The following is a 57,671-nucleotide window of genomic DNA, read 5'->3' as shown; positions in this document are numbered from 1 at the left end:
ACATACATTTTTAAATTTTTTATAAATTTACCCCTTCATAATTTGCAATTTATTGTTTTTGTGAAAAAAAATAGACTTTCATAAGTCTATTTTTTAAAAAATTCGAGTTTGATTTTTTTTTCAAAATGTTATAAAGTTGTTTCCGAATTAATTTTTTCCAAAAATATCATTTCAAGGAGGATTATTCCATGCAAGAATCACACAAAAAAAATACTAAAAGAAAGGTAGTCGCATCACTATTATGTTTATCTGTATTAGCAGCCCCGGTTGTATCCGAAGCCTCTGCAGCACAAAACACAGTTTCTAAGATTAGTAGTGAGGAACAAGTTGGTCATATGATTTTACAGGTCACTCCAAGTAACCCGACTCCTATGCCAGGCGAAACAATAACATATCAATACAAACTTACAAATGCAACGAATAAAGTAATTAAAGATGTGTGGGTTGTAGACTGGCATGTTAACATGCTGCAAGAATATTTTGACTTAGGTAATGATAACGCTTTCGGACCTGGAGAAACAATTACACTCTCCAAAAAATATACTGTTCCAAAGGATGTAGAAGAGGGGAAAACTTTTCGAAGCCTAGCTACTGTATACGGTACTGCTGATGGAAAACAAATAAAAATAGCGGGGAAATCATCTATTACCGTAGATGTAGTGAAGCCAGAGATTTCATTAAGAATTTCAACGAATAAAGAAGTTGTAACACCTGGGGAAAAAATAACTTATACTTATAAAATTAAAAATACGGGTAATAGAAACTTAACGAATGTTTGGGGCGCGGATTGGCATCTTGGTATGCATCAGGAATATGCCGACATTGGTGCTGACAATATTTTATCACCTGGAGAAGAAGCAACTGTTCAGAAGGAATTCATTGTCCCAGAAGATGCTGAAGATGAGAAGCTTATTTACAGTGTAGCATCTTACTACGGTTATTATGGCGATACAAAAGTCCAACAAGATTCGCGAGTTGGTATTACAGTAAGTCACAATCTTATTACAAAAGCTCAAAAAGCAGTGAATAGCCTATTTGCTGATGAAAGTTATTCCACATTACATGCTCATATTTCTCAAAATGAAATTGATGCAGCTCAAAAAGCAGTAATGCTACTTCCTGATGCAAAACATAAACATCAATTAGATAAAGAAATGGAACAAGCTCAAAATTTATTTAACTTACTTAATGATGCACGTAGCACTGTGCATGGACTCTTTGCAGATGATGCTCACTCCAAACTAGGTGCAGAAACAACTCAACAAGATATTAATGCTGCAAAAGAAAATGTTAGCAAACTTCCTAACAACCAAAATAAAACAGATTTATTAAATGAAATTCAAAATGCTCAGCGCCTTCTCAAAGAACAAGAAGTAACAAAATTAAACAATGCTCAAAAGACTGTGAATGATCTTTTCTTAGACGAAAATCACATCGCATTAAATAATGGACTTAGCGAAAAGGACATCGAGAAAGCACTAGAGAAAGTACAACTTATATCAAATCAAAAAGACAAAAATAATCTAATGAAAGAAATTGAAAAAGCTCAAAACCTATTAAATTCACTAAATGAAACTCGGGAAATTTTGAATAATCTATTTACGGATGATTATCATACAGCACTAAAAGAAACTACTACACAAGCAAGTATTGATACTGCAAAAGAAAATGTTGACCAACTTCCTAGCAACAATGACAAAAAATCTTTACTAAAAGAGATTGAAAAAGCTCAAAATCTACTAAATTCTGCTCAGGCTTTCAAATTGCAAGATGCTCAAAAAGCGATTAACGATTTATTCACGGCCAATGATCATAAAACGTTAAAAGCTGCTATTAAACAGGATGACATTGATGCTGCCAAAGCGAAAGTTGATCAACTAAATAATACTGAAAACAAAACAAATCTATTAAAAGAAATTGAAAAAGCTCAAAACCTTTTCTTTGAACTACAAACTGGTCAAAAGCTCTTAGAATCATTATTTACAGACGGAATTGGATCTCCTGTTAAGGTTGGTATCACGCAATCTGATATTAAAAAAGTACAAGAAGAACTCAAAAAATTACCTGATAGCCCTGGTCGCACAAAATTATTAAGTAGGGTTCCAGTTAACTTCTCTAATATTAGTTGGTATACAAAACAATTCGGAAATAAAAATGTAACTGATACAGCAGAAATCAAAGTTTCAAAACTTTATAAAAATACAAACCGTGAGCCATTTATTGATTTTAACTTTGCTTATACGTTAAAAGGTGCCCAAATTACAGTTTCAAATCGTGATGTTCTTGAGGCATCTATCGCCCCAGAACATGCAGAAGCAGGTAATTTAAACATGAAAATTCTAAATAGAGGTACTACAAAAGTAACAATTAGTTCTGCTGATGGTTTATACTTTAAAGAGATTACAATAAAAGTTTTATAAAATTAAAGGGATAGTTAGTAAATCTGACTATCCTTTTCTTTTTTTATTCTATATCTACCATTAGGTTAATCATAACTTATAGCTTTAAACTATACAGTTAGATTAATCGAAAGTGATGATGAAAAGCAATACATATTTTTAAAAAATAATACAAATTTAGTCGCTTATACAAATAACCTCTAAAATTAGAAAATACAACACTATCAGTACCCTTTTTGTTCCAAATTATAAATGTATATCTAACAAAAATAAACCAGTTACTTTTCAGCAACTGGTTTATTTCTGCTAACTTAATAGTCATGTTCTTCTATAAGAGACTTTTTCTTACTACCCATATTAATCCTAATAAAACGCATAAAAATTTCCAGATACAGGTCCTTGAGAAAGATTTGTAACTTTCATTACATAGATACCACGTTGAATATTATTAAAATACAACTTTCCTTGCTCTTTTGTATACATGCCTGTTAGTGTTCTTGCAGAAGATTTTCCTAATGGACTAAGTGGAATTAATTCATACATAACTTTTACTTCACTTCCATCTCTTGTGTACTGCATTGCTCCAATTGTCACATCATTTACTGGATGATCAAATAAATATAAATCATTCATTCCAGGCATCCATTTAAATGATCCTCCCTGCTCAAGAGAAAAACTAAAGTTCTCTGATGTTTCTTTAGCAAACACATCATTTGCCCCTATAAGCATAAAAGCAAATATAAAACTCATTGCAGCCCCTAAAATCTTTTTCATAGTTACTAATTTCCCCCTTTTAATATTTTGATTCACATAATGGATTCCCTTTCCCAATACGAAACGCCTGTATTCTTTTGGAATGTTAACATTTTATACAAATAATAACTTTTTCTATAACATAGTGAAAATTCTAACATTAACTCTTTCAACACATCTTTTTTCTATTCAAAAATTAGGCAGTGTTCATGATATATCAGAAGAAATTGTTAACAAATTAATTAGAACCTATTCTCCTATTACATCCATAGTTGAAAAAGAAGTGCTTCTTTTATAAGAAATTTTTTTCTAAACATACAATATTCTTTTGATATAGAATTCTCCACTATACTTTTTGAGCGTTGTTCAAAAAAAAAAGACATCCTTCCGGATGCCTTTCCAAAGTTTCTCAGTATACACATTTTACGAATTTGATAGGACGTTAGGTTCGAATCTAACGATTAAAGAAAAATCCAATCTGTTCTATTACATTATATACTAATCTGGACTAGCAACCTTATGTAATTTTACATATTGAACACAACCCATGCCTAAAGGCGATGGGCTTTCTCGTTCGGAAATGGCTGCAATAATGAATTCAAATATGAAATTTTGCATATATTAAAAAAACAATCTACTTCCTTACTAGTCAATGCTAAGATTATACATGAGGGTGATGTTAGATTATATATCAAATGGAGGAATATTTATGAAAAGAAAAATTTTTGCTTTAGCTTCAGTAATTGCTTTATCAGCCCCTATTCAAAGTGTGGCGTTTGCACATGAAAATAACCATCAATATGGGACATCTTTTGGTCATAAGTGGTCCGCAGAAGCCATCCATGATGAAGGAGTAAGTACTCATTTATGGATTGTTAACCGAGGCATTGAAGTTATGGCCCAAAATAAGACCGTTGTGAAGCCAAATGAGATATCTCTATTAAATGAATGGCGTAATGAGTTAGAGAAGGGTGTCTACTCTGCCGATTATGAAAATCCGTACTTTGATAATGGTACATTCGCTTCACACTTCTATGATCCTGATACAGGAAGTACGTATCTTCCACTTGCCAAACACGCAAAAGAAACAGGAGCAAAATATTTCAAATTAGCTGGTGAATCCTATCAAAATAAAGATTTTGAAAATGCATTTTTCTATTTAGGATTATCACTTCATTATTTAGGGGATGTTAATCAGCCTATGCATGCAGCGAACTTTACCAACGTTTCGCTTCCTATGGCCTTACACTCAAAATATGAAAACTTCGTCGATACTGTGAAAGACAATTATAAAGTAAAAGATGGAAATGGCTATTGGAATTGGAAAAGTGTAAATCCAGAAGATTGGGTTCATGCTTCTGCAGTTGGTGCAAAAGCAGATTTCCCACTAATTGTTAATGATAAGACAAAAAAGTTGTTTATAGATGCTGCTATATCACAAGAAGCTGCTGATAAATGGCGCGCTGAAGTAACACCGGTGACTGGAAAGCGTTTAATGGAAGCACAACGTATTACAGCTGGATATATCCACTTATGGTTTGATACATATGTGAATAATAAATAACAAAATACGAAAAGAGAGTCCTTTTTCTAAGAAGGCACTCTCTTTTTTCAATTAGATAGTTTTTCCATGATCTAAACAAAGTAGATTAACTTTAACTGATTACTTTTCCATAGATTGTTTAGCAATACCAAAAGATAAAATCCCTGTAAAAATCATTACAGTTAAAAGTACTTTTTTCATTATTTTCAGGCTCCCTTCTCTAAATCCTTTTTGTCAGCATCTAGAGCAATGTGAAGGTATCTACTGGCTTGCTCATAATTGTTAAGGTCATAGAACTTATTTCCGAGAATTGAAGCATATTCTTTTACATGACCCCATAAATTTTCTTTCTTGAAGTAATGGATTCCTATCATAATAACTTTCTCTAGCTCCTCAACCTTAGCTTTCTTATTCAGTTCTCTTAAGATAGCAAAGTGGCACTTATATTCTTTAAGTGTTGTAAGGTTATATCCTTGATCAATTAGATTTGCAGCAAGAAAATTACCTCCTAACTTATAGTATTCCCTCGCTAATAAAAACATAGTTTTAGGGTTATTCTTTAAAGAATCCTTTAAATATTTAATCGCTAACTCTGGAAGGTTTTGATCTGTATATAATAATCCTAAATTATGTTTTACTTTACCTATTAGTTTTTCTTCACTATATTTTTCAAATATTCTAAGAGCCGAAATGAAATTATCCTCCGCAATTTCATACATTCTAAGTTTAGTACAAGAAAGTCCTATGGTATTTTGACAGGAAGCAACTTTTATCATTTTAACCAAGAAGACTCCTTCCTCAAGGAACGCGAAGTGAGTATGTGGGAGATGAATTGGCTTCGAACAAGGAATGGCAGGAAGCCATCTTAATTGTTCGACATACATAAACTGTTACTTCACTACCAATCGAATGTATGTTTGTTGTATAATAGAAACATATCGAAATGGGGGTGAAACGAATGATGATCAATAAAGCATATAAATTTCGTATCTATCCAAATAAAGCACAAGCGACTCTAATCAATAAAACAATTGGCTGTTCTCGTTTTGTATTCAATCATTTCCTATCTCTATGGGATAATGCATACAAAGAAACAGGAAAAGGTTTGACATATGGTACATGCTCTGCCAAACTTCCTGCCATGAAGAAAGAGTTTGTTTGGCTAAAAGAAGTGGATAGTATTGCGATTCAGTCGTCTGTTCGCAACCTTACGGATGCTTATACACGCCTTTTCAAAAAACAAAACAATGCCCCGCGTTTCAAATCTAAGAAGAACAACGTACAATCTTATACCACAAAACAAACAAATGAAAACATTGCCGTTGTAGGAAACAAAATAAAATTGCCAAAACTAGGTCTTGTTCGATTTGCCAAAAGTCGTGAAGTAAAAGGACGTATTTTAAATGCTACAGTTAGACGGAACCCTTCTGGCAGATACTTTGTGTCATTGTTAGTTGAAACAGAAGTGCAAGAACTTCCGAAAACAAATTCTTACATTGGAATGGATGTGGGACTAAAAGATTTCGCCATTTTGTCAGATGGAACAACCTATAAAAATCCGAAGTTTTTTCGATCATTAGAAGAGAAGTTGGCAAAAGCACAGCGTGTTCTTTCTAGAAGAATGAAAGGATCTTCTCGCTGGAATAAACAACGAGTAAAAGTAGCTAGAATTCATGAATACATGACGAATGCTAGAAAAGATTACTTGGACAAAATCTCGACTGAAATCATCAAAAACCACGATGTTATCGGTATAGAGGATTTGCAAGTATCGAATATGTTAAAGAATCATAAGTTAGCAAAAGCAATTAGTGAGGTATCATGGTCTCAGTTTCGAACTATGTTGGAATATAAGGCAAAATGGTACAGCAAACAAATCATTGTCGTATCGAAAACATTTGCTTCAAGCCAATTATGTTCTTGTTGTGGATATCAAAACAAAGACGTTAAAAATCTAAACCTACGTAAATGGGACTGTCCTTCTTGTTGTACACACCATGATAGGGATATTAACGCAAGTATCAATCTAAAGAATGAAGCGATAAGGCTTCTAACCGCAAGGACTGTGGAGATAGCCTAATAAATTAGAGCTCGATAGAACTCTTTACTTAGGAATCCCCCTCTTCTAAATGAAGTGAAAGTGGGGGTAGTTCAATTCATACCCTGTATGTTTAGAAAATATCTCTTTTGCCTTATTTGCATATTTAGCAGCCAACAATGGGTTTAAGAATTGATAATGGAATACTGCAAACATGTAATCAAATTCAGCCTTTTCTAATTCATCTGGAATAGTTGCTAAAAGTTTTTCAGCCTTCTCATATTGTCCCTTAGCTTCATTATGATTTCCAATTGAAATTGCATAAATAGCTTTGAAGAAATGATAATAATATTTCAAATATGTTTCAGATTGCTCTGGAAATGGAGCAATCTTTTCTAGACAATCTTTAGAACCATCTATATCACAAATCAATAAATTATATCTAAAGTTAAGTAGTGAATAATAGATAGAGTTATTACTATCTCCTTCAATACTATGAATATTTCTATCTATTTCTTCCTTTAAGTGTTTAGCTTTTATTATATGTTGAGAAATAATTGAATTATACCAACTGCTTAATAATGTTATCATTTCTTCCTTTTCAATTATAAGTGCATCCATAATACCCCTCACCCTAATATATTAATTATTATCATAAAAAAAACAAATTTTCTGGTAATTTTTTATAAAAAGTTAGATAATACTTAATGTACTATCTAACTTTCCATAATGTAGTCGAAACACTGTCAGAACACGGCCTATCTCTTGCTTATACAATAATAATGCGATGAGTTCTTCAATGTCGCTAAGAACTATATTTCTCGTTTACTTAATTTTTGCTGCATCAAAGGCCTTTTGAACCGCTTGAACTTCAGTTGAGTTAGCTCCATATTTATTCGTCGCAACTCGAATACATGCTAGTCTCAATTCAGAGAAATCAGAAGTCATGTTTAATTCATCAGTATTTGCATAATGGAAAATATCAAACATTTTATCCTCGCCAATTCCTTTTACAGTTACACCGTTATGAGTTCCACCTGTTGCAATTAGATAAGCAACTTTATTAATGATACTTGAGTTAAAATGAACGCCTCCTTGATCCCATCCATTAAAATCGTTAAATTCACTATAATCATCTGGATAAGGTACCCCAGCTGAAGACGGAACTGAAGACGGATTGGCCATATCCCGGAAAACTGATCCGGTTTGTTCTCCCATTGTCCAGTTAAAAGTCCCATTATTTATGTATTTTTCAATAGATGTTCCCATAATATCAGACAATGCCTCGTTAATCGCACCAGATTCTCCATAGTATTCAAGATTAGATTCACTAGATGTAACCGCATGTGTAAATTCATGTCCTGCTACGTCATATGCCTTTACAATAGGGTCTCCATATACAAGCATACTACCATTATTAGCACTTAATGCATTCTGCCAATTTTTCGGATCATTTGTATCCTCAGAGTCCCATGCGTGTACAACTGATACTACTTTTTGCCCTTTATTATCAAAACTATTACGCTTGTATTTATCTTTATAAAAATCATATACTTTTGTTGCTAAGTAATGAGCGCTTACCGCCTTTGGATCATTAAACGTTGTTGAAGTGCTAGTTGCTAATGTTCCAGGATAATATCTTTCTTCTTTAGCAATATCCCTGTAATTCACATCATATGTTTCAATTCCCTGCCCTCGTGTATAATCAGCAAGCGCATATTTTCCGTTACTTTGTTTAGAAATGCCGAATGTACGAGATACACCTAAATCATCTTTTCCTGTCCCAGTTAATGGTGCAAGATTATTTTTTCTACTTTCTTTTAAGGCTCCAACAAGCTTTTCACTTGCTTTTAAGTCCGATTCTTTCAACATATTTTTCAACATTTCTCCATTATGTGCATTCACTAAATAAGTACCAGATACATAGTTTGGTGTTGCTGCTTCAAATGTAACTTGGTATGCATTGCTAGCTTGTCCATTATTTTCATCAACAAAAATAACTTCCTTTACTTCTGGCTCAGAAATAAACTTGATATCGTTCCCGTACTTTGTATAAATATATTGTTTCGCTTCTTCTTTTGATAGATTAATAGCCTTTTTCAAATCTTCTTGTTTTAAATTTTGCGCGCTATCTCCTGAAACACTTTTAATTACACCCTTATTATCTACATGCGCAGTTAATTGATGGCCATATACTTCTTTTCCTTCATATGTTTGTTGCAAACGTACAAGTGTAGTTCCATCATAAGAACCACGTTTTTGAAGGACTTTATAATCTACTCCTGTTTCTCCATTCACTTGTTTTTGAGACAAAGCTTGCTCTGTTTTCTCCTTAAGAGCATCTTTTACTACATTCTCTGGTGCCTTTTGTGATGGTTGCGTAAGTTCACCTGTACGGAATGAATCCTCCTGAATTTGAACTTGTAGTTGATCTGTTTCCTCTGCATGACCTACTCCATATGGTGTTACAGTTGTTAAAGCTAATCCTGTTGTTAATGCAACTGTAGCTAAAGTTTTTTTATTACTCATGTTTTTCACCTCATATAATTTACTGAAATATTAATCTCACGAAAATTATACTGTCTATCCATGTCGAAAAAAAGCAAAATACTGAATTTATGTAATATTATGCAAAATTACATAATTTAAGATTAATGATTTATTTCTGACCCCACCCTATTACCATCTATTTAAGAATTCAAAATTAGCCCAAAACAAAAAAATGAGCGCAATCCTTATGGAAACCTATGAAAAGATGAGACTTTCGTTTTTGGGGCACTTCAAAATCTTAGCTTGATAGGCATGTGGCGGTAACCCAGTGCCATCAAGTTAAGATAAATCTGTATTCCTATAACGAAAAAAACGTTATTCTTTTTGTAGAAATACATAGAAAGAATAACGTTTTTTTTACACTTGGGGGTGGTGAAAATTTTTAAGTTGATGGGCATGGCCTTAGCATATCAAAAATAGAAAATTGTACGTTTAGACACAATTTGGATACATTGAAATGTTTTCCTTTAAAATATCTCATTTATGATTCCCCTCATCCTGTTTTGCAAAAGTTTAGCTTAGTTTTAAACACTTTGCAACAGAACCATGATAGGTTTAATGAAAAGAGCCCTAAGGAGATAGGGGCTCTTTAGGGCTCACCTAATCGGATAAACTGATTAGGAGGAATATAAATATTTTAACATATAGATGACTCATCTGAAGGTAACAAAAAGATAACAAATGCCTAAAACTGAATCCACTTGTGGAATTGATGTTGGATTAAAAGATTTTACCATTTTTTCTGATGGCACAACATACAAGAACCCTAAATTTTTCCGTACATTAAAAAAAAGTTAGCGAAAGCAAAGCGTATCCTTTCTAGAAGAACAAAAGGTTCTTCGAACTGGAATAAACAACGCCATCCTTTCCTATGATTTTACAGAAAGAATAACGTATTTTATTCATTTTGAGGGCCACTTGATGAGCATAGGGTATCAGAAAAAACACGTTAAGATTAGTAATTACATACTATTTCATTTCATACAAAAGGAATTTTTTCATTATTAACGAAAGTGTATGTTAACTAGATGAATTCATTCATACACAGTACTACAAAAAGACATAGGAACAATCTTATATCATGCTATCTAATTATAACCTGTTTAAGAAGCTAATAAAATTAAGGAGAAACATTACATGGGTAAAAAAGTATTGTTTTTTGGAGATTTTGGAATTGACGATACAATAGCTATTACATATGCACATTTAACAGATAAAATTGATGTCATAGGGATTGTTGCAGACTATGGGAACGTACCTAAAGCCGAAGTTGTTAGAAATGTTCGCTTTTTACTTAAAAGTGTAGGAAAAGAATATATAAAAGTTTTTGGTGGGGCAGAGCATTCCATGTCTTCAGAAGCTGAAACTTTTTATCCAGAAGTTCACGGTAAATTTGGGATAGGGCCCATTTACCCAGGACTAGAGCTTCAAACATTTGAGAATTTTTTTGAGGTTCTTACACTTATTAAGCAGTATAAAAATGAACTTATTATCGTGAATACCGGAAGGCTAACTTCACTTGCAACTTTATTTCTCCTTTATGGAGATTTGATGGAATATGTACATTCTTATTATATTATGGGAGGAGCTTTTCTATATCCAGGAAATGTTACTCCCATTGCCGAAGCTAACTTTTATGGCGATCCTGTAGCGGCCAATATTATAATGGGATACGCAAAGAATCTATCAATTTATCCCTTGAATGTTACACAATCGGCTATCGTGACACCAGAAATGGTCAATTATATTCACTCTAAAGGAAAAACTAAGTTTTTAAAGCCTCTTTTAGACTATTACTATTATCAATTTTATCAAAAAAAAGTTCCTGGAATACAAGGTAGCCCGGTTCATGATGCGCTCACTTTGATTGCGATTAATCGTGATGATATTTTTACGTACCATCAATCAGCAGTGACGGTTAATGCACTTGATACTGTACGAGGACAAAGTATAGGAGATTTTAGATCTACTTTTGAACCAGAAACATTCGGTAATCGTCCAAAACATAGGATTGCAATACAAATGAATTATGAACAGTTTTTTAAGGAGTTTATGACTGTAATGACTGGCGACCTATTTTAGTGAAAAACCTTATATAAGAGGATGTTTTGCTAGCTTAATAGCAATACATCCCCACGTCCATCAAGTTAAGATTTTAAAGTACCCTCTAAATGGAAATTTTGTGTTTTTATAGACCTGAAATTTATTTTTATCGTTTTTGGGCATGTGGTTCTACCCCACATCCATCAACTTAAGGAATATTTTGAAGTATCCCTAAAACAAAAATTTTATATCACTACAACAGTCATTTATGAGAATTTAGGTCATTTTATTTATTGCTATGCTGTTTTCTTGTGACACACAGTACAATTATAGACAACACCTAAAATATTAAAGACTGTCTTTTTCTTATAACAGTGGAACTTTCGCCGTTTTTCTGTAGGAGGATAAACAGGCGAAGCAGGATTACTTGAGTTGGAAGCTCTTGATACAATACGATATAGGCTTCGTGAATTTCGTGGATTTGTCCTGGTTGTAGCTGAAATGGATTTGGCGATTGTTACAGGAAAAAAGAACCGACATTTTTACAAATCTGAAAAATCGAAAATGACTGTTTATGAAACAATCTATATTTATACTTAAAGTTGGTGCTACTTCTTTATTGCATTAAATAGTAATGTAATTTACAATACGTTTAAATGATTAAATTCTTAAACGGAAGGTAATGTTAGTAAAATGAACTGTAATGATAAAGTAATGCATATTTTAGAAAATTTAAGACCATGTTTTCAAGGGTTGGGAGATCCAACTCGTCAGCAAATTGTATCGCTTTTAATTGATAAAGATAGCTTGAATGTGACGCAAATTGCGGAGCATATTCCCATGTCAAGACCTACTGTATCTCATCATTTGAAAATATTGAAACAATCAGGGTTACTTCAAGTTCAGAAAAAAGGCACTGAAATGTATTATTGTCTTGAATTTAATGAAACAATAAATCTTTTAAAAGAACTTGTTTCTTTAGTTGAAGATGAATGTAAGAATTAGGTACTCATTTATAGTTTAGGGACACCTTTGTCCCTTTTTTTAGCGACATTACGTTAATTAGTTTAAGTTTTTAATCATTTAAACTTATGATCTCATACTAATTAAAATGGAGGTTTCAGATGAATAAGAAAACAGTATTAATTGTTGGTGGGTATGGAGTTGTTGGTAGTCAAATTGCTCAAATTTTACATAATCGACATCCTGATTTGGAAATTAGATTAGGAGGAAGAACCTTAGGGAAAGCGTTACCTTTTGAATCAGAGAGAGTAAAAATAGTCAAGATAGACAACACAACAGATGATCCTCTAAGAAATTTGGATGATAATTTCACATTAATTGTTAATGCGGTTAATGACCCGCAAGATAGACTACTTCTATCTGCAGTTCGAAAAAAAATTCCATTGGTTGACATTACTCGTTGGACTGAACGCTTTAAGAGTTCTATTGATCGATTAAAAAATGTTGAGGTCCAATCCCCTGTTGTATTAGCTTCAGGGTGGATGGGGGGGACAGCAGCCCTTTTTGCTAAAATTTATTCAAAAGATCTTCAAGAGGTTACGGTTGATATCAACGCACTATATTCTCTTCAAGACAAAGCAGGACCAAATTCAACAGCATATATGGATCGGTTAACTATTCCGTTTGAAGTCAAAGCTCGAGAGGGAATGCGACAGGCTTATCCAATGACTAATCCAATCAAAGTCCGCTTTCCTAACGGTTATATAACCAAATGTTATCGTTTGGATACTCCTGATCACGTAACACTGCCAGAATCAATTCATGCTGTTTCGGCTAACTTTCGTATTGCTTTTGATAGTAAAATATCTACATATGGACTGGTTTCTCTGGTGAATACAGGAATTTGGAAAATGATTAGTGGAGAAAAATTTAACGATTTACGGAAAAATATTCTCTATAAACCTGGAAGGGGAAGTGCACATAACATAGTTATTCACCTTAAAGGTTATGATGCTAATGGTGTATTGCATAGACGATGTGTGAACATATCCGATCCGTTAGGACAGACACATCTTACGGCTTTAGGAGCAGCTGTCCAAGCAGAGAAAATTTTACAAACATCTGATATTGTGGTTCCGGATTCTGAAATTTACTTTCCGGAAAATCTATTAGATTTGGGTGTGAATGCATCTGCAATTATAGATTTTTATAGAGAATATGGGGTTAATATTACGAAAGAAAATATATAAAAGGTACCGTTCTATACTTGGTAGTACACATATGGCTATCAAGATAAGAAATACAAATATCTCCAAAATGAGAGAATGTACATCTTCATGTGAAAATGTACATTTTTTTGTTTTGCGGTGTTATAAAATTCTTAAGTTGATGGATGTGGGGTATCGCCACATGCCCATCAACTTAAGGATACATGCAAAATGAACTTCGGTTCATATGAACGGAAAAACTCTTAAAATATTTTGTACCATGAGTTATCCAGTAGCATTATTAGCAACAGGTGTAACAATTGTGGTCGATGCTGGGATATATGTTGGTAAGAAAATTAATACAAGTAAAGCTAAAAAAGTTGCAGTAAAATTCACTCCTTAAAAAATGCACGATGAAGCTGCAGTAAAAAATTAAAACCTCTTCATAAATACAAGAGTTAGTTTTATTGTTGGTTAGTTACTCAACAGGCTATAAGAAATAATAGATTTTTTTGTAACGTTTTTGTGTTCGGGGAGTCTTACATATGAAAGCGTGGTGATAATGTGACAGAATTTAATGAGATTTATCAACAATACTTTGGTAAGGTTTACAAATATGTTTTTTCTTTGTGTAGAGATGCTGAGTAGAAGCACACTAACAGGTTATTAAGCGCTAAAGCGTAAGGTTGTTGTTTGCCATTTAATAAGCTTTAGCGTTTTAGAGTGGACGCGGTCCCACTACCCGCTGGCTATTTAAACAGTACATATTCCAACTACCTTCATACGTGTATGCGTTTCATCAATCATCCCCTTGACTCTCTACTTTTAGTACTGTATAGTACTAATATGAAGAAAAATACACTTAGCAATAAAGATATTGCTCTACAATCCGCTTTTACACTGTTTCTTACTAAAGGTTTTCTGGCAACAAGCATGGACGACATAGTCGCACATAGCAAAGTTTCAAAAACGAACATTTATTATTATTTTAAGAGCAAGGAGGAGCTGCTGCTCGCTATTGTTAATCAGTTGATAGCACATTACGAGCAGCGAATTAATTATATTGTGTCTCAAACTGAGCTCACCGTTCAAGATAAATTAGAAGCGGTACTCCACATTTTAAGCGATACTATTGAACAAAATAACTACCTTGGCGGTTGCCCTTTCCTGACTCTGTACACACAGACGCCTATTGACGCCATTGAAATTAGAGATAGAATCAAGGTTTTTTTTGAAAAACAGCTGAATGGTGTTGAATTGATTTTAGCCCAAGGGATTGCACGGCAAGAACTAAGGGCCGAGCTGCCCGTTAAACAAACAGCTACGTTGATTGTCTCCTCTATTGAGGGTGCTCTCTTCTTGGCTCAAGCTTCTAACAACCAAGATATGATCAAAAATTTATTTCCTACTTTAGCTTCCATGCTAAAGTAATATTTTTAGCAATATTAGTACTAATTAGTACTATAAAATAATGAAGGAGTGTTTTTATTATGAATATCTTCATGACCGGTGGAACTGGTTATATTGGACGTCATCTAATCGCTGAGTTAGCTTCTCAGCATCAGATTTATGCACTTGTACGTCAAAAAAATCGTCTTCTTACCATCATCAATCAACTGGCGCCCGATCAACAGAACAACATTGTTCCCGTTATCGGTGATCTAGCACAGCCGCGATTAGGTTTAAGTGATGCCAGCTACAAGCAATTACTTGCGACTGATTTGATTATTCATGCAGGAGGTCCAATGAATATTGAGCTGAACCTCAGTGAAGCTGAGCAGTCTTTCCTCTACCCTGCAAAGTCCCTTGCTCGGCTAGCACAGGATATCCACGCTGCAAAAGAATTAAAGCATTTTATCCATGTCGTAGGCTTTATGAGTCCCTATCATGAACAAAATGCATTGTTGGATCTAGATCATTTGCTGGACAATCAACCGCCTTATGAAAAAATGAAGTTTTTAGCCGACTCTTATATACGAAAATCTCTTCATAACATGGGCATTCCCTTATCTACTGTTAATCCAAGTGTAATCGTCGGAGACTCCTTCTCAGGGAAAACGGAACAGATTGGAGGCCTTAGTATCTTAGTCGATGCCGTAAGGCGAAATCTTATGCCGCTTGTGCCCGGCGGCGACGATTATTGGTTGCCAATGGTTCATATTGATCATGTGGCTTCGTTTATTTCAAAACTTGCTAATACAGAGGGGTTATCAAGCAATACCTACTATCTTTTAAATTCTAAGCAAGAGAGTCCATCGATCCGAACTTTCATCAAACTCATGGCACACGAATTGCAGACAACACAGCCGTTAGGAACTATACCACTTCCGTTATTGAAAACTGTGCTTAGAATGGGTGCCGGTAAAATACTTGGTATTCCTAAAGAATCCATGAGTTTTCTTGTTAAGTCGGAATTCCCTGTTTACAGTAAATTAGAAATAGAACAAAGGAACGGCAGAAATTCATTCGTAGTTCCATCCACGCTCCCCTTTATCATTAGCGATTTGGATTATCGGTTAAATCATTTAGGCCTGAATCAAAATGAGCAGAAAGATTTTAGTCAACGAAGAAGGGCTAACTTAGTTTCGCTAGAGAAAGATAGGAATGAAACACCTATTATTTTTCTTCATGGGACGTTCAGCAATGCGGATGCCCTTTTGCCCCTCTCACAATTTTTAAGCAGTTTAAATACCTGGTTCGTAGATTTACCTGGATTTGGGCGTACCCCTTATCACCATAATCCTTCTGTGCTAGAAGGCTATGTAGAGAGCGTTTCTACTTTGATCGCTGAGTTGAACAGACCCGTTATATTAGTGGGGCATTCATTTGGCGGATTGATTGCGGCTCAAGTGATGGAACGGCTGCCCTCACTGATCAAACAACTCATTTTATTGCAGCCAGTACTTCATCCTATCCAACCTAAATATAGATTTCGACGTATTACAAGTTTCGTTCTAAAATATATGAAGCCCGTCCATTTGGAAAAAGAGCTACTTCAAGCCAATAGCTTCAGAGCATCCAGTCAGTTATTGAGTAATTACGCTCATTCTGTGGCTCGTGATTTAAAATCCCCCCGCATACGCAAAACTAACGCTACGGTCATGTCTTGCTTAACTATATCAAAATCCATTCAATTAAATCCCGAGACATGGGATAAGAGGAAAATTAAGATACTATGGGGAGCTTTGGACAAAGATCATCATGTCCCAAAGCAGTTTGAACACTTGGACATTACACATATTCAGTACGGTCATCAGTTTCCTGTTGAATCCCCTGAACTAACTGCTCAATGGATTTCTCAAGCTGTAACAATATAAAGGTTCTTTTGATAGTATTGATGAAGGTGTGAATTGTCAACACAAATTCAGACTGCTTTTTTAAGAGCTCGTTTTCTGAACTCAACTGGACTTAAATAACCTAAAGTTCCATGAACACGATGATGGTTAAACCAATTGATATAATCATCAAGTTCAAGCTTTAGATGCTCTAGGCTTTGAAAAGTCTTCTGTCTAATAAGCTCTATTTTTAATACTTTGAATGTCGCTTTGGCAACTGCATTATCTTAGGAACAGCCTTTCATACTCAAAGAACGGCTAATGTTAAAGGTAGTTAATGTCTCGTCAATCAATTTATTTTTAAACTCACTGCCTCGATTCGTGTGAAACAGTATATAGATAATTCACTATTAAAATTCTTTTTTCATCAATCTTTATTCTAAATCAACACAAAAAACGGTTATTCTTTCTGATTATGCTCGTTTAGTTTAGAAAGAATAACCATTTTGTGTACTTTGGGTATTAAAATCTCTTAACTTGATGGGCATGGGGTAGCACCAACATTTCGCGAATTTCGTACGCTAAGCAAAACCCGACATGAAAAAACGTTGATTTTACTACTCTAAGCAATTTATCCAGTCTCAAAAATGACCTTTTTTCGGCATGGCTTCATAAACAAAAAGACCAAGTCCTCCCCAAAAGCGCTCTAGGAAAAGCCATCACTTATTGTTTGAATCAATGGAATCACCTTGAAGCTTTTTTATTGGATGGCCATTTAGAAATCGATAATAATAGAAGTGAACGTTCCATTAAACCGTTTGTGATTGGGAGAAAAAATTGGATGTTCTCGAATACACCGCGAGGTGCTAGAGAGAGCGCCATCATGTATAGTGTCGTTGAAACGGCAAAAGAGAACGGTTTAAGTCCTTATCATTATCTTCGCTATTTATTTGAAACACTACCAAATATGGATGTAACGAATAAAGAAGAAATAGATCAAGTCTTACCTTGGTCAAAGGATTTACTTTCCATATGCAAAGTGCCGATAAAAAGGGAAGTAAACAAAAAGTAGTCCCGAAAACACAATTTTCATCGTGTATTTGGGGCTACTTGACGTTTACGTTGAAAAAGACATAGACGACTTCACAACTTACGGTTAAGAGTGCGCAGTGGTTTGATCATTTTTAATGTTTCTTACACAACTAGGTCAATAAGAAACTACTTTTGTCTTTTCAAATTTACCTGTTGTTCTTTGATGTATGTACGAAAAAGGTTGGAATCCCTGATAAATCAAGGTCTTAATCAGGCTACAGGGGCGGGTTCGAGCCCACCCCTGTAGGCTTTATCTTGTTCAAAAGACCTACATTTTGGATGGTTTAAAAAAGTTTGATCATTTTCTACCTGTGTCGCTCTACAATCGCACCTTTGCGATGACCCTTTGACCATACTATTTTTTTTGCTCTATATAAATTAATCGCTCCTAAAGCTACAGCGATTCCAACAATCTGTAATGCTAGCTGATAACTATCCAATATATTTACTAATAAACCGAATAAAGTAGGTGCGATGACAATAAATAGTTGATTTAATGTCAAGGCTGAACTCACTGTTAAGCCTATATAACCGGGATCAGATTGCTCTGTGACACAAGCAATAAAAATAGAATACCAACCAATAGCTACAACCCCTAATAAAAAACTGAATAGTAGCATAAATATTTTGTTTTCTATATGAATGATTAGTGGCAAAATTACTGTAAATATTACTGTAACAACCATCACAATAAGCAATAATCTTTCTCTATAATTCTCGAAGAATTGATCACTCATCCATGCAATGACTACCCGTCCAACCATCCCACCTATTAATACGAGGCTTAAATATTTCCCTGCCTCTGTTAGCGAATAGCTACCTTCTTGATGCAAATAACTCATAAAATGTGCAATGATAATCATCTGTAATGACATCATCACAACACCTACAATGTACATCGGATACAATTCTTTATTATTTTTAATAGTATTCATTTTCTGCTTAAACGATACCGTTGTCGATTCTGTAGCACAGGTTCTTTCTGGCTCACTATAAAATAATAAAAAAAGTAGACCTCCTATAATTGCTACTCCCCCTTGTACAACATGCGTGACCGACAAATTGAAATGATAATATGTAAAGGATAAAATAACAGACGCTAAAGCCCCCCCTAGCGGTATACCTGTCTGTCTTATTCCAAGAGCTAGACCTCTATGTTTGTTGGGGAACCATTTTACGATAGCAGTACTACCACCAGTTTGAGCACTGCCATACCATATCCCAACCCATAATAGTAAAAGAAGCAATACCATATAATTGTTAACAAAAACCAGCGTTAATGCTGAGACCCCTAATAAAATTGTACCCCATCCAATAATTTGTTTTTCCCCTTTTTTATCCATTAAGTAACCAAACACTAGCATTGAACACATCGGACCAATATTTACAGCTGAAACAATAAAGCCTGTTTGCAGTGGTGTTAAGTTCCATTCAATTTGATAGAATGTAGCGATAGGTCCCATGCCATATGTCACAAAGGTTGCTGCAGTTTGTGATAGCGTAGCCACCAATACGATTAACCATTTATAATATGTGTTCATTTATGTCCCTCCATTAGCTTGCTATTACACATACGTATTCCTTCCAGTTTATTTCGGCTAGGGATCTTTTTTATAGAGAGAGTAGTCACATAATCTATTATAAGGTTGTAGCATCATCTCGACTCCTTACTTATTAAGCTAACTAGAGTTTACTCTGCCTACTGAGAAGCGTAAAATGAAGGAAAATGATAGGAAACATAAATTTTTTTTATAGGGTGTGTAACAAACAAAATGAATATCGAAGAAATTGCAATAAAAATTGAAATATTAAATCGACAAAATTTAAGTAAGTCCGCAGAAATTACAAGCTATACTCAATCCGCCCTTACTGCTAAAGTAAAAAAAATGGAGTCTGAAATTGGCAAACCCGTTTTTAAACGTACACCCCAAGGATTGAAAATTACTAGCGTAGGTACCCAGTATCTAAAGTACCTTCAACTTATTACTCAAGAGTACCTAGAATTTTTGCAATCCATCGATGCTTATCAGATTAACTCTATAGTGAATTTTGGCACATCACATACAACCTTAAAAATCTACGGTGCCCCCATCGCCAACTCGTTGAACGCGAGAGACACTCAATTGGATGTAGACTTCGCAGTAGATTCTAGTAATGCTATAAATCAAAAAGTACACAATTCCGAATTGGATTGTGCACTCATTAGTGAACCTACTAAAAAATATCCCGATTTAGTATACGATATTGTTGCGACTGAAACATTTGAGATTATTTCAAGTAATGACCATATAATCAATTTCGATCAGAAAACACCTATAACATTGCTTGTATTGAGTAAAGGTTGTATGTATACAAGAGCTGTAGTTGATTGGCTTATGAATAATCAAATACAATATAAATTAAAGGAAATAAAATCAATTAGTAGTATTCATGATTTTCTACAAATCAGTAATACTATTGCTGTTTTGAATACTAAACTTATTGACTTATATAACTATACAAACATTCACTATTACAATTTAACCTTTAATAATGTCATTAATACCGTTTTCATATATAAGAAGAACGAAAGTAAGCAGAACAATATTTTACAATTAAAAAATGTACTCGAGACGATTTGTTAATCTTACTATAAATAATAGCATTTTTATTGTTGTGAAAAGTTTAATGATAATATCGCAAAAAAATCCAGTTTGAACAAAGAGTGTTCAAACTGGATAGGATGCAATTGGAAGTCATCGCTTAGTTATCCTTGCTGATTTCCATTGATCATATATTTGATTAAATTCTTCCATAATATTGGTTAATCAATCTGTTAAAACATACCAGATAGTTGTGTATAGGATAGGTAAACAAATAACATTGTACATAAAGGGGTACCGCCACATCACCATCAAGCTAAGAAAATACAACTACCCCCAGAACGAAAAATTGTGCTTACTTGTAATAAAAATCTCATTTTTTCGTTTTGGGGTGTTATAAAATCTTTAAGTTGATGGGCATATGGTACTACCCCATAATAAGTGTAATACTATTATATTTAAATTGAAATGCGGATGTATCAATACAATAAATAATATATAAAAAATAAGCCCTTACACATATGACGAATTCTTGAATATTTCTAAACAAACACATAGTAATCGTGATAACAGAGCATAGAATCCCTGTCACTTTACCTATAAGTTGGCCGTAAGTTAATTATTAAACCATAAGCTGGCCGTTAGTTTATGCAAATGGAGTAAAGGAAATAAAGACAATGATTGCTTTTAACCACTAATATAATGAGATGAATAAGAAACTGCATACGTATGTGAAGAGGATGTTTCACAGAATGTTGATAAGTCGGGAATTATTGATGAGGAGAACTTCTGATAATAATGTGTTATGTAAATTAGCGATGAATAGAATATACAATTTCATCGTGGTATTTTAATTATATAATAATATTAGAAAGTAGGTACGGAGTTTGAAAGAATGGATTTTGTTAAATGAACAAGAATATGAGAATGTTTGGGATAGATTTTATGATGAATTTGCTTTTAATCCTAATATAGATGGCGAACAATCATTTAAATTTTCTTGTCCATATATTACTTATGATTTACCTAATTATTTTGAAGGAAAATGGACTGATGACGATGATTATATTTTTGATCATATATTATTGGAGGCTCTTATTTTATGTACCGAGAAACATGAATATATATATGCATTAGATTGGCATCATGATAGCTATTGGATGAATCCTAGTTTAAATTTAAATCTAAACGAAAAGGATCATCAATGGAAAATCCCATTTTTTCCGGATGGAGATTATTATTTCTTTTTGCAAAAAGACTTTAAGTGGGGTTATTTAGGGCATCCATGGGAAAAAGTTATTTATATTTTCGGAGAAGAATTAATCAAGAATTTCAAAGAATTAAGGGATAGTAGATTAAAAAAGACCAATGATAAAGTATAAATTTCACTTCCCATATTGGGACGTTATGTTAACTCTATATGAATATAATATTCATATTTTTCTTTTGTTTTACTTAAAGAGGTACCGCCAGCATTTCAGAAAAACCCCACACTAAGCAAAAAATACAATAAACTGCCCATATGGACAGCTTATGTATATAATTCTAGGAAGCTAACTTTTAATATTACAGCAAACCCTTTATCACCAAAATACTCAAAATATACTGTATCAAAAATAATATACAGGAAAATAAATCCAATAATTGTGGTATAATTTTCAATGTTGTGTGGGATGGGGAACACTATTTAAATTAAGATTAAGCCTAAAGAACTAGGATAATTTAAGAGAGTGTGTTGAGTTGGGGATGATGAATTGAAAAATAATAAATTAAATAAAGCTTTAAAGATTGCAACTAATATCGTACTTATTTTATTACTTTTAGGTGCAGTCCAAATGTTTTTTGGTGAAAATTATAAAAATCACCACTTTGGTTGGTTATTTTTGATAGCTTTTTGGATGGTTAGAAGTATTTATGGTTTTATCATAAGTTTAAAAGAAGGAAATAAGAAGTTAGCATTAATTGATTTAGGTCTAGTAATTTTTGCTTTTTATTTTTTATTTTCCCAGAGTGTTAAATATTTTCTCTGAAAATAACTAGTTCATTAACAGGTCTTTAATTTGAATAAACCTCATATAAAAATAAAGCTTAAAGTCATATGAGAACTCTGAGCTTTTTTGGATAATACCGATAACGATGATTATGTAAATGAGCTGTCCAAAACCTTACAGTTGAAACGATTGAACATCGTTTACCTAATGAGGAACAGTTTTGTTCTTGCCGTGGTCAATGGATTTACCATCTAGTAGTAGAGTGCCGAATAAAAAGCACACTCGTTCTGATTAGGAACGAGTGTGTTTCTTTTTAGGTTATCTGAAAGGTACAAACTTCCATGAGCTAGGTTTTTGTGTTTTTTCACCTAGTACAATCCAACTTTTCTCTGCATTTATATTCTCATAATTTAATGGATAGCCATCTGTAAAAATATTATATTCTGTAGGATTATCCGGGTTAATTTGAATTTTAAAGTCAGCTAAACTATCAGATTTTTGAGCAAGGTGAATCCAACTGGAATAATTAGACCAATTTAAATATTGAAATTGATCATAATTCGAGTGCTTCATGCGAAGATATATACCCTCCCCATGGTGTAGCTTTGCATCATTTTCTTTGTAGAACTCAAATTCTATAGGTGTACCAGATAAAGCATTGTTCTCTTTATTTGCAAGTAAAACATAATCGTAACGGTTTACTGCATACCATTCAAATGCTAGCCCTTGATAAGGTGATTCACTTGGTACGATATAATAGCTTTTCCCTGCTTCTATGACGTTTCCTGCTATATCATGGATTAATGCAGTCTCTATACTTGGAGCTTGCACATTTTTAGCAAACGTCTTAAACCAAAGATTTAAGAAACCTGCTGTATTACGCTGAGCTTCTCCTAAGCTTCGCTGCACAGCTGGGGTAACCATTTCTTGCCACAATTGCGCCTTACCGCTATTGTAATACTCAAATGTTTTATCATTAGCAATATTTTGGATTTCAGGTTTAGCTAATTGGGCTGCATAATCAATCCATTCTTCAGGTGTAGATAGAGAGTCGTTATAATTCCCTCCAGTATTGACTGCAAATTGATTTTGAATGGTTGTAACATAATTTTCAAAGTAGCTATGATATTTTATAGCTCTCGTGTCAATTGCGGTAAAATTAGCTGCATGCATAGGTTGTGTCGCATCTGTAAAATAGTGCGTGGCAACCCCTAAGTAATAGAAAGCTTTTTCATAGTCTTTATTTCGTAAATGTTCTCCAGATTCATAAAAGTATTTCTTGCCTTGTGTAAGAGCGGTTGGATCTGTTTCTCCTCTATAATTTTCTTTAGTATCAGGATCATAAAAATGGGATTTCCATCCGCCTTTAAAAACGCCGCCTATTCCTGTTCCACCATCGTTAAACTCTGCATTATAATCTGCATCATATAATCCTTTAGAAAATAGATCTTTATATTGCGGATAATTTAAGAATTCCACAGCCTGCTTATTTGCTTCAACATTAGATTCTGTTTTCATAATTTCAATAGCTTGTTTTGCAATCCATAAATGTGTACTTTTATCAGAATGATACGGAGCTTCTGCAGACCATCGTGCAGTGATAGGATCAGTCTCAGTTAAATCAATTTGATCGAGATGAGCATAGCTACTTTGAGGGGCTACTCCTAAAATAGTTAAAGTCATTCCAGCTATACATAGTGTTGATGTGATTTTTTTCATTTTTTGTTCCTTTCTAAATATAAAGATATAATTATTTTAAAGGTAGTAATATAAACTTTTACTATGATACTTAACTTTATTTTCTTATTATTGATGTGATCGCCCATTTAAAATTGCATTATATAAAAACTGTGCATACTGTTCCCGTGTAACTTTCATATCTGGAGCAAATTTCCCTTCACCAATACCTGCTGCAATATGGTTCGATTGTATGGCACTAATTGCATCTTTTGCCCATGAATTCGCTGGAACATCGTTGAAGTTATGCGGAGCCTTCACATTTAATCTAAAAGCTTTCGTAATAACTTGAGCCATTTCTGCACGTGTTATTGCAGCTTTCGGTCTAAAGTTTCCTTGATTATCACCTTGGAAAATCCCTAGCTTAGTTAAAGCTAGTATTTCCTCAGAAAACATTGTTGAATTTTTATCGATATCTCCGTATGGATTTTCATATTTATCTTGTTTTTCTATATGCAAAGTACGGTAAATTAATGCAGCCACTTGTTCACGTGTTACATTATCACCCATACCAAATATTCCATTCCCATAACCTGCAATAATCCCTTCATTCGCTAAATGATGAATCGCACTAAATGCCCAGTGACCTTGTGGGACATCCTTAAATATATTTCTATTTACTCCAGCATCAATTGTTAAATCATCATGTAAAAGAGTAATCGTATCTGTTACCCCAGCCTCACTTACATTAGAGTCAACTGTTAGATCTTGCCCACTTTGTTTTGGCATGAATATATACCCGGTAAGCTTCTCTACCTGTACACGATATGTGTTTTCTATTAATCCATCAAACAAATAGTGGCCTTCTTTATCTGTTTTTACTTCTTTTAATCCATTCCCATCTTTATTTAACAGTTGAACACGAACGCCTTCCATTCCTTTTTCACTTTGATCTTGAATACCATTTTGATTACTATCTTCCCATACTCGGCCACCTAATTTGAGCACATTCGCTTTAACAGGCTTAGAATCAGTTGCTTCCCAAATAGGAGCGATTAATATTGGATAGTTCAAAGCTTCTATTTTTTGCCGCGTTTCTTGCGATGCTTTCAGACCCCATTGATCAAAAAATGGTAGTAAATTTTGTTTCGCTACTTTCGATGTATTATAAATAAATGCTTGCATTTTCTCTTCATCCGTTTTTGGAAGTTGATTTTCTGGTAATTCACGGTATAGTTTGTGAAGATTTGGATAAAAATCATCACCATATGCTAATTGAAGTTGCCAAATCATCACAAGCTTCACGAACAAGTCGTCAATTTTTTTATAATCTTTATCTGTTTGTTTTAAGTATGCAAAAGCTTTATCGTAATCTCTCTCTTTTTCTAAACGCGTCGGTTGATTCGGGAATAATTGCTTTTGTGCAGCTAAAGAGTATAAGTTAACTGTAACTTCAGTCATTCCTCTCAAATCATGATTCCACGTCCATGGGTATTGTTGTCTTGCGTGTCCCGCTTCATGCAGTTGTCCCCATCCAAATTTATTTACATTTAAAGCACTTTCGATTGCATTACCAGCAGTGGTAAATGCAGCTCCATCCAAACTTGCATACATACCCCAGTCTGGTTTGTTAGGATTTTCTACAAAAGCCCAAATGCGACGAGTCGAACGATGTAAAGGATTAGGGTCTTTTTCAGATAACCCTGATATCTTATCTTGTGCTCGAATCATTTCATCATATTTTTTTAATAGAGGAATAGGATCTTGATCCACAATATATTTCTTGGCACTATCCTGCGTAACAGTAAGTACTGCTTTTTCTGATTTCAATTGTACCGCATGTGCATCTGGATACTTGTTCATCATCGCAATCCAGTCTTCTTTCGTATGCTTCCCTAGTTCAAAGAATGGAACAGGGCTTCCGCCTTGTGTTACTTTTACCTTAACTGTTCCTGTATCTTGAGGATTATCAAATCCTATTAAACCACCGTTTGGAGAGGAGATGGTATTAGAACCAGGAGAAAGATTAACTTCTTTTCCCCATTCTTTATCATATTGATGTGTCCCAATAATCGCTCTAATCTTTTGTGTTCCTGATACTTCAATTGTAACTTGCTCATTCGGTTTTACATAAATTCCTGTTGGCATATAGGTTTTTTGATTACTTCTTCTTTCTCTTTTTGCTTCTTCCCCATAACTCCCTGTAGCTGGAAGATCAAACTCCCTCTGTTCATATTGGTTTGTATTCTGTGCAGCAATCGTTTCAGCATGAGCAATCAAGCTATTTGTCATGACAGGTGAAAATAATGTCGTTGTCAAAATAGCAGATGTCGCAAGTACTTTCATCGGTTTTTGAAACATATAATGATTCCTTTTCTGCATATAAATAATCCTTTCCTTTTCAATTAGTTCCATTAAAGTCCTTTCGCTGAATGAATGAAATTAATTTCGATTTCCTATCGGTTTAATTTTTTGAAAATTAAGAAATAATCGCTTGTGAATCTTCCTATAGTTTAATAAATATAAAACTTAACCGAAGAAAGAAATCTCTATCCTTATTCATACTAAATAATTACGAAAGGTAGGATATGGGAATGGAACGAACCCATTTCCTTTTTTCTTACTACTACGAACTTAACATCGAACAGGTCGTACATCAATAAAATTTGACAATTACAGCTATTTTTCGACATTTTCCCGCCTTACGCAAAAATATTGAAAGTACCTGAAGTTGTTACATCCCTATAAAAAAACATACAACCTTACCAACAAATACAAGGTTGTATGTTTTTAATAGTATTCAGGTGCAATCCGGTCCTGTTTGTGGTTGTCTTATTTGTGGTTCTCCTATTTGAACAATCTCTCCATTTTTTGCAATCTTAGCACCTTCATATAATTTATCCGAATAATTTTTAAGGTCCTGCCAATTATCCTTCGCTGTATTCAGATCTGCTCTTATAATCTCATCAAACAGGTCTAGACTAATGTTGTTAACACTGTCAATCAATGATTTATATTTTTTCTCCACTGTCCCCCACCGAGTCTTTATATTTTCAAGAGAAGTAACAGCTGTACCAACTGTTGTAGCCATATGTTCCGTTTTATTTTTGGCATCAGTCAAAATAACTAATTCTGCCTCTGCTCCAGAAATTCTGGACTTTAATTGTTCTATTTCTTGTTGTGCAGATGCGATATTCTTGTCAGCAGTGACAATCAATGGTATACCAACCGGAGGCATGAATACAGCCGCAGCTATATAGCCACCACGTTTATCATAGTTTTCTTTAATTGTATTATTACAATAATCGATTTGTTGCTTTAGAACCGGAATACCGGCGTTCGTACTTTCTAGAATAATCTCCAATCGATTGAAATCTTCTTTGAAATTTCTTGTATTTTCTGTCATTTCACTTTGGAACTTTTTCAAATTTTCTAACAGTATATCTAATTCTTGACTATTTTTCAAAATACTATTGTACAATTTTTCTAGTTCATATTTTAATTTTCCTGTATCTTTTTGATCTAGAGCAGTTAGTAAAAGATTATAACTTGCTTGAAACGTATCATTATAACTTACAATATTCTGATTCGCTCTCATAATATGAGGTTTTAAATCCCCTGACCAAAATCCGGCATTCGCTTTTGCATCCCATTGATGCTTAATCATGTTTGCTCGTAAATCACCATTTATAGAACTTATTTTACTTAAATCTGTCTGTTGTTGTTGAAAGATTGTTTGGGCATATGAATCCATTGTAAGGATACTTGCCCCCATTTTCTCCATTACTTCTTTATAGTTATCAGGACCAAGAGAATAGCTCTTAATCTCTTCTTGTTGTTGGGATACAGTTTGTTCTGCTGCCAAAGTATGAAGTGGAATTACATTACTCGCTGCCATTCCCGTAATGATTGTTGACAAAATAATTTTCTTATATAAATTCTTATTCATCTTTTTCACCTACTCTTTCACATGCATCACATATTTTATTAAATTCATAAGCTTCTATTCTTTACTTCAAATAAAGTACGATTATTGCAAATAAAACAACATATTAAAATAGAGATTCTCGTACTTTCTTATTCTATAATCTTTATTAAGCTTCATAACTATATAGGAAGTCTCCTGCTCAAACTGGAACAGGAGACTCACATTATATGTTCTTCAAAAGGGAAACTCAGTATATTATATTTTTCATTAATTCGGCAATTTCTTGAAGTAATATTATTTGTTCACGAACGAAATCTCACTATTTTGAATATTTTCAGCATACTTTCTAATCTGTTCCCAATGTTCCTTCGCTGTATCCAGATCTGCTGTTATATCCATAGCAAGGAATTCTGGGTCAACAGCTTTAGCACTCTTAATCAATGTGCCATATTTTATTTCCATGTTTTCCCATCCGGTCTTTATATTTTCAAGAGAATAAATAGCTTTATCAATTGTATCTGTTAAATTTTTAATATCACTTTGCACTACCGTTAACCTAGCTGACTGTAGTTTTGCCATTGAAATATTTTGTGTTAGCTTTATAATTTCTTCTTGTGCCTTGATTATCTGCTGCTGCGATGAAACAACTCCGTATATCGAGCCTCCTAATCCAGCTGCACCAATAGGCGCAAAAGGTGAAAGGATTAAGTATACACTAAAAGCAGTTGCAACCGACGATCCAATATAAATTTTGTTATTTTCATCAATTAATGCTTTATTTGCCTCGATTTGTTGCTGAAACAGTGGAATTCCAGCTTCTTGACCATTTAAAGTATTTACGATACTGAGAGCATTCCCTTTTAAATCTGTTGTATCTTTTTCTAATTTGCCGCGAAATCTTTTCAAATCATCCACTAATTTGGTTACTTGATCTTTATTCTGTGAAATTTCACCATTCAACTTTTCAAGCAAAGATGTTAGTTTGTCTGGATCATTTTTATATTGTAATAAATAACGAGAATAATTTTGGAATTTTGTATCATAACTGATAATATTTTGATTCGTCGTAATTATTCCTGATTTCAAATTATTTAACCAGTATGTTGCATTTTCTCTAGTAAGCTTTTGGTTGGCTTTAATGGCTGTTTTTAAATTATCGTCAACTGAAGGTAAACCATCCAAATTAATATCTGCTTGTTTAAGTATAGTTAAAGCATACAGGTCCATTACCAACATATTGGATTTAGTGTCCTTCATCGCATTATCAAGCCCTGTTGGTCCAAGGTAATAACTAGGATATTTAAGGTCTTGATTTGCATAAATAGGTGCTGGTTCCTCTGCTGAGGCATATGATGGCATAATGCCACCCGCTACGATTGTTGCTATTAATGTAGATAAAGCCATTACTTTATAAGGTTTTTTCATCACATTTTTCTCTCCTTACATTATATTATTAAGAATTATTGTTATTCATTCTACAAATTTCATCCTGTTACTTTTATTTTTGTAACACTCTCTTGATATTCCGTTGTTTGTTTTTTCAATTCATCCGTAAACTGTTTAAGCTCTTTTAATCGTGCTTGTAATGAATTAGAATCTATTTTCGCATCAGTATTAAGACTTGTCCCCGTTTCAATCATTATGTTATTAAAGGTGTCCCAACTACTTACTAGATTGTCAAAACTCTGAGTTTGCTTTTTAACTGTACTTGTAAAGTTATTTAATTGCTGCTCAATAAGTGTCATTTGAGTTGCTTGCACTTCAATATTCGATAAATTTTGTACCAATTGAATTAGTTTCTGTTGCTTCTGAGCAATATGTTTATTCAGTTCTGTTACTTTATCATTTTTGAGTTGTCCATATTGGTTATAAATCGCTTCCAAATTAGACAGGTCTACAGTTTTATCCTTAACTCCGTCTTTCAAAATATTAATAACCGTCTTTGTAATATTTAAAGAACCGTCTAGATTTTCTTTTGGTAGGGCTAGAAGTTTTTCAAAATCTTCTTGAATGCCTGCATTAAGTTGTCCGATTTCCGTTCTTAATTTTTGAATGTCTCCGTCTGAACTCTTATAAGATTCAAACGCTCTGCTAACTTTACTAGAAAATTTATTACTATCTTCAACCAATTCGTTTTTAGAATCGTTTAAGTCTTCTGAAGTTATTTTCATATTATACTGAATTTTTTGCACGTCACCTTGAAGTAAATTAAAAATACGTACAAATAATGCTTTTGCTTCCGGATCTTCATTCATTTTTCCAGCTAGTTCAATTAATTTATTGTAATAATTTGTAAATCTAACTCCAAAACTCTGTATGTCTTGATTTACAACGGATAATTTGTGGTTATTTACATCCAGGCAGTCTCGAACATGGTTTCTTACAGTACCTTGATCAGTTGTTATTCCATATATAGTATTTACCTCAAGATCTGGTTGCTGTAATATGATTAGCCCATATCCTTGAATTAATGGCGTCTGTGATCCTAATTTCGTAATCGAATTTGATAACCTATCCATAGCGGGTCCAAGTATACTACTTGGTTGTAAATAAGTTGTTTTACTTTCTGCAAAAGTATTTACAGGTGAGAAGCAACTTGTAGATACTGCAGTAATTAATAACCCTGCGACTAACGTTTTTTTCATGGTAATTCCTCCCATTAATTGGTATTTGTTGATAAAATAGTTGGACTAAATTTTAAAGGTTTCATTTTTATTTATATGAAATCTAGCCTTGCAACTATTTATGCTTTGATTAGCTTTCAAATGAATAGTATTATATTCATTTGAAAGCTGGAGGTGCTTCACTTGCAGGAAGCCCAGATAGATTGAGTCGTTGCTCCTATCATTAATCCTGCCATGACTTTTTTGATAGCAATTTCATAAGATCCTACAAGATTACAAAAAATGAAATTATACTTGTACATTGCTTATACTTTTACCTCGGGATAAAATAAGATCATTTTTGCTATGTAGAGACAGACTTAGAATGCTATTTTTTATAAATGTGATACGTTTGTGGCTCTAGATTGTTTCTAAACTCGATTAACTGATTATTCAGAAAATCATTTCGACATAATGTTACTTGCAACTTCACTGCACTTTGATTCGCATAATCTTCTTCTTTCTTAGTGGTCGTACCAATTACACCTTTATTAAAACATTAAATTTTTAATGCGTAAATAGTAGAATTTTGTCGAATACATCTGAAAATTCTACTATTAAGCATTGGTCCAACTGGCAATGTTATCCTGATAAAATTACTATTTAATCCCATTTATATTCAACCTTATTTAATTAATTATAATTATTATAAGTTAATATATATATTAAAAAGGTAGCTAGTTTAGCTTACAAGAAAAAAATAAAATGCGATTTAATTATATTAAAATAATTCAATCACATCCTGCATACTCATTACCTTTATTTGTATATGTAAAATTGCATGCTCTATGGTGATTTGCTCCAGAAGTCTTTCATCAAATTACCGAAACCTAGGATATTTCCACTTATATAGGGATAGTATCAGTACTTCCAAGTTCCGAAGATTCATTGCATACATTCTCTAGTTTTTGCACCAGAACAAAAAAGAGACCGTAGTGAAAGTATAAAATACTTTTGCTACAATCCCATTCATCTTCCAACCACTAATTATATAATTTTATTTCTGAAGCTGAAGCAAATCCACCGTGTCCTGATGCAACTTCTAGCTTTACATACTGAGCATTTACTTTACTGAAACTTGCATTTTTTGTAAGATTATTATCTTTCCACGTTCCAGTAGCAACCTTTGTAAAGTTAACTCCATCTAGACTTGTGTATATATTATAACTAGTTATGTTACCATTAGAGTTACTGTCTTGTCTTGGAACATAAGTTAATTGTGATATACTAGTAACTTCATTAAGCTTTATGGTAATGTATGGAGCCTTATCACTGCCATTCCATAACGTATGCCACATTGTTGCACCGTTTCCATCGATTGCATTTGCAGCGCCATTATTAGCCGACACTTCCTGACTTGAGACACCTGCAACTGATAAGTTTTTGTGCGGTATTAATCCCACTACAGCGGTATCAGTAAACTTTAAGTTAACAGCATTACTTGCTGGATTTGAACCAACAGCAAATTTTCTAACTGTTAATGTAACATTTCCTGTTAAATCCGGTAAATTAGGAGCAACTGGATTATATTTTGTCCAATGTGAACCTTGGTCTATACTAAATTCCATCGTACCGTCTAGACCAAAAACTAAGTTCTCATCATCATTTGAAGAAACATTGACTTTATCAGCCTTTCCAATCGGAATTAATAAAGGCTGCTCTGTTCCGACCACTCTTGTTAAAATGCCATCCGTTGAATTGATTGCAGAGATCTCTTCATTGCTCAGAAGCATATCATTGCTTGTAGCAGTTTTATACGTTTTTCCTCCATCGATACTGTATTCCGTATCGGGTTTAATTCCCATTAGTTTTCCTGCATTTGCTCCATCAAAACTAAAAGTAGCAAGGCCTAATCCTAAACTTGGCATTTGATCTTTAATTTTATTAGCTACTTGCTTTTGATTTACATCCGTTATTGCGTTAAATACATTTAATATATTTAACGTATACTGTTGCAGTTTTGCTCTATCATTTGTGTTCAGAACATGGCTTCTAATTTGAGTAAGAAGATCCATCATCGGTCTTGGCTCATTAGCAAAAGAAGAAATAATACTACTGTTTAATTCTTGCCACTCAGCATCTGTTACATTTGGATTTTGTAACATAAGAGAAACGTAATCTTTCCATACTAAAACATTAGTTGGTAAAAGTTTAGTAGTTATTTTATAAATTGCAATTTTCTTATCTGTGGAATTCATCGCTTTCGCTAACCAGCGTAATCGCTCTGATTTATCTAGTTTTACTGGGGTACGTTCAGCATCTTCAAATTGTAAGATGTAAGGTACTTGATTTCCCAAACTATTATTTGACCAAGGAATAACAGTTACATCATGACGGCCCGATTCACCCCATCCCGATATATCATTTCCTAAATTCCAAGAAAATGGTTTGTCATTCCATATGAGTGCACAATGCCCAGGTTGTGTAACAGGCATAGCGGCCACACCGAAGGCTTGACTTACTTGCACACCAAACTTCGAAATATTACCGCATACCCCGCCAAATCTGTAAATGGAAGAAAGATTCCAACCTACACCGTAGAATGCATCATTCCCAGCTTGAATGCTAACTCCATCCTTGTTATTTGTTACATACTGAATCAAGTATGCACTTGTTCCGATCTTATCTTGACTTTTAAGTTCTGGATGTTCCGTGTTAATCATGTTTCTTGCCCAAGTTAAATCTTCTTCTGGTGACCAAGTATTCACTACTAATCTTAAATGCCAAACATCATATGTTCTAAAGACTGGGAGTAACTCATTATTTTGATCTGCTGTTTTATAATATTGGTACCTCGTTAATGGATTAATAGGTTTATTATTTGTCCAATATTTTATAGGTTCAGCATGAGCTAACGATGTAGCTATCGCTAATTTTAAATACAATCCTTCGTGAGAATCTGCATCCGTATTCCAGATTGTATTCCATATCTCAAGTGCATTTACTGAATTCTTTGCAGTTGGACTGCCACCTTCAAGAAACGTATTCATTACCCCTGTATTTTTCATAACCCAGTTAAGAAAGCCCTGATGGGCAGCATCTTTTTTAGCGAATGTATCCATTGCTGCAGCACCTGTTTGTGATATGAATTGCCACTGAGCCAAAGCTGCTGCAAATACTGGGTCTGTAAGCTTACTTTTCACATTCACTTCAGTGAGTTCCCCAACCTTTTCATTTAAATATGTTGTAAGATAACTCAAATGATCTTCAAAATTACCATTTGCAATTGCCTGATCTGTCTTTTCTTGCAATGTTTTTTGAGTCAACGACACCGTTTCAGCTGAAACTTTCGTATAAGGAATCGTAACAAAGCTCCCTGAAATAAGTGACATAGTTAATACTAAAGATAAAGTTTTTTTCAAAATAATCCCCCCTATTTTTTGTTTTTAAACGATTACCCTTGTGTCTATCCTCCCTCATATAAAATAATTCTCGGACCTGAAATGCCTCTAAAATTTTTAAGATTCGGAATTAATTTGACATTTTTCGACAAGCGGCTGACATAGTGAATGAGATACACCTTAGCCCTATAGCTTTGTGTCATTAGCTTTCACTAATTTCGCTTTTACCGAGATAAATCTTTCAATTTTAATATACCAAAAGTCTAATTATATTTATAGAATTTTGTAATTAATGTAACTAAATACAAAAAAGTTACGATCCAAACCCAAGTCAAGATGCTCAAGTTTTTATTCTTTTTAGCATGCTATTAGCAATAATTGCATTTTTAAAAATCAAAATCACTAAAAAATAACATAACGATAGTAAGGGAATGCCTGTATACTGATCTATACTGCATTCCCTTATTGTAATTGTATGTCCACTATATTTTTATTCTTCCTTTTCCAAAATTAAAAAACTAACATCCAAATTTCTTATTTTTCAACTCTTGCTAAATCCACTCCATTGTAATAAAAACTCTTCATTAAATATCCAAACTATTAATAATCCCCCCTAAACAATAATGATTTTTAAAATAGTAATCCCAACTGTTATAAAAAACAAATTAAATCTTTACAAGAGAAAACAACTTGGATAAAAACAGGTTGTTTTCTTTTATAGGGTAGAACAAAGAAAGAGTGGAAAAGCAATACACAAATGTGTAAATCACATGGAGTAAACCGATAAAAATACTAAATATTCAGAAAATTTAATCGCTAAGGATTTTCGTGTACTCTTTCTTTGTTATTATGAGTTTAACATTAAAAATAACATAAATCAACAAAAAAATACAAAATTCTAATAAATTCGACATTTAATTCTTGAGTTAACATAACACCACTTATCAGTAGTCAATCTATCTAGAAACCCAGAAAAGTCCCTTTAGACGATCTAAAGGGACTTTTTATTCATATAATTCTACCTATCGATAATTAAACAAGTAAGATTGACTAAATCTAATTTTTTCTTGTTTTATTTAATAAATTGTTTAGGCATTTCTTTAATGTGATTGTCATCATCACGCCAATCATAGGTTTCTTTCTTTGAAATGTCTAAAGTTTGATCTCCAATTCTAACACTATCCTTATTTACCCATTCAATATATGGATCTGCATCTGGATAATTCCAATATATATTTTCCGCTGAATCCTTATTAAGATTAACTAATTCACCCCTAACAGCATCGGCGCTTAATGATCCTGCATTATGAAAATAAGTTTTTATGTGGTATTTTCCATCTGGGGATTTCACTGTTTGAATTAATTCGCCTTTTGGAACACCTTGCAAACTAAAAAATTTCCAATATCCGAACCCAATTGTAATTACTAACATAGAAAATATAATTATTAATGCTTTCCCTTTTGTTTTGTTTTTTTTATTTTATCCTTTGTATTTACATCATCCATTCTTTCAACTCCACCCTAAAGAATATAAACCATATTGTACCATTTATTAAAAGGTATAATATATCAAAAAATACATATTCCACCTTTTAATTATTATAAAAAAGGGCATTGTTCACATAATTCCCGTTGTTAGAAGTAAGGCTTTAAAAGTAACCTATCCATAGTGATACTATATCCATAGTGATACTAAGATTACTACTGACAGGGCAAGAAAAAATGTGATATTTCGAATCCACTTTTGTATATCATCAAAATACCGTTCTATAAATGCAACGTTGATATAAAACATGAGAAGTACAACAAGGAAGGTAGAGTTGCCAAATTTATTGTTCAATTTTTCATTGGTAAATGTGCTTACATGAAGGAATAGTAAAGCAAACGTTATTAAGAATAGCTCAAATAACCTTTTCTTGCTCAATCCACCATCCCCTTACTGTAGCTTCAGAATAAAGTTTGATTAAAATCAAACCGAACTCCTTATTTAACAGCAAATATAAAGACTCCATTTTAAAAAAAGAATAATCAAAATGGAGCTTCTCTATGAAATAAAATATGAATTTTTTCAAAAAATTTTGATTGTTTATATTAGTCTTCTTCACAGAAAGTCCTCTTGAGCACAATAAGGATAGTTTATTATTTTCATACTACCTCTATTTTATCTATTCAAAGTTATTCTTCTAACTTATCCATCCTTGTTAATGCTTTCTTGTAAATAGAAAAAATATATGTTTTATGATAAATATAGCTGATACATTGAAGTTTCATCATCCAAGGATTTTGCAATTTCAAATGCTTCTTGTTGACTCTTATTATTAATAATTTCATATATGAATCGTATTAAAAACAATAAATTTGCATTACCGTCTATATAATCATCTGGGCCTAAATATGAGTGGCAACCACTTTTTAAAAATGCAGAGGCTAATTGTTCTACACCTAATGTACAGCCTGCCGCAATAACCTTTACATCATTCAATTTTGAATACCGTATAACTTCTTTAGCACCAAAAAACTCCCCTCTTGGCTCGTTGACCTCATAATCGTTATCGTCCAGTTCAGGTATACAAAACCTCCCTTCATCGCCATGGAAGTATAAAATCAAATAATCCATTTTCTCCTCCCGATCTTCTGCAGAAAGAACATCAACTAAATCATTTGGTCGTCCTCCTATCCAATGAACATTAACTCTTGCTCCGAAGTATTCAAGTGCCGATCGCAAGGCAAATGCTGCCCCATCACAATTTGGCCCTACGGCTAAACTAACATATAATTCTGGTTTACTCATTTTAATCCCCTCTTTCTGTATATCCTTTTATTTGAAAATTAAGTTTAATCTACATTTATTATATATGACAAAAGTATCAAATGGGATGAAATTTCAATTTCATTTATCTTTTTAATAACGGTTATAAATCTTTATTTAAAGTTAACGAACTTTGTTATGAATTACTATTTTTTATAAAGTCATATTTAGAAAACTAAACTTTAAAGGATAAAATGGTTAAACTTTGTTATAAACGATTGAACTTTCCTTCAAGTCCACACTTACATTAATTTCCTTTTATTTTATCAGAATGTATTGTGTAGTAGACTATGAATATCCTATACATGCCCGGTTAACATAACGCATCATTATCGGGATTCAATGTATTTAGAAGACTATTAAAAGTCCTCCAGATTGTTTAACTGGGGGACTTTTGTGTTCACATAATTATCGTTAGCGGAAGTCATTTTAAAATTCTATGTGTCGATTTTTTCTTTGCCCTTACGGATAAACCACCATATCAAAGCCACAAATAGCACGAAAAGCGGTATTATTTGAATAAAGAAAAATCCTTTCCAAAAATAAAGTGGATTATTATATGTAAATTCTGTTGACGCCTCATTTGTATAAGAAACAAACGAACCTACCAAACAAGAAATTGGAATTGTGAGTAGATTTATCGCTAAACAGATTATTATCAATGATAGATTTTTAGCCTTAATTTTTGGTGAAACAGACATGAAAAATAAAAATATTGAAGTACCGGATATAAGAAAAAATGGTATTACATAAAAAATTAACATAATATCCCTCCATGATTTTGATAGTACCATCAGCAAAGACAATTTTGTGCATATTTGCATGAATAGGGTATTCATGTGAGGTTAACATAACGTCTCTTTATCGATAGCAAGAAAAAGGTGGATCCCTCCTCTAAAAAGGCATCCACCTATTCATTATGTACTTCTATACTTGTTTTGTTTTCTTTGTTAGTGCAAACTTCAAAAAAGCTGCAAGTAGTAGGAGGAGCGGTATTCCCTGAATAAAGAGAAATCCTCCAAAAAAATCAAGCGTAGTACTATCTGGAGGGGCTGTTGCCATCCCACCTATAAAAAAAGCCATTGGACTTGTGAGTAGATTTATCCCTAAACAGACCATTATCAATGATAGGTTTTTAGCCTTAATTTTTGATGTACCAGACAAGAAAAATAAGAATATTGCAGTGCCGAATATAAGAAACAGTATTACATAAAAAATCACCATAATATCCCTACATGACTTTAATTGTACCATCAGCTAGGACAAATTTGAACAAATAGGATATTTATATAAGTCAGATATAGTGTCTCTTTATCAGTTGTAATAAAAAAGCGGATCTCAACTCTCATAAGGAATCCACTCTTTCTTTTTCTACAACTCTATTTTTATACGTTCCTCTTCTTGTCCTTACCAGAACCTCCACCACTAGATCATTTACATAATTATCGTTATTGGAAGTGACTTTTTGTTTTATTTTTTCTCACTAATTTTAAGTCGTCTTGCATTTCCAAAACATGCGCTCCCAATTACGAATATAACAGAAGAGATATACAGTGTTATCCCTGAATATTCATTATCAAATATTGTAGTATTAAGAAAAGTAACAAACATCATCAATATAAGTGATATGTACAATCCATTAATATTTTTCATTTATGTTCCTCCCTTACTTTTTTCTTGTTCTTACGAATAAACCACAACACCACAGTTAAAAATAATAAAAAAATCAGTAAAAAGAGCGGTATTTTTTGAATAAAGAAAAATTCTTTCCAAAAATCTAACCTAGTACTATCAGGAGAATCTGTTGCCATCCCACCTATAAAAAAAGACAACGGAATAGCAAGTATATTTATCCCTAAACCGATCATTATGAATGATAGATTTTTATTCCGGATTTTTGGTAATGCAGCCATAATAAATAAAGATAATGCGGTACCAATTATAAGAAACAGTAATCCAAAATAAAATCCAAAATAAAATACAATATCCATAATAAATCCCATAATATCCCTCCAAGACTTTAATTGTACCATCAATAAGGGTAATTTTGGTTAAATATGATATTCATAGAAAGTTAACATAACGCAATATTATTGGTAGCAAGGACAAGGGCGGGAACCCTACTCTCACAAGGGAACCTTCTTTTTTTGTTCTATGGATCTATGCCTCTTTTTATACATTCCTATCCTGGCGCGGTTTTAGGGTTCTTGTTTGTTACTGGATTATCTGAAAAGTCGTATAAAGTCTTGCATACTCTTAGCATGGTTTTTTTCCAAAATGTTAGCGGTATCCCTAATAACATTTACTATCCGTCAATCCGAAGAACAAAAAGAACTTGTAGGAATCACTACAAGTTCTTTTTCAGATAATGTATAAAAGGTGAATCAAACTATCTCATTACTCGTAACGGGGAAACCATCTTACATATGGCTTGATTTCATTATATAACAAACATTAACATCCATAGATTTTAATTTTGAAAATTATGTGAATTAAGAAAATAGAATGGTTTATCATTTTCTCTTCCTAAAAAATCCATTTAGTTATTTCGTATAAATAACTTTAAATTAATATCTACATCATAATTAATTAGTAAAATTATAAATATAGGTAAATAGAGAAGAATATAGCATTCTTACAGATAGACCTATATTTATATTTAGAATTAATTAACTACAAGGAAATCATTTTCATATTGTAACTAAATATAATTCTTAAATATATGTAAATGAAATTTTCTTATATTTTTTTACTTATGATGAAGAAAACAGTTATGGAAAATTAGACAAGCGCTTATTTAAATATTTTAATTATGAATCAATGAGATATGAGGATGACAATTGTCCGCGTGGTTAAATTTCTTATTTATTATATAACTTTTATATAGCAAAGAAAAAAGAACCCGCAATGTTAAATATACATTGAGCCCGTAAGGGCTTGATAAGAAGAGCGCATATCTTAAATTACTAAGTAATAAAAGATATAGGGGTACCGTCACATTGCTATCAAGCTAAGATTCTTAAATGCCCCCATAACGAAAATGAGAAAACATTAACAAAATTATAATTAAAACATCACTTTATATTGTTTAATCTAGATGTTAAAATATCAATTATGTGATGAAATCCTTTTCCCTGGTACTACTATTACACAGAATTGCCCCTAGCTCTTGCTAGGGCTTTTTCTATATATCTTTATTTACATGAGAAACGTAGGTACGTTATAATAATTTCTTATTACATGCAAAGAGGTGCAAAAAATGAATAAAACCGAATTAACAAAAATGGTAGCAGAAAAAGCAGAACTTACACAAAAAGATGCAGCTGCAGCAACACAAGCTGTATTAGATGCTATAACAAATGCGCTTGCAAATGAAGAGAAAGTACAGATTCTTGGTTTTGGTACATTTGAAGTGCGTGAAAGATCTGCACGTACAGGACGTAATCCACAAACAGGTGAAGCAATGCAAATCGCTGCATCTAAAGTCCCTGCTTTTAAAGCCGGAAAAGAATTAAAAGTAGCAGTAAAATAATTATACATAGTGAAAAAGGATCTGATATGAATATCAGATCCTTTTTTTTAGTAGGGGTCTCGCCACATCACTATCAATCAACCAAAATAAAATACCTCTTAAAATGAAAAAATGCGCTTTCTTTCTGTTTCCTTATAGGAAAGGATGGCGTTTTTTTTACACTTGGGGGTAAAGCAAATTCTTAAGTTGATGGGCATGGTCTCACCATACCATTTCGGGAAAATTGTACGTTTAGACACAAATCGGACACATCTTAAGTGTTTTCTGTACGTTAAGAGACATCTGTCCAGAAAATCTTATGTTTATGAACAGAGGATAAAACTCAATAATAGAATATTAATATTCAATTTTTATATAAAAAAAATAAGATCCGAAGAGCTTATTTTAATAATAATATCAACACAATTATCAATGATATTATCGAAGATACAATCATAAATAATAAAGCTCAGTCATGAGTTAACGCCCTGTAACTGTCATTCCTGCTGTGTAAATTGTATCAATAGAACCATCTGCGCTTACAACTTCAACTTTGTATCGGTATGTGCCATTTTCATAAACATCATCGCCATATCCTGTGAAAGTTGAAATTTCATCATATGAGCCAGCTGGAACCCACTGATTGTTCCATTTGAAATTAGTTTCAAATTCTCCCCAGCTATCTCCGTTTTTCTTTTCGATGCTGACATTGTAATGAATTTCTTCAGCTCGGTCATTCGTGATTCTTGCAATTAAGCTATTACCAAAAGTAACTTGTGTAGAATGTATTTTAACCGTAACATCGTTTACTGTTTCGCCAGGACCACAGATATAATGACAGCCATCCCATTCCTCAGCTTGTGCCTTTGGTGTATCTAAATTCATAACCGTTAAACCGCCTAAAGCTAACGCACCAGTCAACGCAATTGTAGCTAATTTTTTCATGATAATTCCTCCTATTAACCGTTATAAGTGAATGTTTTTGTTTTTACGTATTCATTGCCAGCATAAAAAGATTTCTATGACTCATTTCTATCACCCTTCAGCTTATATAATTCGACAAATGGTGATAATTTCCTGCAAATAAAATAAATAAGCACTCCCGCAGGAATGCTTATTCAAATTCAATTTCTGTTTTATTGTCTGCTGTGAAGTATCTTATGGTTGTTTTGCCGTATTCTTGCAAGCCACTCTGCGCAACGGCGTCTTTTAACTTTATTCTCGTTCTGTAGCCGAAATTTTCCCGTAGGCCTTCGTCTGCATTTGACAATGCTGTTTTGTCAACGAAAACATATAGGGGTCCCACCACATCGCTATCAAGTTAATAAAAAGAAATGCCCCCTAAAATGAAAAAATACGCTATTCTTTCTGTAGAATCATAGGAAAGGATGGCGTTTTTTATGTCTGTTTCTGTGTCTGATGAATTACAACTATTTGCTCAAGAGATTCAAAGTTTTTTATCTCCAAATACCTTACGGAATCTTGCTAGAGATGTTGGTTTTGTACAACGAACCAGTAAGTATCAAGCAAAAGATTTAATAGCTTTATGTGTATGGGTGAGCCAAAATGTAGCTATGAGGGATACCGCCAGCATTTCGGCAAAAAACCACGCTAAGAGCATGCAAGATTTTATACAGTTTTTCGGCTAATCCAGTAACAAACGAGAACCCTAAAACCCATGCCAATATAGGAATGTATAAAAAGGTGAATAGCATTATAGAAAATAAAAAAGGGGATTCCTTCTGAGAGTAAGGATTCCCCTTTTCTTTGCTACCGATAATGATGCGCTATGTTAACCGCATATGTATAGAATATACATCAAAAAATGTACGACTTATTCTAATTTCTTCGTGATAGAATATAAATAATCCATATTTTAACAAAATATAAGGAGGAAAGCTTTTGTATAAAAAACTTAGAAAACACCTTATATTAGGTTCCCTAATTCTTATCATTAGTGGCTGCTCAATTTCAAAAGGATACGACACACAACAAGAAGCATTAAAACAAGGATTAAAAACAACAAATAATACAGAACTAGATAAATATAATGTTCTAAAACATATTATAAAAATAGATGGAAAAATAGCCTTTTTTGTTACACCTGAAAATTACATTTCAATAGCAGATTTAGAAATAGAAAATGGGAAATGGACTGTTAGTGGGATAACAGGAGCAACAAATGTAAGTGAGTTAGAAGTACAAGATTCTGGTATATCACCTACTATGGGAATATCAAATGGAAAAGTTATTTCTGGTTATCTTAAGAACCCATCTATTAGCAAGGTATCATATGAATCTACCCCAGGACATATTGTAGATCTGGATAAATTCTTACCAAATGAAACAAAGTATAAAGGATGGAGTTTATGGTACGTGATCCTTCCTAATAAACTAGATGATGATTTAAAGTCTTTTGATCTTATTACGACTGTTTTAGAATTTAAAGATACAAATGGCACTATTATAAAATATAAGAACCGATCATCTAAAAACAACTTCTGATAACGGAATTTATGTAAACACAATTACTCTTATCTTTTAGATAAGAGTAATTGTGTTTTTTAAAATATAAAAAATCAGGAAATCCTTTACATTGTAAGCGTTTTCTTTTATAATAATAATGGGTTGGATGGCACGAGTGGCTACCAGGGTATCTGGCGTAGGTGGGGCCGATACTATGGACAGGTTAGAAATATTGTTTTTTACTATTATGAAATTCTATATATATTATAAAAAAGAGTGGAAAAGGAACTGACTCATAATCTTATGAGTCAGTTCCTTTTCTGTTTTGCTACCGATAAGTGGGGTTATGGTAACCAAGTATGTATTGTTTTAATAAGCAAATGGTATAATTTAGAAGAATGTACCGAAATAGTTAGGAGGGAGTTTATGGGTAGAGAAATACTATTTGATAATGAAAGTGTAATTTTAAAGTTAAATGGGGTAACAGGATTCTTTGCTTTAAAATTAAAATTAAAAATTCCTTATAATATTATTAAGAATGTATATGTTGATCATTTTGATGCTCCACAATGGATGCTCCGTATGCCTGGAACCTCAATTTCTGCACTTAACATTTTTGAAGGTAGTTTTAAATATGCTGATGAATGGTACTTTCTTTCTTATGAAAATAGAGTACCACTCGTAATGATTGAATTAGAAGGACATGAAAAATATAAATATGTTTATTTTGAAATCAATGACCCTACTAAAATAGCTTCGGATATTAGAAAGCATATAAGGGATTTGTAATTATTTTTTTGTATTTAAGAGAGTATTGCTTGCGCTAATGTAATTTATTCAAACAAGTTAGATTAACTTTAGCTTGTTTTTTTGTTTACAGGTATTACAACCTCTTTATTTAAAGTATTTTGAATGTATACTTTTATTGTATAAATTGAGGATATCAGGGGATTCGGTGAGAAGTCAATATTTCCGGTGATATGAATGTAAACTAATGGGTAAAAGTTTACATTCGCTTTTTGAATCATTTATAGCTAATTTTGTAATAAATTTCTCAATATAGATATACTTATCAATTATGGTTTTAATATTCAAAATTAACAAAAATTGAAGTATTATAAAAATATGATGGTTATTCCTTTTGTTTACTCCTTGTGCTAAAGATAAGATTGTGTTCCCGATCTTATCTTTTTCTTTGTAGATTTTTGATACAAAAAAAGGAATCCTTATAATATTATAAGGATTCTGCAACAGGAAATAACAAAATATAAATAATAAAAAGAATTACTTATATTATAGTATATATATTAATAATATAATATCAGGAAATATTTACATAAGCCCAGTATATATTAAATAGCAAGTGTAGAGATTGCTTGTTTGTAGATTAGTTGTTGTTTACCATGAACCATCATTAGGACAGTAAATTTATCTATTGCAAGGATCTGCCCACGTACTGGAACGCCATTCTTTAAAAATACAGTAACTTCCCCTTTTTTCTCTTTCAATTGTTCATACAGGGGTAGCACGCACATTTTAACGATTTTATACTCTAAGGGATTCTCAAAACTCAATAACACAATTTGAATTGAGATTAAATGCTTTGCTTAGAGTAGTAAAATCAACGTTTTTTGATGTCGAAAATTGCTTAGCGTATATTTTCGTTAAAATGTTGGCGGTACCCCTTTATGATTTTACAAAAATAAAAAGCCTCATTATAAGAAGCCTTTTATTATAAATAGATTTACTTATTAATAATATTACCCCAGCCTTCAAAAGCACCTACCCATGTACCATCCGGTTCTTGCCATGCTTCTTTCAAGTTCCAATGAATACGATTTTGATAAATGCTGTCCGGTATAGAATATCTAGTAGGATACCCTGGTTTCATCATCACAAGCTTTTTCGCTGCCATGGTAACCTTTTCTTGCTTCGGACTTTCAGTATTAGGTGTTGCAGCCATCGCTCCACCTGCACCAGATAACATAATACCAGTCGCTAATGCTCCAACTACTAATTTCTTGAACATAAAAATTCCCCCTCAAGTATTTTTATAGCTTGTAAGTGCTATATACATATATAGTGTAACAACAAAAAAATCCAATTTGTTAAAATATGCAAAGATGCATTTTCTTGGAATTTATAGGTGCATATACCATATTTCATAATAAAAAATCCCCACACATTGTGCAGAGATCAGGGGTGAAATAGTCGGGTGACTACCTTCATACTAACTCATCATTCCCCCACCAGCAAAACAGTAAAAGCTTATTCTTCCACTAATAAAGGGGTACAGCCGAGATACGTGTGAAAATAGGTCATAGGCTTACTTTTATTTCCAGATGCGATTTATTGGGGTAGCACGCACATTTTAACGATTTTATACTCTAAGGGATTCTCAAAACTCAATAACACAATTTGAATTGAGATTAAATGCTTTGCTTAGAGTAGTAAAATCAACGTTTTTTGATGTCGAAAATTGCTTAACGTATATTTTCGTTAAAATGTTGGCGGTACCCCATACATATCTTCTTGTAAATTAAACATGAAATGCGCCCCCTGGTTTGTTTGGATTTACTTTTCTTCTAATACCTGTTGCTTTTCACTGTTAGATATTTGTGATTCCCATTCACTTTCTATTTTTCTAAACCATTTTCCTATTTTGCTTAGATAATATCTTTTTACTTCACCATAAGGAATCCAAATTTCACGTTCCTGTATTTGATTCATCACTTCATGAAGAATCTCATCATGTTCATACTTTCTAGGTTTTCTATAATGTGTTTTTACAAACTGTGTATATTCTCTACGTAGCCGATTAGAAATATGTTCTTTTTGTTTTTGCTTGAGATGTGACCATTTTTTATTTGTTTGAAGGATTTTTCCATTTACTTTTATGTGGTTTTTCATCGACACTCATCTCCTTTTACTAGCAAAACGAATATATAACTATCGTATCACATTTAAATTTAAATACTGCTCTAGGTACATATTTTGCAAGAAATTTATCCAAGACGGGGTACCGCTAGCATTTTGGAAAAAAACCACGCTAAGCAAAAACATACAATAAGCTGTCCATATGGACAGCTTATTTACATAATTATCGTTATCGGTAGAGAGGAAAAGGCAGACTCCTTGTAAGAGTAGGGATCTGCCTTTTCCTTTTTCTATGATTCTATTCATTTCTTTATACATTCCTATCCTGTCGTGGTTTTTGAGGTTTTCGTTTGTTACTGGATTATCCGAAAAACTGTATAAAATCTTGCATGCTCTTAGCTTGGTTTTTTCCCGAAATACTAGTGGTACCCCTTCTTATTCTTACCGGAACTTCTACCACGGCTTTTCTTCTCTTTCGCAGCAGTAACCTCATACCGATATTCCTGCATCTCACTTAGTGTTTTCATCAGAATCTCATCTCGATCTTCTAATCGTTTTTCTACGCGTTCATTATGTTGCTCTATACTCGCTTTGATTTTTTCGTTGCTGTGCTTTGCCTGCTCACTCAATCGCTTTTCCATCTCCAACATACCTTGATTCATTTCTTGCGCCATAACGTTGTATTGTTGCGGGAGCTGTTCTTGAATATGGAATGGGGTTAAGCTTGTTCCCTCCGGTTCTTCTTTAATCAGATCCGGATCAACTTTTTCTATTTGTTGCGCAATCATCTTCGCTGCCTTCTCTAGCGTCATATCGCCATGCTTACTAAGCTCAACTAATCTCTCAATAACTATAATGTCGCCTTCTGAGTATTCCCGTCTGCCGCGCTTATCTTTCTTTACAACAAATCCCTCTCGTTGCAAAACTTCCATGTACTTTCTAAGGCTGCTATCTCTTATTCCTAGTCGTTTGTATACTTCACTAGCAGAATAAACGATTTCGTCCGTCATAGCGTCACGGCATCTCCTAGTGAGAGTATTCAATGGTGGTAAAGAAATTCCTGCAAATAAAAAAGCCCCGATTAGGGCTTCTTATTCTGCTTTTACAGTAAGGTTCTCTATGAAATTACTAATTGAAGAAGCTTGAAAGATACGTAAGTTAGAAGAGTTAATATCATAATATTTATCAGTAATAATGAGAATTGATGGAAAAAATTTAGATCCTTTAGGCTGCCAAGATTCGTTATGCCATTCCTGACTATGAAAATATAGCTCATACCTGTTGATTTTATCTTGCATAACTTTTTTACTGTAAACTGACTTCTGGACCTCAATGAAGAATGGAGATCTACGCCAGATTGTAAATGCATCGGGTTCCATAAATTCTTTACCGTATTTCGGTTCAACTTTGAATAGTTTTGGTTTTTCATAATGGATAAGCTGTTTATATACGTCCACAACACCGAGGAAGTGGGGAATCTTTTGGCTAGTTTTTCGAAGTGTGCTAGGTTGAGGAAAATAAATGTATGGTTGCTGCGAGATGGTGGCATCCACATAACAATCTCTTCTTAATCGTTTCATTACCGTATTACAACAAGTCACTGCATTCTTTAATCCTTGAAAATGTAAATCTATAATATCATCCCTGGACATACATCTAAAGCGTTTCAAATCCTTCAAAATGGCTTTATCTCTACTCATCATAGTCTAACACCCCGAATAATTGATTCTCTTCTTGTAGAGGATTTTGGAGCATCATATCCTCTTTTGGAACGCGGTAAGGTTCAACAATTTGTTTAGCTTTGCTTAATTCTAAATATGGAGCTTGCACTTTCTTTAATCCATTCAATTTTAGAATCATCTGTCCTGATTGCTCTAAATGTTCTGAACCAGGTGTACCCATGATATTACTATTTATTGTACTATCACATTTAAAACCCATTCTTACTGTCATATTCAACTTTAACTTTCCGTCTAATACTTTTGCATCAGGGCGCTGCATAGAAAGCATGAGAAAGACTCCAAGCGACCTACCGACTGCCGATATCTTTTCAACTGTAGACATACACTCTTTTTCGTCTTGCAACATGACTACTTCATCGATAGTAAGTAAGATGTAGGGTTTCTGATTATCTGGATTCAATTTGTTATATTCGTCAATATGGTCCACTTCATACTCTTCCATCAACTTTCTACGTTCGCGTATTTCCTTCCACACTTTCTGAAGCATTATCTTCATTTCAATTTCTTCCATGCAAACATCTTTTACGTGTTTTACTCTTCGTAAAAAGTGAAATTCAGAGTTTTTTAGGTCGCCCAGGTACAAATGCAACTTATCGGGAGGCATGTATTGAATAAGTGTGGAAAGTACAACGCGTACCATACTACTTTTACCGCTTCCTGTTTCTCCTGCGACTAATAAATGTGGTGTATTTGAATCAACCATGTCATACACAATCATATTGCCAAATTGGTCCCGACCTACTACGACAGGAAGACGATGTTTCTTCAATAGCGGCTGCCACTTCTTATAACTGTAATTGTATGCTTGTAGTCCCGCATCTGAATGAAACACATTTAGTACAAACCGTTTAATATCACCTTCAATTGCTACATTGCGTCCTAATATTTGTTGAAAGCAAAACCATTTCTTTTCGATGGTTTTCGGATCTAAACCGTTTGGAATGGTAAAGATATATCGAATATTTTCTTGTGTGAACGAAATGTCATGTATTTTTGGATAAATGGGTACTTTACTACCTCGCGTTTGATGGTCCACATATAAACCAGCTTTTCTAAATACCTCTGTAAGTCGATTCTTCAAACTTTGTTTATGAAGCCAATCCTTTACAATTCCCATGTGCTTCCCTCCTTAAAACATCATTACAATTCGTACAAATACATAACCAATGAAACAAACTCCACCTATTCTCATTCCGTGATACATTCCATCACTTACAAGCTTAGCCGCTGCAACGTGATCGTTTTTAACAAGATGCTTCTCTAATATCGCCCCACCAATTGTAGTTGCTCCTAAAGCTCCTAAAGAAATAAATGTAGTTAACATATAAAATCCCCCTTTATAAACACAATTTTAAATGCTTATAACACATAGATTTATCGCCTCAAAACCAAGGTAGTTTTACTTTGATAGCTAACTTGATAGCTACTTTGATAGTTGCTTTGATAAAAAATATTGTGGATGGCTTGGACAATATGTAAAAAACTTTTTCTTCTCTGCGAATATTTTTTTACGTCTGTGTCCACAATGATGAAAAAAGAAATTTAGGAGTGGTAGAGGTGTTTTGGAAATTCGGAGGGAAGCAAAGAACAAAACTAGGTAAATTTATTGATTCACATGGATATAATCAAAGTGATTTAGAAAAGGTCGCTAAACTAAGCAGACCTACTGTATCTAAAGCTTGTAACGACAAAGAATACATACCAAGTCCAACGGTTATGAAAAAAATATTAAATGCTATTCGTCAAGTAAAACCAAACGCAAAGTCTTCTGATTTTTGGGATATGTAATTAATTTCACGAAAGAACGTATGTTTGTATAAAATGAACATAAATTACACGGTTCGGGGTATCATCATGGAAAATCAAAGTCGGGGTACACCCAAAATAAAGGTAGAGGGATGGTTAAGTAGCAAACGTTTGCTTCACTTCCGGAGCAGTTTATCGTTTTCTGACAGAATACTCCTTCTTCAAGCGTGTAAAAGTTGCACGAATCCATGAACATATTATAAATGCAAGAGCTGATTACTTACATAAACTTTCTACTGAAATCATCAAAAATCACGATGTTATTGGTATGGAAGACTTACAAATCAGTAGCATGCTCAAAAATAGAAAACTTGCAAAAGCGATTAGTGAAGTGTCTTGGTCACAATTTCGAACAATGTTGGAATATAAAGCAAAGTGGTATGGTAAGCAAGTGGTTATGGTATCTAAAATTTTTGCTTCTAGTCAATTATGTTCCAATTGTGACTACAAAAACAAAGATGTTAAAAATCTAACCGTTCGTGAGTGGGATTGTCCTTCTTGTGGCACACATCATGATAGAGATCGGAACGCAGCGCTCAATCTTAGAAATGAAGCAATTCGTCTCTTAACCGTAGGAACTACGGGGATAGCCTACTGAATTAGAAACCGTTAGGTTTCTCAGAGTGTTTGGAAACCCTTTAGTGTTCCTAACACTCTGGAATCTTTTTTGATTTTAGCGAATGAAAACAACATAAAATAATAGAATTTAGAAAAATAGCCCTCCACCAGCCCCTTTTTGGTCAGATGGAGGGCTATTTTTTTCATGTTTTGACAAGCTGCGGTGAGATAAGCCTGCATTTGGACAAACTTCAGCCCTCGAAACCGAGCATATCGATAGCCATGGAGTTCTTTGGTGTCCGCAAAGCTTCGCTCTATAGTTGAACAGCGTACTTTATACAACTTTTTCCCTGTAGCTGTTAGCTTGTTTTTTCTAGCGATATCTTTATATTTCTCCCATATATGATGAGTGATAACTTTTTGTTTTTGTTTCTTTGAAAAGCACACCTCACGTAACGGACAAACAGCGCAGTCTTCTGGATTCGATTTATATTGACGATATCCTTCGCGATCCGTTGTTGCATACTCTAAAATACATCCCATCGGACAAGCAAATGCATTCATTTCTTCTACATATTTAAATTGGCTTTTCGGTACTTCTTTATTTCGCTTTCCAAATCGGCGATACCCCATCACCATAAATATATTTCTTTCTGATAACTTCTTACAGATATAACCTGTAAAATAACCTGCATCAAGAGCGACAGCTTCCACTTCAAATCCGAACTTATCACTTTGAGCTTGTAGACGTGCTAAATACGGCTCGGAATCTGCCATATTTCCAGCCGTTATATAGGTATCTGTAATGATATTGTACTTCGCATCAGTCGTACGATGATCTAAGAAATGAAAACCGTTCGGTTTTCCATCTCTCATTAAAAATCCACTATCTGGATCCGTAGTACTTATACGAGTTTTTTTAGTAGGGGTATCACTTTCCTTTCTAGGTTTTAATTCTTTTTTCCGTGTACCTCACGATCTTCGATTACCGCAGCTTCTAGTTCATCTATATAAAACTTTGCCTTTTCTTTTTTATATTTGTGTACAAATTTATTTTTATTAGCATTGGCCTTAATATGTGTAGAATCTGTCATCAACGCACGTCCTCCGACCATCCTGTGCTCCGTCGCTTGCCTCACAATCTCATCAAAAATTTCTTCGAAAATATTTGTATGAATAAAACGGGTACGGCGATTCCAACTGATTGTAGAATGATCTGGGATAGTATCTGATAGAGAAAACCCTAAAAACCAACGGTAGGCAATATTCGTTTTAATTTCCTTTTCTAATTGACGCTCAGAACGAATACCATAAAAATATCCAATAAACATCATTTTAAATAAAACGATGGGGTGGATTGACGGACGTCCATTGTTTTCACAGTAATAAGGGCGTAACTTCTCCTCAATAAAATCAAAACTAATTGTCGCTTCAATCGCACGAAGGAAATGATCTTGTGGAACTAACTCTTCTACAGAAACAGATACACGTTCATCACGATGATTTTTTAAAGCACCCATCATAAGAAATCTCTCCTTTTCCTCTTTTTTATCAGTGTTGACACACAAAAAGAGGTTCAGACACAAAAACAGGCTATGGAGAAGACTTTCTCCACAGCCTGAGAAACCGTTAGGTTTCTGTACTTAGGAGTTTCCCACTTCAAATAGTCCGTAAGGATGTTAAGTGGTGAGTAGTTCAATGTATGATCTTTTTAAGTGATTCGAAAGTAAAATTAAAAATTGTAAATTAATCTTTTCAGTCATTTTAATAACAATGTAATTGAAGAGTAGTTAATAAAATCTAATATAAATATATATCTTATATATATTAAAAATATAAAGATAAAACTTATATAGGACTGGCAAATGTACGTATATCCTTACTCTAACAAAGCCTCTTAACATTTCATAGCGTAAAAAATCATAAAAAGTAGAATTTAACAATGGAAAATTAGGTATTATTATGGTTTAAAATCTACAAATAATCATAAATGGAATTTAGTATTCCTACATAAAAAATGAAACAATTTGATACATCATTAAACATATTTATTCAATCGTAAAATTTCATATGAAATCAATGAATCTCCACAATCTTATTATAGTTACCCACAAAAGATTCACATTATGTGTTATTTAATCAACATAATCCTAATTTCACACATAACTCACATTAATATTGATGATTTTTGATAGATGAAGGCATATAAGCCATTTATATCAATGATAATGACACTAAATTATTCACATTATGTGTTATTTATCTACTTATCCACGAAAATTAATTTTTTTCTTATGATTTCTTGTAGATATTTGAATGTATATAGACAGCTTATAACATGTTTTTATGGAAGTATGTGTGGAAATGTAGATAGATACTATCCTATTTTTGTATATGATTGCATAAAAAAAGACTCTATTTTGAATAGAATCGAGTAAAGTTACTTATTGTGAAGAATGAGTAAAATTCTTTTAAATAAACGTATCAACACGAATAGCCCTCTATCTTGAATTTTTTTCAAAAATAGAGAGCTGATTATGATTAGTTCGTTTTCATTGCTGTCAGTACTTGCTCAGCCGTTGTTACTGGGATACCAGCGCGTATTAACTGTTCAAAGGCGCGCATAAATGTAATTAAATTAAAGTTATCTGGTACTTCAATAACGCGAAGCTTTTCTTTCGGTAATCTATCTATCTTCTCAATGAACAATTCCCGAACATCACTAGGAATAGAGCGCTCTTTATGTCCTCTTACCTTTAAGAGTTCACGTATTTCTATTTCTAAAGCCATATAAGCGTTTAGGTTTGTACCTTGTTCATAAGCGTACTTTCTAAACAACGTTTCTTCTTGATACTTTAGATAGTTGCGGTGATACGATTCCTCTGTAACAGGTACAGCAAATTTGTAATTTAGTAATTCATACGTTTTGCGGAACAACTTTTTGATGTTTCTCAGAGAGTACATAGAGAAATGCAATCCGAAATCAAATACAGCTTGTTCTTTTTGTTCTTTTGGAACATGTTGTGCAATCAGAGGATAAATACCCTCTTTAGCTGCGGTATCAAGAATTTGATATTGTGATGTTTGATTTAATAATTTTTTCAGTGTATATACTAATTTGCTTGGATATTCTTCATTACGATCTATCATGTCACGTAGGCTATGAATTACGCTTCGAATTTGTCGATGGCATGTATATTTAAGTACATGGATAAATTTGTTCATGTCTTGTGTAAATTCACCAATATTCATTTCTTGTAGTACGGATTCGATAAAACGAGCTTTACGAGCATAAGTAAGCTTTGGTGTGAATGGATCGCGATACTGTACTTCTCCTGTTTCTTTTGCACATAAGAAATCCGTATGTAAGGATAGATATAGAGTCGTATATCTTTTTTTATTCTTAACCCCTTTTTGTAATTTACAAATTTTGAATAGTGGAGTCCCTGTACATGGTAATGCAGTTGTTAATTCCGTCATAACTGCGCGGATTTGATGTGGATATTTTTTATGTAAAAAGCGGTACATCCCACCAAAATGAGTTTTATTCCCTTTTTCATCTTGTTTGTCTAAGGAACGTTTTAGTGTAGTTTCACTGTGCTGTTGCATAGCAATATCTAAGAATAGCTTCTTAGATGCAACTGATAGCTCAAAGAAAGCTTTCGTAAATACCACCGGGCTAATATAAACATATGCATTCGCCTTTTCAGTTTCTTCATTCATAAAATGAGTTAATTTAATTGTATATCGACCATCTAATTCATTTTCAATCGTAATAATGTTATGTATACTTAATTTCTTTAATGCAATATAGAATTGAGAGTGCTGTATGTAAGCAAATTCTTCTTTATATAGTTTGTAATCTTCCCACATCATATGTATTGTTACATTTGGAATGACTCCATTCGTGTAACATTTTTTATGTAGATATAAGAAGACTTCCAAATCTGCGTTTGTAAGGCCATATAATTTATGCTTTCTTCCTATTGTTTCCGAAATAGCAGATAGTGTACGACGTGAAAAAGATGGTTTAGCCTGTGCTACGAAGCCATCCACATCGGCAATACGCTCCTCATATGTCATATGATCAACAATATCCTCAAGGTATGTATCTTTATAGCTGTAGTATTTCTCTTCGAAAGTTTCAACAAGTTTTTGCCAAGACTTCAGTGTTACTAAAACTGCATTTGTAGATTGTCCACTTAGACTACGTTGATTACGAATAATAAATGATTTTCCCATCTTTTTCACCTCCTACCTATAAATTCAGAAATAAATGTCAAAACACTATAAAATATACCAATTTTGATTATACCAAATCGAAATTTGCTGAAATGTGTTCCTTTAAGAGAAAAAATAAAAAGATGAAACGCCCTTTAATCCCTTGTGTATCAAGGGGTTTCAGGATTCCTGGATTTTTTTTTATGGACATGATATGGCTATGGATTTTCATATTGCTAGAAAAGAAGTAAAATAGCAAAAAAAACTTGTAAACATGATTAAATCAACAGTTATATCGATTTTCAAAAAAATAAAAGGGACATGATATGGCTATGGATTTTCATGTTTATAATTGTGAATTGAACAGATGAAACCCTTTAAACAGTGAAGTTAATGGGTTTTATCTGTAATTTTATAATTACAAAAGGAACATGAAGTGGCTAGGCGATTTTTCATGTTTGGGTAAAAAAGGGGACATCATACAGCTATGGATTTTCATGTTGCATAAATACATGAAAATAGAGTTAGAAACGTGTAAAGCCTTAATATGAAAGGGTTTAAGGGGGGGGTCACCTAAATAAAAGGGACATCATATAGCTATAAATTTTCATAACTAATAGTATAGGTGTAGTAGAAAAGCTTATATATCAAGCTTTAAGCACTTTGAGAAAAAAATTTCGAGTTAGTCAAAAGAGTTACATAATATCATTTTTGTTTCATGTTTTGATGGAAAGGGGAATGATATGGCTATAAATTTTCATTTTGATGAATTTTGGGTGTTCGAAGTAACATTAATATTTTAATCCTTACATTTTTTTATTTTCACTTCTCTTTTAAATGTAAGAGGTACTTTAGAGAGAGTGTGGATTTGAAGTAAAGTCACGATCTTTTTTTTGTTCGTGTATTAAGGTTAATTGCATTATTTCGATTAAACTTTATTTTAAAGCTACAGTAACTATGTTTTTAAGGTGAAATTAGAGCGAGATGAATAAAATGTCGAAAATATAAGAAATTTTTGTTTTTTTGTTGATTTATGCTATTTTTAATGTTAAACTCATAACAACAAAGAAAGAGTAAACGAAAACCCTTAGCGATTAAATTATCAGAATTTTCATTCTTTTTATCGGTTACTCCATGTGATTTACACGTTTGTGTATTGCTTTTCCACTCTTTCTTTGTTTTTTATAACAGTTGGAACTTCTATTTTAAAAATTATTGTTGTTTAGGGGGGATAGCTAATAACTTGGACATTTAATGAAGAGTTTTTATTACAATGGAGTGGATCCAGAAAGAGGTGAAAAATAAGAAATTTGGATGTTAGTTTTTTCATTTTAGAAAAGGAAGAATAAAAATATAGTGGACATACAATTACAATAAAGGAATGCAGTATAAATCAGTATACTTGCATTCCTTTGCTATGAAAACGTATGGTGTTTGTTTAAGAAGAATAAGATATTATAAAGTATGCTTTGTAGCGGCATTTAAATCCTTTTATCTTTATATACAACATATAATAGTTTTGTGTTTATAAATAATATTACTAAAAATCTAATAGAAAAAGAGCTAATGGATGAAAGATAGGTTATTGTATAAGTACTTGTATAATTGCTATTTGGATTTTACAAATTGATTCAGTCTTGTATAATCAGTTACAGAGTGTGCTATAAGTATGCAAACTAGAGCCCTTAACATGTTAAGGGTGAAACGAAAGAATTGAATATTCTGACTTTTTTTCTAGTTTTATAAAAAGGAACATCATATCGCTAATTATTTTCAAATTAAGATCAATAATAACTAAATGTATATAAGGAGCCGAATTTAAATGGAAGACGTTCTACAATTGTTTAGAGACGCACTATCAATAACTGAACAACTGTATAAACAAGATGAGCAATTGTGGCATAAATGGGTTTCCTATTATGTTGATGTTGAAGCAGATCAAAGTAAAATTGTGACTTCAGAATACCTTTCTCCATCATTTTCAATGCTTGTACAGTGGTTAGAGCAGCAACAAAGAAAAGGTGTTTCTCCTCTAGATATATTTAAAAATATAGATACTTACAGATTAATTATTCATGAGACCATAGGTGTCTTTATTGAACAAGAGTTTCGTAAAAATCAGACAGCTAGTACTATAGTGCATACAGCAACAAGTGAATCAGATGCGAACATATTGAATGAAAACTATTTAGAAGTAAATAACTCCGCGGTCTATTATAAGTTAAGAGATGGAATAGCTAAAAATCAATTTGAAGAAGATGAAAACACACGGTTAAAATCTTATCCTATTGAAACAAAGGATAGTAATGGAGTGGCACAGCTTTCCTCTCATAAAGATGAAGATCTAAAGTTAACGAATATTGAAGAGACAGCAAGATGGAATACATTAGTGGATGGTGTAATGAGTAATATGGATGATCTAACTGCAGATTGTTTAGATACCATCACGATTCAATGGTTGAATGAAGCAAAATCGCCTGATGAATTTATTGATTTTTCATATGAACAAGTTTTAGAAATGTGCAGTATTTCAAAGGCTAAGGCAAATGGTGTCGAATATTATAGGGTAGAAGATAAAATTAAAGTTGCAAAGCGGATTGCGGCCCTAGCGAGTATTTTTATATATCTAAATGATGACAACGAAGTAGTCGTATTAAATGATCGCGCTGAAACAGGTAAGCATTATGAAGTAAAACGCGAGGTAATTAAAAGACTATTTGTATTAGATTCCGTAGTTCTATGGAGAGATAAAAACACAAACGAATACATGGGGATAGAATCGTGTCGAATCAAACCGGGAAGTTTCTTATCCGGATATCTATATGGATCTAATAGTACTACAGCATTATTATCAAAAAAGGCACTTGAATATAATAGTTATAGACACAAATATCATAAAAGATTAATTCGATATTTGACATGGCAATGGAGAATACGTCAAATGTTTTCTAGCTTACAAAGACCTTATTCTATAGGTGGAGATAAAGGTTTGTTAGCAGTTATGGGTATAAATCAAAAACAAAAACCTAACCGTATCCGCGAACAATTAGAAAATGTTCTTAGTGATTTAGAAAAAGAAGAAGTAATTTCTCATTGGGAATATCATAATGGTTTAGAAGAAGAAAAACTGACAAAGAAGAATTGGTTTAAAAACTATTATTCACAGTTAGGAATAGTAATATTGCCACCCAAAGAATTAATTAGTTCAATGGAAAACTTAGCGAAAAAGAAAACAATTGATACAATACATGAGGAAAGTCATCCAGTAAAAATTGTAGAAAAACCATTAGATACGAATGAAAATGAAGAACTTATCAGGAAGAAAATAGAGTTTATTCATATGAAGAAGAATATAACTATGCGAGAACTATCAATAGAGATAGGTATATCACAGCCTACTCTTTCTAGATTCTATAATAAAAAAACAAAGCGTCTCTCTAGTACGGCGAGAAGCAAATTAAACCAATGGTATAAAAGACAAATGATCATCGATAAAATGTAAGTTAAAGCTAAAAATTAGTATTAAAAAGAGTCCTAGAAATAGGACTCTTTTTAATGTAGTTATTGAATTTGCCTGTTTTAAAATATACTAATCAATATAGAAATATCCCTATTTAGAAATAGGGATATTTCTA

General features: G+C 33.0%; 45 protein-coding genes, 6 pseudogenes and 1 riboswitch. Of the genes and pseudogenes, 21 read left to right on the top strand and 30 right to left on the bottom strand.

Going from position 1 to position 57,671, the window contains the following annotated elements:
* Positions 1-188: 188 nt before the first annotated feature.
* Positions 189-2,420, top strand: a complete 2,232-nt coding sequence (locus tag COC96_RS19655; protein WP_098769186.1) for a toxin Cry1Ac domain D-VI-related protein — start codon at positions 189-191, stop codon at positions 2,418-2,420.
* Positions 2,421-2,762: 342 nt separating this feature from the next.
* Here COC96_RS19655 and COC96_RS19650 read toward each other — a convergent pair whose 3' ends face one another.
* Positions 2,763-3,173, bottom strand: a complete 411-nt coding sequence (locus COC96_RS19650; RefSeq protein WP_098769185.1) for a hypothetical protein — start codon at positions 3,171-3,173, stop codon at positions 2,763-2,765.
* Between the two features lie 688 nt (positions 3,174-3,861).
* Here COC96_RS19650 and COC96_RS19645 point away from each other — a divergent pair.
* On the top strand, positions 3,862-4,716 hold the full coding sequence (locus tag COC96_RS19645) for a phospholipase C (protein ID WP_098769184.1): 855 nt from the start codon (positions 3,862-3,864) through the stop codon (positions 4,714-4,716).
* Between the two features lie 185 nt (positions 4,717-4,901).
* Here the strand turns inward: COC96_RS19645 and COC96_RS19640 are convergent, their stop codons facing one another.
* Positions 4,902-5,480 carry a tetratricopeptide repeat protein gene (locus COC96_RS19640; protein ID WP_257201972.1) on the bottom strand — a complete coding sequence of 193 codons (579 nt, stop codon included), beginning with the start codon at positions 5,478-5,480 and terminating at the stop codon, positions 4,902-4,904.
* A 173-nt stretch (positions 5,481-5,653) separates the two neighbouring features.
* Here COC96_RS19640 and tnpB point away from each other — a divergent pair, with 173 nt between their 5' ends.
* Complete coding sequence (gene tnpB, locus COC96_RS19635; protein ID WP_098769183.1) at positions 5,654-6,775, top strand: IS200/IS605 family element RNA-guided endonuclease TnpB; 1,122 nt, start codon at positions 5,654-5,656, stop codon at positions 6,773-6,775.
* A gap of 45 nt (positions 6,776-6,820) precedes the next feature.
* Here the strand turns inward: tnpB and COC96_RS19630 are convergent, their stop codons facing one another.
* Entirely contained in the window at positions 6,821-7,354 is a 534-nt protein-coding gene (locus COC96_RS19630; protein WP_257201970.1) for a response regulator aspartate phosphatase, read from the bottom strand.
* A 204-nt stretch (positions 7,355-7,558) separates the two neighbouring features.
* Positions 7,559-9,262 (bottom strand): M4 family metallopeptidase, encoded by a 1,704-nt coding sequence (locus COC96_RS19625; RefSeq protein ID WP_098769182.1) that lies wholly within the window; start codon positions 9,260-9,262, stop codon positions 7,559-7,561.
* Positions 9,263-9,961: 699 nt separating this feature from the next.
* On the opposite strand from COC96_RS19625, the pseudogene COC96_RS28140 reads away from it, so the two are divergent.
* From COC96_RS28140 to COC96_RS19595, 7 genes and pseudogenes are all read left to right on the top strand, one after another.
* Positions 9,962-10,143 (top strand): annotated as a pseudogene (locus tag COC96_RS28140) (transposase); the annotation flags it as partial.
* 277 nt (positions 10,144-10,420) lie between these two features.
* Entirely contained in the window at positions 10,421-11,365 is a 945-nt protein-coding gene (locus tag COC96_RS19615) for a nucleoside hydrolase (RefSeq protein WP_098769181.1), read from the top strand.
* 654 nt (positions 11,366-12,019) lie between these two features.
* Positions 12,020-12,331 carry an ArsR/SmtB family transcription factor gene (locus tag COC96_RS19610; protein ID WP_000995769.1) on the top strand — a complete coding sequence of 104 codons (312 nt, stop codon included), beginning with the start codon at positions 12,020-12,022 and terminating at the stop codon, positions 12,329-12,331.
* 119 nt (positions 12,332-12,450) lie between these two features.
* Positions 12,451-13,539, top strand: a complete 1,089-nt coding sequence (locus COC96_RS19605; RefSeq protein ID WP_098268431.1) for a saccharopine dehydrogenase — start codon at positions 12,451-12,453, stop codon at positions 13,537-13,539.
* A gap of 238 nt (positions 13,540-13,777) precedes the next feature.
* A complete protein-coding gene (locus COC96_RS28135) occupies positions 13,778-13,900 on the top strand; it encodes a hypothetical protein (RefSeq protein ID WP_255287978.1) in 123 nt (40 codons plus the stop codon).
* Between the two features lie 443 nt (positions 13,901-14,343).
* Positions 14,344-14,928 (top strand): TetR/AcrR family transcriptional regulator, encoded by a 585-nt coding sequence (locus COC96_RS19600; RefSeq protein ID WP_225316016.1) that lies wholly within the window; start codon positions 14,344-14,346, stop codon positions 14,926-14,928.
* 59 nt (positions 14,929-14,987) lie between these two features.
* A complete protein-coding gene (locus COC96_RS19595) occupies positions 14,988-16,814 on the top strand; it encodes an alpha/beta fold hydrolase (RefSeq protein WP_098268432.1) in 1,827 nt (608 codons plus the stop codon).
* A gap of 47 nt (positions 16,815-16,861) precedes the next feature.
* Here COC96_RS19595 and COC96_RS28130 read toward each other — a convergent pair.
* Positions 16,862-17,164, bottom strand: a pseudogene (locus tag COC96_RS28130) (transposase); the annotation flags it as partial.
* Between the two features lie 257 nt (positions 17,165-17,421).
* Between COC96_RS28130 and COC96_RS19585 the strand changes: the two are divergent.
* Positions 17,422-17,844: pseudogene (locus tag COC96_RS19585) on the top strand (IS66 family transposase); the annotation flags it as partial.
* Between the two features lie 325 nt (positions 17,845-18,169).
* Here the strand turns inward: COC96_RS19585 and COC96_RS19580 are convergent.
* A complete protein-coding gene (locus tag COC96_RS19580; RefSeq protein ID WP_098268433.1) occupies positions 18,170-19,405 on the bottom strand; it encodes an MFS transporter in 1,236 nt (411 codons plus the stop codon).
* Between the two features lie 231 nt (positions 19,406-19,636).
* Between COC96_RS19580 and COC96_RS19575 the strand changes: the two genes are divergently transcribed.
* The 3 genes from COC96_RS19575 to COC96_RS19565 all read left to right on the top strand — a co-directional run bounded on the left by COC96_RS19575 (position 19,637) and on the right by COC96_RS19565 (position 22,476).
* Positions 19,637-20,488, top strand: a complete 852-nt coding sequence (locus COC96_RS19575) for a LysR family transcriptional regulator (RefSeq protein WP_098268434.1) — start codon at positions 19,637-19,639, stop codon at positions 20,486-20,488.
* Positions 20,489-21,333: 845 nt separating this feature from the next.
* The gene (locus tag COC96_RS19570; protein WP_098268435.1) at positions 21,334-21,828 is read left to right on the top strand and encodes a DUF2716 domain-containing protein; all 495 of its coding nucleotides are present in this window, start codon (positions 21,334-21,336) and stop codon (positions 21,826-21,828) included.
* A 372-nt stretch (positions 21,829-22,200) separates the two neighbouring features.
* The gene (locus tag COC96_RS19565) at positions 22,201-22,476 is read left to right on the top strand and encodes a hypothetical protein (protein ID WP_098268436.1); all 276 of its coding nucleotides are present in this window, start codon (positions 22,201-22,203) and stop codon (positions 22,474-22,476) included.
* Positions 22,477-22,755: 279 nt separating this feature from the next.
* On the opposite strand, the gene COC96_RS19560 is transcribed toward COC96_RS19565, so the two are convergent.
* From COC96_RS19560 to COC96_RS19495, 13 genes are all read right to left on the bottom strand, one after another.
* On the bottom strand, positions 22,756-24,156 hold the full coding sequence (locus COC96_RS19560; RefSeq protein ID WP_098268437.1) for a zinc dependent phospholipase C family protein: 1,401 nt from the start codon (positions 24,154-24,156) through the stop codon (positions 22,756-22,758).
* Positions 24,157-24,243: 87 nt separating this feature from the next.
* Positions 24,244-26,529, bottom strand: a complete 2,286-nt coding sequence (locus COC96_RS19555) for a M60 family metallopeptidase (protein ID WP_257201964.1) — start codon at positions 26,527-26,529, stop codon at positions 24,244-24,246.
* 385 nt (positions 26,530-26,914) lie between these two features.
* Positions 26,915-28,063, bottom strand: a complete 1,149-nt coding sequence (gene nheC / locus COC96_RS19550) for a non-hemolytic enterotoxin subunit C (protein WP_098769180.1) — start codon at positions 28,061-28,063, stop codon at positions 26,915-26,917.
* A gap of 273 nt (positions 28,064-28,336) precedes the next feature.
* The gene (gene nheB, locus COC96_RS19545) at positions 28,337-29,467 is read right to left on the bottom strand and encodes a non-hemolytic enterotoxin subunit B (RefSeq protein ID WP_098769199.1); all 1,131 of its coding nucleotides are present in this window, start codon (positions 29,465-29,467) and stop codon (positions 28,337-28,339) included.
* 59 nt (positions 29,468-29,526) lie between these two features.
* The gene (gene nheA / locus COC96_RS19540) at positions 29,527-30,687 is read right to left on the bottom strand and encodes a non-hemolytic enterotoxin subunit A (RefSeq protein WP_098769179.1); all 1,161 of its coding nucleotides are present in this window, start codon (positions 30,685-30,687) and stop codon (positions 29,527-29,529) included.
* A 1,001-nt stretch (positions 30,688-31,688) separates the two neighbouring features.
* On the bottom strand, positions 31,689-34,067 hold the full coding sequence (locus COC96_RS19535; RefSeq protein ID WP_098769178.1) for a discoidin domain-containing protein: 2,379 nt from the start codon (positions 34,065-34,067) through the stop codon (positions 31,689-31,691).
* A 123-nt stretch (positions 34,068-34,190) separates the two neighbouring features.
* Positions 34,191-34,279, bottom strand: a riboswitch (cyclic di-GMP riboswitch).
* Between the two features lie 839 nt (positions 34,280-35,118).
* Positions 35,119-35,478, bottom strand: a complete 360-nt coding sequence (locus tag COC96_RS19530; RefSeq protein ID WP_373604889.1) for a DUF5412 domain-containing protein — start codon at positions 35,476-35,478, stop codon at positions 35,119-35,121.
* Positions 35,479-35,721: 243 nt separating this feature from the next.
* On the bottom strand, positions 35,722-35,970 hold the full coding sequence (locus COC96_RS19525) for a DUF3963 domain-containing protein (protein WP_098769177.1): 249 nt from the start codon (positions 35,968-35,970) through the stop codon (positions 35,722-35,724).
* Between the two features lie 312 nt (positions 35,971-36,282).
* Positions 36,283-36,837 carry a hypothetical protein gene (locus COC96_RS19515; protein WP_000042461.1) on the bottom strand — a complete coding sequence of 185 codons (555 nt, stop codon included), beginning with the start codon at positions 36,835-36,837 and terminating at the stop codon, positions 36,283-36,285.
* 455 nt (positions 36,838-37,292) lie between these two features.
* The gene (locus tag COC96_RS28125) at positions 37,293-37,619 is read right to left on the bottom strand and encodes a hypothetical protein (RefSeq protein ID WP_064473004.1); all 327 of its coding nucleotides are present in this window, start codon (positions 37,617-37,619) and stop codon (positions 37,293-37,295) included.
* A gap of 163 nt (positions 37,620-37,782) precedes the next feature.
* Complete coding sequence (locus tag COC96_RS28120; protein WP_078214360.1) at positions 37,783-38,079, bottom strand: hypothetical protein; 297 nt, start codon at positions 38,077-38,079, stop codon at positions 37,783-37,785.
* A 246-nt stretch (positions 38,080-38,325) separates the two neighbouring features.
* Positions 38,326-38,508: a hypothetical protein gene (locus COC96_RS28115; RefSeq protein ID WP_098268445.1), complete on the bottom strand. Its 183-nt coding sequence runs from the start codon at positions 38,506-38,508 to the stop codon at positions 38,326-38,328.
* The gene (locus COC96_RS19495; RefSeq protein ID WP_142340020.1) at positions 38,505-38,846 is read right to left on the bottom strand and encodes a hypothetical protein; all 342 of its coding nucleotides are present in this window, start codon (positions 38,844-38,846) and stop codon (positions 38,505-38,507) included. The genes COC96_RS28115 and COC96_RS19495 overlap by 4 nt, the downstream gene beginning before the upstream one ends.
* Before the next feature lie 1,268 nt (positions 38,847-40,114).
* Between COC96_RS19495 and COC96_RS19485 the strand changes: the two genes are divergently transcribed.
* The gene (locus COC96_RS19485) at positions 40,115-40,387 is read left to right on the top strand and encodes an HU family DNA-binding protein (protein WP_002151048.1); all 273 of its coding nucleotides are present in this window, start codon (positions 40,115-40,117) and stop codon (positions 40,385-40,387) included.
* A 459-nt stretch (positions 40,388-40,846) separates the two neighbouring features.
* Here the strand turns inward: COC96_RS19485 and COC96_RS19480 are convergent, their stop codons facing one another.
* Both COC96_RS19480 and COC96_RS28110 read right to left on the bottom strand, forming a co-directional pair.
* Complete coding sequence (locus COC96_RS19480; RefSeq protein WP_002192535.1) at positions 40,847-41,311, bottom strand: hypothetical protein; 465 nt, start codon at positions 41,309-41,311, stop codon at positions 40,847-40,849.
* A 169-nt stretch (positions 41,312-41,480) separates the two neighbouring features.
* Positions 41,481-41,663, bottom strand: a pseudogene (locus COC96_RS28110) (hypothetical protein); the annotation flags it as partial.
* A 103-nt stretch (positions 41,664-41,766) separates the two neighbouring features.
* Here COC96_RS28110 and COC96_RS19470 point away from each other — a divergent pair.
* From COC96_RS19470 to COC96_RS19460, 3 genes and pseudogenes are all read left to right on the top strand, one after another.
* Positions 41,767-41,967, top strand: a pseudogene (locus tag COC96_RS19470) (IS4 family transposase); the annotation flags it as partial.
* A gap of 301 nt (positions 41,968-42,268) precedes the next feature.
* Complete coding sequence (locus COC96_RS19465) at positions 42,269-42,871, top strand: hypothetical protein (protein WP_098769173.1); 603 nt, start codon at positions 42,269-42,271, stop codon at positions 42,869-42,871.
* Positions 42,872-43,258: 387 nt separating this feature from the next.
* Positions 43,259-43,621 (top strand): hypothetical protein, encoded by a 363-nt coding sequence (locus COC96_RS19460; protein ID WP_098769172.1) that lies wholly within the window; start codon positions 43,259-43,261, stop codon positions 43,619-43,621.
* 563 nt (positions 43,622-44,184) lie between these two features.
* Here the strand turns inward: COC96_RS19460 and hfq are convergent.
* The 7 genes from hfq to COC96_RS19415 form a co-directional block, all read right to left on the bottom strand.
* On the bottom strand, positions 44,185-44,367 hold the full coding sequence (gene hfq, locus COC96_RS19450) for an RNA chaperone Hfq (protein ID WP_098769171.1): 183 nt from the start codon (positions 44,365-44,367) through the stop codon (positions 44,185-44,187).
* A 209-nt stretch (positions 44,368-44,576) separates the two neighbouring features.
* Positions 44,577-44,861: a lysine 2,3-aminomutase gene (locus tag COC96_RS19445; RefSeq protein ID WP_098769170.1), complete on the bottom strand. Its 285-nt coding sequence runs from the start codon at positions 44,859-44,861 to the stop codon at positions 44,577-44,579.
* Positions 44,862-45,406: 545 nt separating this feature from the next.
* Complete coding sequence (locus COC96_RS19440; RefSeq protein ID WP_098769169.1) at positions 45,407-45,742, bottom strand: transposase; 336 nt, start codon at positions 45,740-45,742, stop codon at positions 45,407-45,409.
* A 386-nt stretch (positions 45,743-46,128) separates the two neighbouring features.
* On the bottom strand, positions 46,129-46,719 hold the full coding sequence (locus COC96_RS19430) for a MerR family transcriptional regulator (protein WP_142340019.1): 591 nt from the start codon (positions 46,717-46,719) through the stop codon (positions 46,129-46,131).
* Positions 46,720-46,800: 81 nt separating this feature from the next.
* Entirely contained in the window at positions 46,801-47,412 is a 612-nt protein-coding gene (locus COC96_RS19425; RefSeq protein WP_098269501.1) for a replication-relaxation family protein, read from the bottom strand.
* On the bottom strand, positions 47,402-48,568 hold the full coding sequence (locus COC96_RS19420; protein WP_098269502.1) for an FtsK/SpoIIIE domain-containing protein: 1,167 nt from the start codon (positions 48,566-48,568) through the stop codon (positions 47,402-47,404). The genes COC96_RS19425 and COC96_RS19420 overlap by 11 nt, the downstream gene beginning before the upstream one ends.
* A 12-nt stretch (positions 48,569-48,580) precedes the next feature.
* The gene (locus tag COC96_RS19415) at positions 48,581-48,775 is read right to left on the bottom strand and encodes a hypothetical protein (protein ID WP_000958227.1); all 195 of its coding nucleotides are present in this window, start codon (positions 48,773-48,775) and stop codon (positions 48,581-48,583) included.
* A gap of 233 nt (positions 48,776-49,008) precedes the next feature.
* Between COC96_RS19415 and COC96_RS19410 the strand changes: the two genes are divergently transcribed.
* Both COC96_RS19410 and COC96_RS19405 read left to right on the top strand, forming a co-directional pair.
* Positions 49,009-49,239 (top strand): helix-turn-helix domain-containing protein, encoded by a 231-nt coding sequence (locus COC96_RS19410; protein WP_000498617.1) that lies wholly within the window; start codon positions 49,009-49,011, stop codon positions 49,237-49,239.
* A gap of 181 nt (positions 49,240-49,420) precedes the next feature.
* A pseudogene (locus COC96_RS19405) lies at positions 49,421-49,855 on the top strand (RNA-guided endonuclease TnpB family protein); the annotation flags it as partial.
* Positions 49,856-49,875: 20 nt separating this feature from the next.
* Here COC96_RS19405 and COC96_RS19400 read toward each other — a convergent pair.
* Positions 49,876-51,338, bottom strand: a protein-coding gene (locus COC96_RS19400; protein WP_373604888.1) for an IS1182 family transposase whose coding sequence is annotated in 2 segments (ribosomal slippage) — positions 49,876-50,777 and positions 50,777-51,338 — 1,464 coding nt in all. Because the reading frame shifts where the segments join, the coding sequence is not laid out codon by codon here.
* Positions 51,339-52,356: 1,018 nt separating this feature from the next.
* Positions 52,357-54,057 (bottom strand): hypothetical protein, encoded by a 1,701-nt coding sequence (locus tag COC96_RS19395; protein ID WP_098269503.1) that lies wholly within the window; start codon positions 54,055-54,057, stop codon positions 52,357-52,359.
* Positions 54,058-55,858: 1,801 nt separating this feature from the next.
* Here COC96_RS19395 and COC96_RS19385 point away from each other — a divergent pair.
* The gene (locus tag COC96_RS19385; protein WP_098269505.1) at positions 55,859-57,538 is read left to right on the top strand and encodes a helix-turn-helix domain-containing protein; all 1,680 of its coding nucleotides are present in this window, start codon (positions 55,859-55,861) and stop codon (positions 57,536-57,538) included.
* Positions 57,539-57,671: the final 133 nt, after the last annotated feature.

The sequence above is a fragment of the Bacillus cereus genome (assembly GCF_002577405.1).
Classification (GTDB): Bacteria; Bacillota; Bacilli; order Bacillales; family Bacillaceae_G; genus Bacillus_A; species Bacillus_A cereus_AU.
This window is presented reverse-complemented; position numbering and strand designations above follow the sequence as displayed.

What these genes read in the sequence shown, in the direction of transcription:
- COC96_RS19395 (WP_098269503.1), bottom strand. Translation starts at nt 54,057, where the DNA reads ATGGGAAAATCATTTATTATTCGTAATCAACGTAGTCTAAGTGGACAA.
- COC96_RS19460 (WP_098769172.1), top strand. Translation starts at nt 43,259, where the DNA reads ATGGGTAGAGAAATACTATTTGATAATGAAAGTGTAATTTTAAAGTTA.
- COC96_RS28115 (WP_098268445.1), bottom strand. Translation starts at nt 38,508, where the DNA reads ATGAAAAATATTAATGGATTGTACATATCACTTATATTGATGATGTTT.
- COC96_RS19615 (WP_098769181.1), top strand. Translation starts at nt 10,421, where the DNA reads ATGGGTAAAAAAGTATTGTTTTTTGGAGATTTTGGAATTGACGATACA.
- COC96_RS19385 (WP_098269505.1), top strand. Translation starts at nt 55,859, where the DNA reads ATGGAAGACGTTCTACAATTGTTTAGAGACGCACTATCAATAACTGAA.
- nheB (WP_098769199.1), bottom strand. Translation starts at nt 29,467, where the DNA reads ATGAAAAAACCTTATAAAGTAATGGCTTTATCTACATTAATAGCAACA.
- COC96_RS19600 (WP_225316016.1), top strand. Translation starts at nt 14,344, where the DNA reads ATGAAGAAAAATACACTTAGCAATAAAGATATTGCTCTACAATCCGCT.
- COC96_RS19420 (WP_098269502.1), bottom strand. Translation starts at nt 48,568, where the DNA reads ATGGGAATTGTAAAGGATTGGCTTCATAAACAAAGTTTGAAGAATCGA.
- COC96_RS19650 (WP_098769185.1), bottom strand. Translation starts at nt 3,173, where the DNA reads ATGAAAAAGATTTTAGGGGCTGCAATGAGTTTTATATTTGCTTTTATG.
- COC96_RS19495 (WP_142340020.1), bottom strand. Translation starts at nt 38,846, where the DNA reads ATGGATATTGTATTTTATTTTGGATTTTATTTTGGATTACTGTTTCTT.
- COC96_RS19445 (WP_098769170.1), bottom strand. Translation starts at nt 44,861, where the DNA reads ATGTTCAAGAAATTAGTAGTTGGAGCATTAGCGACTGGTATTATGTTA.
- nheC (WP_098769180.1), bottom strand. Translation starts at nt 28,063, where the DNA reads ATGAATAAGAATTTATATAAGAAAATTATTTTGTCAACAATCATTACG.
- COC96_RS28135 (WP_255287978.1), top strand. Translation starts at nt 13,778, where the DNA reads ATGAGTTATCCAGTAGCATTATTAGCAACAGGTGTAACAATTGTGGTC.
- COC96_RS19515 (WP_000042461.1), bottom strand. Translation starts at nt 36,837, where the DNA reads ATGAGTAAACCAGAATTATATGTTAGTTTAGCCGTAGGGCCAAATTGT.
- COC96_RS19605 (WP_098268431.1), top strand. Translation starts at nt 12,451, where the DNA reads ATGAATAAGAAAACAGTATTAATTGTTGGTGGGTATGGAGTTGTTGGT.
- COC96_RS19610 (WP_000995769.1), top strand. Translation starts at nt 12,020, where the DNA reads ATGAACTGTAATGATAAAGTAATGCATATTTTAGAAAATTTAAGACCA.
- COC96_RS19485 (WP_002151048.1), top strand. Translation starts at nt 40,115, where the DNA reads ATGAATAAAACCGAATTAACAAAAATGGTAGCAGAAAAAGCAGAACTT.
- COC96_RS19575 (WP_098268434.1), top strand. Translation starts at nt 19,637, where the DNA reads ATGAATATCGAAGAAATTGCAATAAAAATTGAAATATTAAATCGACAA.
- COC96_RS19440 (WP_098769169.1), bottom strand. Translation starts at nt 45,742, where the DNA reads ATGAAAAACCACATAAAAGTAAATGGAAAAATCCTTCAAACAAATAAA.
- COC96_RS19625 (WP_098769182.1), bottom strand. Translation starts at nt 9,262, where the DNA reads ATGAGTAATAAAAAAACTTTAGCTACAGTTGCATTAACAACAGGATTA.
- hfq (WP_098769171.1), bottom strand. Translation starts at nt 44,367, where the DNA reads ATGTGCGTGCTACCCCTGTATGAACAATTGAAAGAGAAAAAAGGGGAA.
- COC96_RS19430 (WP_142340019.1), bottom strand. Translation starts at nt 46,719, where the DNA reads ATGACGGACGAAATCGTTTATTCTGCTAGTGAAGTATACAAACGACTA.
- tnpB (WP_098769183.1), top strand. Translation starts at nt 5,654, where the DNA reads ATGATGATCAATAAAGCATATAAATTTCGTATCTATCCAAATAAAGCA.
- COC96_RS19560 (WP_098268437.1), bottom strand. Translation starts at nt 24,156, where the DNA reads ATGAAAAAAATCACATCAACACTATGTATAGCTGGAATGACTTTAACT.
- COC96_RS19415 (WP_000958227.1), bottom strand. Translation starts at nt 48,775, where the DNA reads ATGTTAACTACATTTATTTCTTTAGGAGCTTTAGGAGCAACTACAATT.
- COC96_RS19480 (WP_002192535.1), bottom strand. Translation starts at nt 41,311, where the DNA reads ATGAAAAAATTAGCTACAATTGCGTTGACTGGTGCGTTAGCTTTAGGC.
- COC96_RS19425 (WP_098269501.1), bottom strand. Translation starts at nt 47,412, where the DNA reads ATGATGAGTAGAGATAAAGCCATTTTGAAGGATTTGAAACGCTTTAGA.
- COC96_RS19645 (WP_098769184.1), top strand. Translation starts at nt 3,862, where the DNA reads ATGAAAAGAAAAATTTTTGCTTTAGCTTCAGTAATTGCTTTATCAGCC.
- nheA (WP_098769179.1), bottom strand. Translation starts at nt 30,687, where the DNA reads ATGAAAAAAACGTTAGTCGCAGGGTTATTAATTACTGCAGTATCTACA.
- COC96_RS28125 (WP_064473004.1), bottom strand. Translation starts at nt 37,619, where the DNA reads ATGTTAATTTTTTATGTAATACCATTTTTTCTTATATCCGGTACTTCA.
- COC96_RS19580 (WP_098268433.1), bottom strand. Translation starts at nt 19,405, where the DNA reads ATGAACACATATTATAAATGGTTAATCGTATTGGTGGCTACGCTATCA.
- COC96_RS28120 (WP_078214360.1), bottom strand. Translation starts at nt 38,079, where the DNA reads ATGGTGATTTTTTATGTAATACTGTTTCTTATATTCGGCACTGCAATA.
- COC96_RS19655 (WP_098769186.1), top strand. Translation starts at nt 189, where the DNA reads ATGCAAGAATCACACAAAAAAAATACTAAAAGAAAGGTAGTCGCATCA.
- COC96_RS19595 (WP_098268432.1), top strand. Translation starts at nt 14,988, where the DNA reads ATGAATATCTTCATGACCGGTGGAACTGGTTATATTGGACGTCATCTA.
- COC96_RS19530 (WP_373604889.1), bottom strand. Translation starts at nt 35,478, where the DNA reads ATGTTAGTAATTACAATTGGGTTCGGATATTGGAAATTTTTTAGTTTG.
- COC96_RS19555 (WP_257201964.1), bottom strand. Translation starts at nt 26,529, where the DNA reads ATGGAACTAATTGAAAAGGAAAGGATTATTTATATGCAGAAAAGGAAT.
- COC96_RS19630 (WP_257201970.1), bottom strand. Translation starts at nt 7,354, where the DNA reads ATGGATGCACTTATAATTGAAAAGGAAGAAATGATAACATTATTAAGC.